This window comes from Haloplanus vescus (assembly GCF_900107665.1).
Taxonomy (GTDB): domain Archaea; phylum Halobacteriota; class Halobacteria; order Halobacteriales; family Haloferacaceae; genus Haloplanus; species Haloplanus vescus.
The window spans coordinates 1-57,406 of the sequence record NZ_FNQT01000003.1 but is presented as its reverse complement, the minus strand read 5'-3'; the positions used below and the strand labels follow the sequence as shown (position 1 = coordinate 57,406).

48 protein-coding genes and 1 rRNA gene (1 of these 49 cut by a window edge) are annotated in these 57,406 nt (G+C 66.9%); 16 read left to right on the top strand and 33 right to left on the bottom strand.

What is annotated here, in order from left to right:
• From BLU18_RS10190 to BLU18_RS10135, 12 genes are all read right to left on the bottom strand, one after another.
• Positions 1-1,539, bottom strand: partial view of an ATP-dependent DNA helicase gene (locus tag BLU18_RS10190; protein ID WP_092634679.1) — the 5' portion only. Its footprint begins 630 nt before the window's first position; only the first 1,539 of its 2,169 coding nucleotides appear in the window; the start codon lies at positions 1,537-1,539; its stop codon lies beyond the left edge, outside the window.
• 61 nt (positions 1,540-1,600) lie between these two features.
• A complete protein-coding gene (gene argF, locus BLU18_RS10185; RefSeq protein ID WP_092634677.1) occupies positions 1,601-2,497 on the bottom strand; it encodes an ornithine carbamoyltransferase in 897 nt (298 codons plus the stop codon).
• Positions 2,494-3,564, bottom strand: a complete 1,071-nt coding sequence (locus BLU18_RS10180; protein WP_092634675.1) for a [LysW]-lysine hydrolase — start codon at positions 3,562-3,564, stop codon at positions 2,494-2,496. Before BLU18_RS10180 ends, argF begins: the two co-directional genes overlap by 4 nt.
• Entirely contained in the window at positions 3,561-4,685 is a 1,125-nt protein-coding gene (locus tag BLU18_RS10175) for an aspartate aminotransferase family protein (RefSeq protein WP_092634673.1), read from the bottom strand. Before BLU18_RS10175 ends, BLU18_RS10180 begins: the two co-directional genes overlap by 4 nt.
• Positions 4,682-5,509, bottom strand: a complete 828-nt coding sequence (locus BLU18_RS10170; protein ID WP_092634671.1) for an acetylglutamate/acetylaminoadipate kinase — start codon at positions 5,507-5,509, stop codon at positions 4,682-4,684. Before BLU18_RS10170 ends, BLU18_RS10175 begins: the two co-directional genes overlap by 4 nt.
• Positions 5,506-6,543 (bottom strand): N-acetyl-gamma-glutamyl-phosphate reductase, encoded by a 1,038-nt coding sequence (gene argC / locus BLU18_RS10165; RefSeq protein WP_092634669.1) that lies wholly within the window; start codon positions 6,541-6,543, stop codon positions 5,506-5,508. Before argC ends, BLU18_RS10170 begins: the two co-directional genes overlap by 4 nt.
• The gene (gene lysX, locus BLU18_RS10160; protein WP_092634667.1) at positions 6,540-7,394 is read right to left on the bottom strand and encodes a lysine biosynthesis protein LysX; all 855 of its coding nucleotides are present in this window, start codon (positions 7,392-7,394) and stop codon (positions 6,540-6,542) included. Before lysX ends, argC begins: the two co-directional genes overlap by 4 nt.
• Before the next feature lie 2 nt (positions 7,395-7,396).
• Complete coding sequence (locus BLU18_RS10155) at positions 7,397-8,587, bottom strand: argininosuccinate synthase (protein WP_092634665.1); 1,191 nt, start codon at positions 8,585-8,587, stop codon at positions 7,397-7,399.
• Positions 8,588-8,865: 278 nt separating this feature from the next.
• On the bottom strand, positions 8,866-9,687 hold the full coding sequence (cobA, locus tag BLU18_RS10150; protein ID WP_092634663.1) for a uroporphyrinogen-III C-methyltransferase: 822 nt from the start codon (positions 9,685-9,687) through the stop codon (positions 8,866-8,868).
• Positions 9,688-9,990 carry a DUF6360 family protein gene (locus tag BLU18_RS10145; protein WP_092634661.1) on the bottom strand — a complete coding sequence of 101 codons (303 nt, stop codon included), beginning with the start codon at positions 9,988-9,990 and terminating at the stop codon, positions 9,688-9,690. It abuts the gene before it with no gap.
• Complete coding sequence (locus BLU18_RS10140; RefSeq protein ID WP_092634659.1) at positions 9,990-11,756, bottom strand: nitrite/sulfite reductase; 1,767 nt, start codon at positions 11,754-11,756, stop codon at positions 9,990-9,992. Before BLU18_RS10140 ends, BLU18_RS10145 begins: the two co-directional genes overlap by 1 nt.
• Before the next feature lie 314 nt (positions 11,757-12,070).
• On the bottom strand, positions 12,071-12,916 hold the full coding sequence (locus tag BLU18_RS10135) for a formate/nitrite transporter family protein (RefSeq protein WP_092634657.1): 846 nt from the start codon (positions 12,914-12,916) through the stop codon (positions 12,071-12,073).
• A 523-nt stretch (positions 12,917-13,439) separates the two neighbouring features.
• Between BLU18_RS10135 and cynS the strand changes: the two genes are divergently transcribed.
• Positions 13,440-13,913, top strand: coding sequence for a cyanase (gene cynS, locus BLU18_RS10130; protein ID WP_092634655.1), 474 nt, complete (start codon positions 13,440-13,442; stop codon positions 13,911-13,913).
• A gap of 21 nt (positions 13,914-13,934) precedes the next feature.
• Here cynS and BLU18_RS10125 read toward each other — a convergent pair whose 3' ends face one another.
• From BLU18_RS10125 to BLU18_RS10115, 3 genes are read right to left on the bottom strand one after another with little or no spacing between them, the layout of a single operon-like run.
• Positions 13,935-14,537, bottom strand: coding sequence for a diacylglycerol/polyprenol kinase family protein (locus tag BLU18_RS10125; protein WP_092634653.1), 603 nt, complete (start codon positions 14,535-14,537; stop codon positions 13,935-13,937).
• Positions 14,538-14,562: 25 nt separating this feature from the next.
• Positions 14,563-16,374, bottom strand: a complete 1,812-nt coding sequence (gene glyS / locus BLU18_RS10120) for a glycine--tRNA ligase (protein ID WP_092634651.1) — start codon at positions 16,372-16,374, stop codon at positions 14,563-14,565.
• Positions 16,375-16,376: 2 nt separating this feature from the next.
• Entirely contained in the window at positions 16,377-17,222 is an 846-nt protein-coding gene (locus tag BLU18_RS10115) for a CBS domain-containing protein (RefSeq protein ID WP_092634649.1), read from the bottom strand.
• A 100-nt stretch (positions 17,223-17,322) separates the two neighbouring features.
• Here BLU18_RS10115 and BLU18_RS14905 point away from each other — a divergent pair, with 100 nt between their 5' ends.
• Both BLU18_RS14905 and BLU18_RS10110 read left to right on the top strand, forming a co-directional pair.
• Positions 17,323-17,487 (top strand): DUF7556 family protein, encoded by a 165-nt coding sequence (locus BLU18_RS14905; protein WP_176791225.1) that lies wholly within the window; start codon positions 17,323-17,325, stop codon positions 17,485-17,487.
• A 44-nt stretch (positions 17,488-17,531) separates the two neighbouring features.
• On the top strand, positions 17,532-19,079 hold the full coding sequence (locus tag BLU18_RS10110) for a sulfatase (protein WP_092634647.1): 1,548 nt from the start codon (positions 17,532-17,534) through the stop codon (positions 19,077-19,079).
• 264 nt (positions 19,080-19,343) lie between these two features.
• On the opposite strand, the gene BLU18_RS10105 is transcribed toward BLU18_RS10110, so the two are convergent.
• From BLU18_RS10105 to hemC, 9 genes are all read right to left on the bottom strand, one after another.
• Positions 19,344-21,422, bottom strand: coding sequence for a hypothetical protein (locus tag BLU18_RS10105; RefSeq protein ID WP_143025257.1), 2,079 nt, complete (start codon positions 21,420-21,422; stop codon positions 19,344-19,346).
• A 77-nt stretch (positions 21,423-21,499) separates the two neighbouring features.
• Positions 21,500-25,072 carry a DNA polymerase II large subunit gene (locus BLU18_RS10100; RefSeq protein ID WP_092634642.1) on the bottom strand — a complete coding sequence of 1,191 codons (3,573 nt, stop codon included), beginning with the start codon at positions 25,070-25,072 and terminating at the stop codon, positions 21,500-21,502.
• Positions 25,069-25,455 carry a PPC domain-containing DNA-binding protein gene (locus BLU18_RS10095; protein ID WP_092634640.1) on the bottom strand — a complete coding sequence of 129 codons (387 nt, stop codon included), beginning with the start codon at positions 25,453-25,455 and terminating at the stop codon, positions 25,069-25,071. The genes BLU18_RS10100 and BLU18_RS10095 overlap by 4 nt, the downstream gene beginning before the upstream one ends.
• A 107-nt stretch (positions 25,456-25,562) precedes the next feature.
• A complete protein-coding gene (locus BLU18_RS10090; protein ID WP_092634638.1) occupies positions 25,563-25,937 on the bottom strand; it encodes a NifU family protein in 375 nt (124 codons plus the stop codon).
• Between the two features lie 25 nt (positions 25,938-25,962).
• A complete protein-coding gene (locus tag BLU18_RS10085; protein WP_092634636.1) occupies positions 25,963-26,298 on the bottom strand; it encodes a DUF5783 family protein in 336 nt (111 codons plus the stop codon).
• A 37-nt stretch (positions 26,299-26,335) separates the two neighbouring features.
• Complete coding sequence (locus BLU18_RS10080; protein WP_092634634.1) at positions 26,336-28,333, bottom strand: DUF7289 family protein; 1,998 nt, start codon at positions 28,331-28,333, stop codon at positions 26,336-26,338.
• Positions 28,334-28,460: 127 nt separating this feature from the next.
• Positions 28,461-29,867: a RecJ family nuclease gene (locus BLU18_RS10075; protein WP_092634632.1), complete on the bottom strand. Its 1,407-nt coding sequence runs from the start codon at positions 29,865-29,867 to the stop codon at positions 28,461-28,463.
• 38 nt (positions 29,868-29,905) lie between these two features.
• Positions 29,906-30,634: a uroporphyrinogen-III synthase gene (locus tag BLU18_RS10070; RefSeq protein ID WP_092634630.1), complete on the bottom strand. Its 729-nt coding sequence runs from the start codon at positions 30,632-30,634 to the stop codon at positions 29,906-29,908.
• Positions 30,631-31,716, bottom strand: a complete 1,086-nt coding sequence (gene hemC, locus BLU18_RS10065; protein WP_092634627.1) for a hydroxymethylbilane synthase — start codon at positions 31,714-31,716, stop codon at positions 30,631-30,633. The genes BLU18_RS10070 and hemC overlap by 4 nt, the downstream gene beginning before the upstream one ends.
• Positions 31,717-31,820: 104 nt before the next feature.
• Between hemC and BLU18_RS10060 the strand changes: the two genes are divergently transcribed.
• Entirely contained in the window at positions 31,821-32,900 is a 1,080-nt protein-coding gene (locus tag BLU18_RS10060) for a nitrilase-related carbon-nitrogen hydrolase (protein WP_092634625.1), read from the top strand.
• On the opposite strand, the gene hemL is transcribed toward BLU18_RS10060, so the two are convergent.
• The 3 genes from hemL to hemB form a co-directional block, all read right to left on the bottom strand.
• Positions 32,897-34,231 (bottom strand): glutamate-1-semialdehyde 2,1-aminomutase, encoded by a 1,335-nt coding sequence (gene hemL, locus BLU18_RS10055; RefSeq protein ID WP_092634623.1) that lies wholly within the window; start codon positions 34,229-34,231, stop codon positions 32,897-32,899. The two genes, BLU18_RS10060 and hemL, sit on opposite strands and share 4 nt — an antisense overlap.
• A gap of 83 nt (positions 34,232-34,314) precedes the next feature.
• On the bottom strand, positions 34,315-35,988 hold the full coding sequence (locus BLU18_RS10050) for an ammonium transporter (RefSeq protein WP_092634620.1): 1,674 nt from the start codon (positions 35,986-35,988) through the stop codon (positions 34,315-34,317).
• Positions 35,989-36,364: 376 nt separating this feature from the next.
• The gene (hemB, locus tag BLU18_RS10045; RefSeq protein WP_092634617.1) at positions 36,365-37,345 is read right to left on the bottom strand and encodes a porphobilinogen synthase; all 981 of its coding nucleotides are present in this window, start codon (positions 37,343-37,345) and stop codon (positions 36,365-36,367) included.
• Between the two features lie 82 nt (positions 37,346-37,427).
• On the opposite strand from hemB, the gene BLU18_RS10040 reads away from it, so the two are divergent.
• On the top strand, positions 37,428-37,949 hold the full coding sequence (locus BLU18_RS10040; protein ID WP_092634615.1) for a DedA family protein: 522 nt from the start codon (positions 37,428-37,430) through the stop codon (positions 37,947-37,949).
• A 12-nt stretch (positions 37,950-37,961) separates the two neighbouring features.
• Here the strand turns inward: BLU18_RS10040 and BLU18_RS14900 are convergent, their stop codons facing one another.
• Complete coding sequence (locus BLU18_RS14900) at positions 37,962-38,126, bottom strand: DUF6757 family protein (protein ID WP_169719066.1); 165 nt, start codon at positions 38,124-38,126, stop codon at positions 37,962-37,964.
• A gap of 25 nt (positions 38,127-38,151) precedes the next feature.
• Positions 38,152-38,943 carry a PHP domain-containing protein gene (locus BLU18_RS10035; protein ID WP_092634613.1) on the bottom strand — a complete coding sequence of 264 codons (792 nt, stop codon included), beginning with the start codon at positions 38,941-38,943 and terminating at the stop codon, positions 38,152-38,154.
• A gap of 144 nt (positions 38,944-39,087) precedes the next feature.
• On the opposite strand from BLU18_RS10035, the gene BLU18_RS10030 reads away from it, so the two are divergent.
• The gene (locus BLU18_RS10030; protein ID WP_092634611.1) at positions 39,088-39,372 is read left to right on the top strand and encodes a DUF5789 family protein; all 285 of its coding nucleotides are present in this window, start codon (positions 39,088-39,090) and stop codon (positions 39,370-39,372) included.
• Here BLU18_RS10030 and BLU18_RS10025 read toward each other — a convergent pair.
• Positions 39,369-40,370, bottom strand: coding sequence for a DUF5784 family protein (locus tag BLU18_RS10025; RefSeq protein ID WP_092634609.1), 1,002 nt, complete (start codon positions 40,368-40,370; stop codon positions 39,369-39,371). The two genes, BLU18_RS10030 and BLU18_RS10025, sit on opposite strands and share 4 nt — an antisense overlap.
• 92 nt (positions 40,371-40,462) lie before the next feature.
• Here BLU18_RS10025 and BLU18_RS10020 point away from each other — a divergent pair, with 92 nt between their 5' ends.
• On the top strand, positions 40,463-41,905 hold the full coding sequence (locus BLU18_RS10020; RefSeq protein ID WP_092635307.1) for an MATE family efflux transporter: 1,443 nt from the start codon (positions 40,463-40,465) through the stop codon (positions 41,903-41,905).
• 95 nt (positions 41,906-42,000) lie between these two features.
• The gene (locus tag BLU18_RS10015; protein WP_092634607.1) at positions 42,001-44,340 is read left to right on the top strand and encodes a DEAD/DEAH box helicase; all 2,340 of its coding nucleotides are present in this window, start codon (positions 42,001-42,003) and stop codon (positions 44,338-44,340) included.
• Here the strand turns inward: BLU18_RS10015 and BLU18_RS10010 are convergent, their stop codons facing one another.
• The gene (locus BLU18_RS10010) at positions 44,341-44,967 is read right to left on the bottom strand and encodes an HAD family hydrolase (RefSeq protein WP_092634605.1); all 627 of its coding nucleotides are present in this window, start codon (positions 44,965-44,967) and stop codon (positions 44,341-44,343) included.
• 77 nt (positions 44,968-45,044) lie between these two features.
• On the opposite strand from BLU18_RS10010, the gene BLU18_RS10005 reads away from it, so the two are divergent.
• The 6 genes from BLU18_RS10005 to BLU18_RS09980 all read left to right on the top strand — a co-directional run bounded on the left by BLU18_RS10005 (position 45,045) and on the right by BLU18_RS09980 (position 54,727).
• Positions 45,045-45,764 carry a topoisomerase DNA-binding C4 zinc finger domain-containing protein gene (locus BLU18_RS10005; protein WP_092634603.1) on the top strand — a complete coding sequence of 240 codons (720 nt, stop codon included), beginning with the start codon at positions 45,045-45,047 and terminating at the stop codon, positions 45,762-45,764.
• A 48-nt stretch (positions 45,765-45,812) separates the two neighbouring features.
• Positions 45,813-46,856, top strand: a complete 1,044-nt coding sequence (endA, locus tag BLU18_RS10000) for a tRNA-intron lyase (protein WP_092634601.1) — start codon at positions 45,813-45,815, stop codon at positions 46,854-46,856.
• Between the two features lies 1 nt (position 46,857).
• Positions 46,858-48,462: a tryptophan--tRNA ligase gene (locus tag BLU18_RS09995; RefSeq protein WP_092634599.1), complete on the top strand. Its 1,605-nt coding sequence runs from the start codon at positions 46,858-46,860 to the stop codon at positions 48,460-48,462.
• 251 nt (positions 48,463-48,713) lie between these two features.
• Positions 48,714-50,255, top strand: coding sequence for a phenylalanine--tRNA ligase subunit alpha (gene pheS / locus BLU18_RS09990; protein WP_092634597.1), 1,542 nt, complete (start codon positions 48,714-48,716; stop codon positions 50,253-50,255).
• Positions 50,255-52,021 (top strand): phenylalanine--tRNA ligase subunit beta, encoded by a 1,767-nt coding sequence (pheT, locus tag BLU18_RS09985; protein ID WP_092634595.1) that lies wholly within the window; start codon positions 50,255-50,257, stop codon positions 52,019-52,021. The genes pheS and pheT overlap by 1 nt, the downstream gene beginning before the upstream one ends.
• 105 nt (positions 52,022-52,126) lie before the next feature.
• Entirely contained in the window at positions 52,127-54,727 is a 2,601-nt protein-coding gene (locus BLU18_RS09980; protein ID WP_092634593.1) for a valine--tRNA ligase, read from the top strand.
• Between the two features lie 51 nt (positions 54,728-54,778).
• Here the strand turns inward: BLU18_RS09980 and BLU18_RS09975 are convergent, their stop codons facing one another.
• Together BLU18_RS09975 and BLU18_RS09970 are read right to left on the bottom strand one after the other, a co-directional pair.
• Positions 54,779-55,834 carry a quinone-dependent dihydroorotate dehydrogenase gene (locus BLU18_RS09975; protein ID WP_092634590.1) on the bottom strand — a complete coding sequence of 352 codons (1,056 nt, stop codon included), beginning with the start codon at positions 55,832-55,834 and terminating at the stop codon, positions 54,779-54,781.
• A 36-nt stretch (positions 55,835-55,870) separates the two neighbouring features.
• Positions 55,871-56,068: a hypothetical protein gene (locus BLU18_RS09970; protein WP_092634588.1), complete on the bottom strand. Its 198-nt coding sequence runs from the start codon at positions 56,066-56,068 to the stop codon at positions 55,871-55,873.
• Positions 56,069-56,255: 187 nt separating this feature from the next.
• Between BLU18_RS09970 and BLU18_RS09965 the strand changes: the two genes are divergently transcribed.
• Both BLU18_RS09965 and BLU18_RS09960 read left to right on the top strand, forming a co-directional pair.
• Entirely contained in the window at positions 56,256-56,567 is a 312-nt protein-coding gene (locus tag BLU18_RS09965) for a non-histone chromosomal MC1 family protein (protein ID WP_092634586.1), read from the top strand.
• A 675-nt stretch (positions 56,568-57,242) separates the two neighbouring features.
• Positions 57,243-57,406: ribosomal RNA gene (locus BLU18_RS09960) — 16S ribosomal RNA — on the top strand; the annotation flags it as partial.

Genomic DNA, 57,406 nt, shown 5'->3' with positions numbered 1-57,406 from the left:
CGCCTGTGTCTCCGGGTCGTCGCGCTCGCTCGAAAACAGCGCCGGCCCCTCGACGGCGAAGGTACGCCGGCGCTCTTCCGGGTACGCCAACCCGTACGCCATCGTCTCCGGCTCTGTCAGGCCGAGGACGTCTTCGAGCACGTCGAACGGTCGCAGCGTCGCGCTCATCAGGACGCTCGCGGCCACCTCGTCGAACAGGCCTTCGGTCACCTCTCGGGGGATGCAGGTGTAGAGCTCTGCGCGCCCGTACACCTCCTCCGTGGTCACGTCGCGCCGCACCGCGGCCATCGGATGCCGACCGAGGTCCGTGCCCTTTCCCATCCAGTCGGCGACGAATCCCGCGGCCTGCAGCGTCGCGGACTCGCTCCGCGTCGCCGTCTCGCCCCGTCGATACGCCTCCTCGTACTGTTCGTCCAGCGCCTCGCCCACCTGTAGCGCGAGGTCGATTTCGGCGTCGATGCCGCTCCCCTCGTAGGCGTCGAGGAAGGCGAGCGTCAGGTCGTCGCGTCGGTCGTCGTTGGCGATGGCCACGTCGTGCCACTCGTCGCCGACCTGTTCGCGCTCGCCGAAGCCGAGTGCGTCGTCGACGGCCGTCTCCAGCCCCGTCAGGAACGCCTCGACGACGTTTCTGGCGCTCTCTGCGCGCGAGTCGTCCGTCTCGTCGAGTTCGGCCAGCGCGCCCTCCAGCGTCCGCGCCGAGAGCGTTCGCGTGGCGTGTTCGCGTGCCGCGGATTCGATGTTGTGGGCCTCGTCGAAGACGGTGATGACCTCCTCGGGGTCGCGGCCCAGCCACCGGAAGAAGTGTTCGCGGATGGTCGGGTCGAGCAGGTGGTGGTAGTTACAGACCACGAGGTCGATGCCCTCCATCCCCTCCTTGAGGAGTTCGTAGCCACAGAGCCCTTGCTCGTCGGCGTACTCGTAGATTTCCTCCGGCGTGCGGACCCCCTCGAACAGCCAGTCGTGGAAGGCGTCGGTGTCTCGTTCGAGGTTCGCGCGGTAATGCTCGCAGACGTTCGCCGACTCCAACTCTGCTATCTCGTCGTCCAGCTGTTCGAGTTCGTCGACGACGGCCGACCGGGCCGCCGCGGCCTCGTCGCTCCCGTTCTGCATCTCGGCCAGCAAGGCGTCGTTTCGCTCGGCGAGTTCCGCCCGCTCAGCCTCGGCCTCGACCAGCGAGCGCGTCGTCTCCTTGAGGCTCCGGCACTCCTCGTAGCCCACGTCGATGTGACACATCGACGCCTTGCCCTTGAACACCACCGCGCGAATCGGCTCCTCGGCGGCGATGGCGCGGGCGTCGGCGACGAACTGGCGCATCTGCTGGTGGACGTTCGTCGTGATGACAACCGTCCGGTCGTGCTCTTGGGCGTGTGCGAGCGCTGGCACCAGCGCCGAGAGCGTCTTGCCCGTCCCCGGCGCGCCCTCCATCAGGACGTCCTGTCCGCTATCGAGGGCGTCGGCGATGCGGTCCATCGCCTCGCGCTGGTTCGGATACGGGTCGTCGTAGGGGAAGAACCGCTCGTACCCCGCGGTTTCGGCCACGCGCGGTCTTACGCGCCCTCGGATTAAAACCCTCGCCGACGCGTGGCGGGCGACGCGCCCGTTACGCGAGCAGTTCGACCAGCAGGCCGGCCTGCGCGTGCAGGCGGTTCTCTGCTTGTTGCCAGACGATAGAACGCTCGCTCTCGACGACTTCGTCGGTGATTTCCTCCCCGCGGTGGGCGGGCAGGCAGTGCATCACCTCGGCGTCGCTGCCGGCGAGGAGGTCGGCGTTCAGTTGGAACCCCTCGAACGCCGCGAGTTTCTCCTCGCGTTCGTCTTCTTCGCCCATCGACACCCACACGTCGGTGTAGACCACGTCCGCGCCCTCGACGGCGTCGGCGGGGTCGTCGACGAGTTCGGGAGTCCCACCCAGCTCCGCCGCCCGGTCGAGTACGTCGTCGTCGAGGCCGTACTCGGGCGGCGTCGACACTACGACGTCGAGGTCGGCGAGCGCCGCCCCCAACACGAACGACTGCGCGACGTTGTTGCCGTCGCCGACCCACGCGACGGTCACGTCGTCGAAACCGCCGAATCGCTCGCGAATCGTCAGCAGGTCCGCGAGCGTCTGGCAGGGGTGGGCGTCGTCGGTCAACCCGTTGATGACGGGGACGTCCGAGTACTCCGCGAGTTCCTCGGCGTCGGCGTGGTCGAACAGACGCGCCATGATGGCGTCGGTGTAGCCCGCGAGGGCGCGGGCGGTGTCTTTCACTGGTTCGCCTCGGCCGAGGTGGATATCGTCCGGGCCGAGGAAGATGGCGTGACCGCCGAGACGCGTCATCGCCGTCTCGAAGGACGTTCGGGTGCGCGTGCTCGGCTTCTCGAACACCATCGCGAGCGTCTGTCGGTCGAGGTCCGTCTGGTCCTCGCCCGCCTTGATGGCGGCCGCACGATCCAACACCGTGGTCAGGTCCTCGGCCGTGAGGTCGTCAACGTCGAGGATGTGGGTGGGTTCTATCATCGTAGGCGTTCGCAGGCGTCGATCAACACCTCGATAGACTGGTCGTACTCGTCGAGTGCGAGGTGCTCGTTCGGCGCGTGGTCCAAGTCGGAGTCGCCGGGCCCGTACGTCACCATCGGGCAGTCCCAGGCGGACGCGAAGACGTTCATGTCGGCGGTGCCGGTCTTGCGGAGGAGACGCGGGTCGCCGCCGGCGTTCCGGACGGCGGCGCGAAACGCCCGCGCGATGTTCGTCCGCGGGCTCTCCATCACCGGCGGCACGCGGTCGTACCAGTGGACGGTCCCCGTTTCCAGGCGGCCGTCCGCCATCTCGCGCACGTCGTCGACGGTGTACTCCGGCGGCACGCGGAACTGTACTTCCATCGTCGCCTCGACGGAGAGGCCGTCGACGCTGGTGCCGCCCTCGAACGACGTGGGCTTGCAGGTGACGCGCTCGAAGACCGGGAGGTACTCGTCGGGGTCGAACTCCTCTTCGACCCGCTCCCACCAGTCCATCGCGTCCTGAATCGCGTTGTTCTCCGGGCGGGAGGTGTGCCCCGACTCGCTGGTGGCGACGTACGTCCCCGCGAGCAAGCCGCGGTAGCCGAGCGTGATGCCCGTCCACCCGCTGGGTTCGCCGTTGATGAGGGCGTCGGGTTCCGGCCGGTCGCTCTCGATGACGTGTCGCGACCCGCGGGAGTCGACTTCCTCGCCGACGACGCCGATGAAGCTCGTGCCCGTCTCGACGGCGGCGACGGCCATCGCCGCCAATGGGCCCGTCGCGTCGACGCTCCCGCGACCCCATAGGCTCCGCTCGCCGTCTTCCTCCCGAATCTCGACCGGGATGTCGCCCGGCACGGTGTCGATGTGCGAGGTCAGGAGCACCGAGTCGTCCGCGGGCGCGTGGACGTTCCCCACCTCGTCGGTCCACACCTCGCGGTCGTGAGATTCGAAGAAGTCGACGAGCCGTTCCGCGGCCGCCTCCTCCTCGCCCGACGGCGAGGGGATGGAGACGAGGTCGAACAGCAGTCGCTGGCTCTCGGTCAGCGCCACGTCCGGCTCCTGAATCTCGTGTTCGCCCGCGGTCATTCCAGTACCGCCTCCAGCGACGCCACGAACTCGTCGGCGTGACTCTCGTCGATGGTCAGCGGCGGCAACAGGCGGAGGACGGTCCGCCCGGCCGGCAGCGCCAACACCTGCTCTTCGAGGGCGAGGTCACGGAGTAGGCGGTTCGCCCCCCGCTTCACCTCGATGCCGACCATCAGCCCCCGCCCGCGAACGTCGCGGACGGGCAGGTCCGTCGCTTCGATTTCGTCCACGAGGTAGTCGCCCATCTCGGCGGCGTGGGCTGGGATGTCTTCCTCGACCAGCAAGTCGAGCGTCGCGTTGGCCGCCGCGCAGACGACGGGCCCGCCACTGAACGTCGACCCGTGCTCGGGGTCGGCGTCGGCAATCCAGTCGGCACACACCGTCGCGCCGAGTGGCAGGCCGCTGGCGACGCCTTTCGCCGTCGTGAGGATGTCGGGGTCGACGCCGGCGTGCTCACACGCCCAGAGCGTCCCCGTCCGCCCCATCCCGGTCTGAATCTCGTCGAAGACGAGCGCCGCGCCCGCCTCCTCGGTGAGTTCGCGTGCCTGCTGGAGGTACGCGGTGTCGGCGGGGTGGATGCCACCCTCGCCCTGGATGGGTTCGAGGAAGACGGCCGCCGTCTCGTCGTCGACTACCTCGGCGAGTTCGTCGCCGTCGCCGTAGGAGACGAACTCGATGTCGTCGAGCAGCGGCTCGAACGGCTTCTTGTACTTGTCCTTCCAGGTCATCGAGAGGGCGCCGAACGTGCGCCCGTGGAAGCCGCGGCGCGTGGCGACGATTTTCGACCGCCCCGTGGCGTTGCGGGCGAACTTCATCGCCGCCTCGTTGGCTTCGGTCCCCGAGTTACACAGCCAGACGTTGTCCAGCCCCGGCGGCGACACCGTCGCCAGTTTCTCGTACAGCTCCGTCCGCTCGGCGACGGGGTACGATGCCTGCACGTACATCAGGTCCTCGGCCTGGGATTTCACGGCGTCGACCACGTCGGGGTGGCTGTGGCCGACGGGCGTGACGGCGTAACTCGCGCCGAAGTCCAGATACTCGGTGCCGTCGTCGGCGTAGAGGTACGCCCCCTCGCCGCGTTCGATGCCGATGGGTTTCTCGGAGAAGACGAAGCCGCTCATGTGTCCTCCAGTGCGCTCGGATGAATGTGTGTACCGCTTTCGCCCAGTGCTGCCGTCACCGGCGCGTCCGCGTTGGCGTCGGCGACGACGACTTCGCTCGCGCCGCGTTCGAGTGCCTCCGTCGCGGCCATCACCTTCTTCGTCATGAACCCTTCCGCCGCGTCGGTGAGGGCGTCGTACTCCGCGGGCGTGCGAACCGATTCGATGAGCGTCTCGGGGTCGTCGGGGTCGGCGTAGACGCCCGACACGTCGGTCAGGACGACCAGCGTCGCACCGAGGGCGCCCGCGACGGCCGCCGCCGCACGGTCCGCGTCCGTGTTGACCGGGACGCCGTCGTCGGCGAGCATCGGCGGGCCGGCGACGGGCGTGTAGCCGTCCGCCAGCAGCGTCTCCAGCAGCTCGGCGTTCACCGACTCAATTTTGCCGGAGTGATCGCCGCGCTTGATCTTCTTCTTGCCGTCCTCGACCACCCGGACCGCGGACTTCCGCGGGCCGGTGATGAGGCCACCGTCGACGCCCGAGAGACCGACGGCGTCGACGCCCGCCTCGCGGAACGTCGCCACGAGGTCGGTGTTCACCGTCCCCGCCATCGCCATCGTGAACGCCTCCATCGTCTCTTCGTCGGTGAACCGGCCGACGACGCCGTCCGGCGTCTCGACGTACGTCGGGTCGATGCCGAGACGGTCCAACAGGTCGTCGACGGCGGTGGAGCCACCGTGGACGACGGCGACGGGTTCGCCCTCGTCAACCAGGTCGGCGATGTCAGCGACGGCGCCCGCGGGGTCGACGGCCTTCGCGCCGCCGATTTTGACGACGACGGTCATGGCGCGCCCACCGGGTGCAGACCCTGGAACTCCAGTCCCGCCGTCTCCTCGATACCGAGGGCGACGTTCGCGGCGTGGACCGCCTGTCCCGCCGAGCCTTTCATCATGTTGTCGATAGCCGAGAACACGACCAGTCGCTTGTTTCCGGGGTCGAGTTCGAAGCCGACTTCGCCGTGGTTGGTGCCCGCCACGGCCTTCGGTTCGGGGTAGCGATAGACGCCACCGCCGCCCGCGACGGTCCGCATGAACGGTTCGTCGTCGTAGGAGTCGCGGTAGGCGCTCCAGAGGTCTTTCTTCCCCACCGGATTGTCCGGGAAGACGTGACAGGTCGCGGCGGCGCCGCGAATCATGTCGACTGCGTGGACGGTGAAAGACACCGAGAGCCCGAGGAACTCCTCGATTTCGGCCTCGTGGCGGTGGCCCGTCGGCGCGTACGGGCGGACGATGCCCGAGCGCTCCGGATGGGAGGAGGCCGCGCCGCCGCCGGCGCCGCCCTCCGAGGACCCCACTTTCACGTCGACGACCACCTGTTCGTCGCCGGAAAGGATGCCGGCGTCGAAGAGGGGCTTCAGCCCCAGAATCGTCGCCGTCGCGTTACAGCCACCGGAGGCGATGAGGTCGGCGCCGCGGAGGTTGTCGCGGTTGAGTTCGGGGAGTGCGTACTCGGCTTCGTCGAGCAGTTCGGGGCTGTCGTGGCCGTCGTACCACTCGTCGTACTGGGCCTCGCTCCCGAGGCGGAAGTCGGCGCTCAGGTCGACGACGGTGTCGGCGGCGTCCTGAAAGTCGTCGATGCGCTCCATCGAGACGCCGTGGGGCGTCGCCGCGAAGAGCACGTCGACGGATTCGAGGTCCGTCGGCGAACTGAAGCGGAGGTCCATCGAGCGGAGGTTGGGGTGTTGGTGGCCCACCGTCTTGCGCTCGTAGCTCCGACTCGTCGCTTGGGCCACCTCGAACTCGGGGTGGCCGTTCAGCAGGCGGAGGAGTTCCCCGCCCGCGAACCCGCTGGCGCCGACGACGCTCGCGGTGTAGGTCATGGTGTGGCCTCCACTTTCGTCTCTAGCCAGTCGACGATGGCGGCGGGCACGTCGAAGTCGACACAGGAGTCGAGAGCCTTGAACTCCACCGTGTGATTCACCTCGTGGACGGTGTAGGAGTCGCCCGTCTCCATCAGGTCGATGCCGAGCAACCCGCCGCCGACGGCGTCGGAGGCGCGTTCGACCAGTTCGGCCACCTCGTCGTCGATGTCGAACTCGTTGACCTCGCCGCCCTTCGCGGCGTTGGTGAGCCAGTGGTCGGAACTGCGGGTCATCCCTGCGACGGGTTCGCCGTCGGTGGCGACGACGCGGATGTCACGCCCGGGTTTCTCGACGAACTCCTGGACGTAGAACACCTTGTGCTCGTAGTGGCCGAGCGTCGCCTTGTGCTCCAGAATCGCTTCCGCGGCGCTCCGGGAGTCCACCTTGGCCATCAGCCGTCCCCACGAGCCGATGACGGGCTTGAGGACGCAGGGATAGCCGAACTTCTCGATGGTTTCGAGGGCGCTGTCGGTCGTGAACGCCACCTCGGTGTTCGGCGTCGGGACGCCCGCCGCCTCCAGCGCGAGGCTGTTTTTCACCTTGTCGGCGCACAGCTCCGCGGTGTCGGCGGTGTTGACGACGGGCACGTCGTAGGCGTCGAGAAAGCGCGTGACGTACTTGCTTCGGCTGGTGGCGAGACAGCGGTCGATGGCGATGTCGACGTCGTCGAACGCCTCCGGCGCCTCGCTGATGTTGAACTGCTCTTTCCGCACGTCGATTTTCGTCACCTCGTGGTCGCGCTCGCGAAGCTCCGAGAGCAGGAGCTTCTCGTCCCGACGAATCCGGGAGTAGAGGAGGCCTACGTGCACGACTACTCCTCCTTGGCCTTCGAGAGCACCTTCGCCGCGAGGCGCTCTTGGAAACCGTGGTATTTCGCGACGCCCGTCGCGTCGGCCTGCGTGATGTCGCCCACGTCCTCGGTGTTGAAGGAGGCGAAGCTCTCGTCGTAGACGGCGTACTCGCTGTCGCGGCCGACCGGGCGGGCCTGTCCGCCCTCGAACCGAATCGTCACCGTCCCCGTCACGCGACTCTGTGTCTCGTCGATGAAGCCTTCGAGCGCGCCCATCAGCGGCGCGTCGACGAGGCCCTCGTAGCCCTTCTGGGACCACTCGTTGTCCACGAGTTTCTTGAAGTCGCGCTCCTCCTTGGTGAGGACGAGCGATTCCAGCGTCTCGTGGGCGTTCAAGAGCGTCGTCGCCGCCGGGTGCTCGTAGTTCTCGCGCACCTTCAGGCCGAGCATCCGGTCTTCCATCATGTCCGTGCGACCGACGCCGTACTCCCCGGCCACCTCGTTGAGGTGGTCGATGAGCGCGACGGGTTCCATCTCCTCGCCGTCGACGGCGACAGGGTAGCCGTCCTCGAAGGTGAGCTCTATCTCCTCGGTGTCACCCGCGGGCGAGCGCGTCCAGTCGTAGATTTCCTCGCCGGGGACGTGACCCGGCTGTTCGAGGTCACCGCCCTCGATGGAGCGACTCCAGAGGTTCGTGTCGATACTCCAGACGCCCTCGTTGCCGCCCTCGACGGGCAGGTCCTTCTCGGCCGCGTACTCGATTTCCCACTCGCGGGTCAGGCCGAGTTCGCGCACGGGCGCGATGACTTCGAGGTCGGACGCGCGCCAGACGGCCTCGAAGCGAAGTTGGTCGTTACCCTTGCCCGTACAGCCGTGGGCGACGGCGTCGCAGTCGTTCTCCTTGGCCACGTCGAGAATCGCTTCGGCGATGACCGGACGCGCGAGCGCCGTGCCGAGCGGATAGCCCTGATAGGTCGCGTTCGCGCGCACGGAGTCGAAACACAGGTCGGCGAACTCCGACTTCGCGTCGACGATGTGATGCTCCAGGTCGAGCGCTTCGGCCGTTTCCGCTGCCTCCTCGAACTCTGCGTCGGGCTGACCGACGTCGACGGTGACGCCGACGACTTCGTCGTACCCCCACTCGTCTTCGAGCAGCGGGACGCATACTGTGGTGTCGAGACCGCCGGAGAACGCGAGTGCCACACGTGTCATTATCGACTTCTCGACCCTTCAAAGACTTAAATTCTACGTTTTTGTAATTGAAATAAAATGCGAAACGGGACGCTCACCGGAAGTCGCTGATGTCGAACGCAGGGTGGAGAGTGAGAGAAAGATGGGGCTATCGGCCCCGTCGTCGCAGTCGTCGGACTACGGGAAGGCGGACGTGTACGGACGGAACTGTCCGGTCCATTATGGGTACAAATCGCGGCTCGCTACTAATATCTTGCGAACGGGGCGCTCGCGGGCCGTCTCGTCCCTGACGGCTCGATTCACTCCGTCGGCACCGCGGGGTCGTCGGCCATCGCCCCGCCGGTGGACCGGGCCGTCCCCGCGGCGCGCAAGTACTCCGACACCCGGTCGCGGACCGACACCACGTCCCCGACGACGGTGACGGCGGGCGGGTCGATGCCCACTTCGCGGGCCCGTTCGGTTATCGTCTCCAGCGTCCCCGTCACCGTGAACTCGTCCTCGCGGGACGCGCGTTCCACCATCGCCACCGGCGTGTCGGGGCCGACGCCCGCCGCGCGGAGGGCGTCGACGTTGTCCGGGAGTCGGCCGACGCCCATCAGGATGACGAGCGTGCCACCCGCGGTGACCGACCGCCCCAGCGCGTCCCAGTCGAGGGCGCTGTCTTCTTTCGTGGGGTCCTCGTGCCCCGTCACGACCGTCAGACTGGAGGCGTGGTCGCGGTGAGTCGGCGGCACGCCCGCCAGTCCCGGGCCGGCGATGGCGCTCGTCACCCCGGGAACGATTTCGAAGGGGACGCCCGCCGCGGCGAGCTCTTCGGCCTCCTCGCCCCCGCGGCCGAACACGCAGGGGTCGCCGCTCTTGAGACGCACCACGTCGTCGCCCGCGGTGGCGCGCCGAATCAGCAGGTCGTTGATTTCCGCCTGCGTCGTCCGCTCGCCCCCGCTTCGCTTCCCCACGTCGATGCAGTCGACCGACTCGGGTGGCAGGTCACGAACTGCCTCGCTCACCAGCGCGTCGTACAGCACAACGTCGGCCTCGTCGAGCAAGCGCCGGGCCTTGACCGTCAACAGGTCGGGGTCGCCCGGACCGGCGCCGACGAGATAGACCGTCCCAGTGCGCATCTACCGACCCCGTCCCCGTGGTACGTCTTCCTCCGCCTCGGCGTTCGCCGCGTGTCGCTCCAAGTCGGCCGCGAGGCCGCGGGCTTGCTCCGGCGAGAGCGACAGGGCGTCGGCGTGGTGTTCGACGTGCTCTAAGTCGCCGCCGTCGAACTCGATTTGGAGACGGACGGTCCCCGGCGACTCCTTCGGGCGGTCGACGTCGACGACTGCCGCCGATTCGTCCTTCCAGTCCGGGCCGAAGGCGTACCCCTCCACGAAGTCGAACGTCGTGTACGACGTGACGTCGAGTAGTCTAATCGCCATCAGTCCGAGGAGATGGGCACGTCGTCGACGGTGGTCGGTGCCGGGCTCTCGTTTTTCGAGAACGGGTACCACGACTGCTTGGCGTCGTGCATGTACGGGTCCTCGTAGTCCGTCTCTTTCGGCTCACAGACGTCGACCACCGACTCGACGCCGAAGTCTTCGAGCCACTCGCGGAAGGGCTGGCCCTCCTCGCGGTGCGCGGCGAACGCGCCGACGAGGCTCTCAATCGCGCCGGGCACCTCGTCGGCGGGCACGCGCTGGCTGACCCAGTCGATGAACTCGGGGTTGGGACCCATCCCGCCGCCGACGCCGATGTCGAGGGCCTCGACGATGTCGCCGTTCTTCTGGGCGCGCATCCCTTGCAGCCCGATGTCGGCGGTTTGGGCGTGGCCACAGTCGGCGGTACAGCCCGAGTAGTGAATCTTGATGGCCTCCACGTCGTCCGGCACGTCGACGTTCGTGTTGAGCCAGCGGAGCATCCGCGTCAGGCGGAGCTTCGTCTCCGTGAGCGCGATACCACAGAACTCGGTGCCGGTACAGGCCATGCCGCCGCGCGCGAACGCCGACGGCTCCGGGGAGTGAGTGTCGAGGAGCGGTTCCTCCAGCAGGGCGTCGACGGCCGACTCGTCCACGTCCATGATGAGCGGGTTCTGTCGGCGGGTGAGTCGAATCTCGCCGGAGCCGTACGCCTCCGCGAGGTCCGCGAGCGCGATGGTTTCTCGCGCGGTCATCCGTCCCACCGGGACGTTCAGGCCGACGTAGTAGTCGCCGTTCGGCTGTTCGTGGACGCCAACGTGGTCGGTCTTCCCCTCCTCCGGGGGCCGCCCCGCGTTGTACGTGTACTCCTCGCGGAAGTTCCGGCCGCGGCGGTGGAGGTCGAAGTCGACGTACTCCTCCTGCAGGAGCTCGCGGACTTCCTCGGTGCCGTGGTCGTCGATGAAGAAGCGACTCCGATTCTTCTGTCGGTTGTCGCGACGCCCCTCCTCGTGGTAGAGTTCGACGAAGCCACGCACCACGTCGTAGGCGTTCTCCGGCGTGACGAAGACGTCGAGTTCGCGGGCGCGTCGGGGCTCGCGGCTCCCCGTCCCGCCGCCCACGCGGACGTTGAAACCGGTGACCGTCTCGCCCTCGATTTCCTTCTCGGCGGGTTCGAGGCCGATGCCGTTGATGGCGTCTTGCGCACAGCCCTCGCGACACCCCGTGACGCTGATGTTGAACTTCCGGGGCATGTTCGCCAGCTCGTCGTCGCCACGCAGGTCCTCCTCCAGTCGTTCGAGGATGGGCTGGCTCTCGACCAGCTCTTCCTTGTCCTTGCCGGCGACCGGACAGCCCACGATGTTGCGCATCGTGTCGCCGCCCGAGGACCGCGTGGTCACGCCGACGGATTCGAGCTTGTCCCAGATGGCGGGCACGTCCTCCAGTTTGATCCAGTGCAGTTGGATGGACTGCCGCGTCGTGAGGTCGATCCACGCGTCACCGAACTCGGGGTTGTCGACGGGGCCGGTGGCGTAGTCGCGGGCGACTTCGCCGATGGCGCGGAGCTGTTCGGCGGTCATCTGCCCGTTGACGTTCGTCAGCCGCATCATGAAGTACGACTCCTGGCCGTCGCGCTGGTGGAAGATGCCCCAGAACTTGAACCGGGAGAACCACATGTCCTTCTCCTCCTCGGGGATGGACTCCCACCCCTTCTCGGCGAACTCGAGAATCTTCTCGCGCACTTCGTCGCCGTACATCCCCTCTTTCCACGCCTCTTTCTTGTTGCTCATGGTCGGCCTCCAATCGGACTAGCCATCTGTCCAACTTCGCTCCCATTTGCTTTGGTGGACGGAGTGTTTGTCACATCAGAATGTCTGTTGGTTAGAGATTATAAGCATAACCGTTTACAAATGCCTATTTTCGGCTGTCTGAGTCGATGGCTGTCCGGTTTATTATGGGATATACCGGATATAAGGTTGTATTTCGTTCACTCAAATCGGATAGAGTGAACGTTCGTTGTGCAATATTCGGAAAATGCCTGCGCCGTTCGTCAGCCGTGCGGTCGAATGTGCGTCGGTCGCGCGCCTCAGAACGTGACTGTCCGCTAGTCGTCTGCGCTCGCGACGCTGCCTTCGCCGCCGAAGGTGTCGTCGGAGGACAGGTCGATCTTGTACGACTCGTTGATGTACCAGTACGCGGCACCCATCATGACGACGCCGGCGAAGGTGTTGCCGACGGTGACGATGGAGATGTTGTAGGCCATGTTGATCCAGTTGATGGCCGCGGGCGCAGCCTGTCCCGTCGTCATCGTCAGGAAGTTCGCCAGCGAGAGCACCGTCATGTTGGCGACGCTGTGTTCGAAGCCCGTCCCGATGAACGCCAGCAGGCACCACCAAATCATGATGAGTTTGGCGACGGCGTTGTCCAGACGGAAGTTGCTCCACACCGCGAGCACGACCAGCCAGTTACAGAAGATACCCTGGATGAACAGTTCCAGCGGCGAGAGGGTCATCTTCGTCTCTGCGACGGCGTAGACCAGCGTCGGGTCCGAGAAGACGCCGCCCCACGCGGCCATCGCGGCGACGAGCAGGGAGCCGAAGAGGTTGCCGACCCACGACCATACCCACACCTTGCCGAGTGCGCCCCAGCTGGTGCGCCCCTCGAGGGCACCCACGCCCATGATCATCGCGTTGCCGGTGAACAGCTCGGAGCCAGCGATGATGACGAGACTGAGTGCGATGCCGAACATCGCGGCCATCACGACGCCACGAATCGGTTCTAGCGGCGTCCCGACCATCGGCGTCCCCAGTGCGAAGATGAGGAGAATCGCGAGGCCGATGTACGCACCCGCCATCCCCGCGTGGATGAGGTAGGCGGGAAGTTTCTTGTCGATGAGTTCGACCTGTGCCGCTGCCGCCTCGCTGACGCCTTCGAGCGTGTTATCGTACATCTTACTGCTCCTCCGTGTCTACCGCGCCCCGTGCCCGCGGGACGTTCGCTTCTAGCCCGAGACTCGGTCGCACCGTCATCTTCGGCCGCTTCGAATCAAACGTCTGTTCTTCTTTTCCCGGATTAGGTTCGCTCATATTCATCTTCGGACGAGTAACCGATTCGATTCCCGGTATATAAGACTGCTCATTGGTCATCTATTTTTTCACCCAAGAAGGTTCCATTCCTAGGGGTATCTCAGAGATATTTGATGTGTTTGTCCAAATATAAGGTCTTGAGTTGCAGAAAACGAGTGTCGAGAGATGCCGGCTGCGTCGTCGCCGCTGTCCGTCCGAACGCTCGCGTCGTCAGCGGTCCGTTCTCGGGGCGATCGTCCTTTGACTCTCGATGGATAAAATAAGAAATTGGGCGCAAAATACTGTATATTTACCTATTATATCCAGTAATATCCTAACAAATAGGCACAAATTCAGGGCAAACGATTTATGATACTTCCAATTCGATTCGGGTGGGAGATATCGACAATGAACATCCCAGAACGCGAGAACAAGTTGACCAAATCCGAGATGCGAGCGCGGATTCTGACCGAGAAGGAGGAGCGCGGCCTCACCTACGAGGAGCTAGCTGACCTCGTGCCGGGGCGAAGCAAGATGTTCGTCGCCTCTGCTATCTTCGATGCGGCGAGCATGACCGCAGAGGATGCCAACGCGCTCACGAGCGAACTCGACCTCGGTGCCCCCGTCGCCGAGACGCTTCAGGAGGCGCCGATGAAGGGCATGGAGGACCCGACGATTCCCTCCGACCCCTGCATCTACCGGTTCTACGAGGTCCCGCAGGTGTACGGCCGGGCCATGAAGGCCGTCATCCACGAGGAGTTCGGTGACGGCATCATGAGCGCCATCGACTTCGAGGTGGACGTCCAGCGAGAGGAACGCCCCGACGGTGACCACGTCGTCATCACCTACGACGGCAAGTTCCTGCCCTACAAGCGCTGGTAAGCCGACCAGCCCCTTTTCTGTTCACGCCAGTACGCGCAACACGACCCAAATCCCCACGCACGCCGCCGGCGGGATGGTGAGGTTGTCGTCGAGGACGTAGCCGCGCACGACGGGTGTGAATCCGTCTGCGACCGTGGCGCCCGCGCCACCGACCGCCGCGGCGACGACGGCGACGGGGAGTGTGATACTCGGCGTCAGCGCCAGCACCCCCAGCGAGAAACAGACGACGAACATCGCGGCGATGACGCCCGCGCGCTTGGCTCGCCCCGCTTCGTTCGACCCGAGGAGGCCGCTCACGGGGTCGCCGATGGCGAGCATCAACATGCCGGCCACGGCGACCGGCGGGTCGAACACCGGCACCCACGCGACGGCTGTCATGCTGAACATGTAGAGCGCGTAGCCGGCGACGTTGTCCCGTTCGTACTCGCGGGTCAGCGTCTCGTAAATCTGCCAGTCGAGGCCGACGAGGAGCCGAATCGTCTCCAAGACTGCGGCGACGACGGCCGCGAAGACGAGGAGATATCGGAGCGTCTGCCAGTCCACGAGGCCCAGCATGTAGAGCGCGGGAAAGCCCACCCCGCTGGCGTGGACGCCCCGCCGCCGGAGTTCCGGGCCGCTCGTCATGCGTGGCCTCGTCCCCGCGCCATCGTCAGGAGCGCGTCACGTCGGTGTCGATTCGTTCGTACGACTCCAGCAGGCGGTCGAAGCTACCTCCGCTCTGGAGGACGACCTGCAGTTCCGTCGCGAGGTCGGCGACCGGCACACGGACCTGCGCCGTCGTGTCGCGGTCCCGCACCGTCACCGTCGTCGGGTCGTTCTCGATGCTCTCGTGGTCGACTGTCACCGACAGCGGCGTGCCGACTTCGTCCTGTCGGCGGTAGCGACGGCCGATGTTCCCCGAGTCGTCGTGGGCCACCGACAGCCCCGCCTCGCGGAGGTCGGCCACCACGTCGTCGGCCAGCGTCTCCAGCGCGTCGTCGCTCACCAGCGGGAACACCGCCACGTCGGTCGGCGCCACCTCGGGCGCCAGCGAGAGGTAGGTCCGCTCCTCGTCGTCGACCTCGTCCTCGTCGTACCCGTGCGCGAGGAGGGTGTAGACCGTCCGGTCGACGCCGAAGGAGGGTTCGACGATGTGCGGGGTGACGTGTTCGCCCGCCTCCGTCTGCTCCTCGATGCGGAAGTTGGCCACGTCGGCGTCGACGGTCACGTCCTCGCCGTCGACGGTGACCGTCACCTCGTCGGCCTCGAACGCCGACGGGTCGCGCTCCGCGAGGGCGCGCAGTTCGTCGGCGACGTTTCCTGCTTTCCCGCCGAACTCCGGCCCCAGCACGCTCATGTCGGGTTCGACGACGGCGCGTTCGACCGTCTTCGGTTCGTCGTACTGCTGGAAGACAGTGAAGTCGTCGTCGCTGTGCTCGGCGTGTTTCGAGAGGTCGTAGTCCCCTCGGTAGGCGAAGCCCGCAATCTCTATCCAGTCGCCGACGGTGGGGTCGTCGCTCACCGCACCGCTCACCTCGCTCTCGGCGTCCCAGCAGTCCGCGGCGTAGTGAGCGCGTTCGCCCGGGAGATGCTGACGGAAGCGGAAGCGGTCGTCGTCGACGCCGATGCGTTCGTACCACTCGCGCGCGACGCCGAGGTAGTAGGCCACCCAGTCGCTCTCGATGATGCCTTCCTCCACGGCCTCGCCGACCGTTCGCTCGACGTAGCCGCCCTCCGGGTCCTCCTGTTCGTCGGCGGGATAGAGGCGAAGCGATACGTCCGCCACCCGGTCGAGAGGTGGCTCGTCGGCGTCGGGGTCGACGAACTGCTCAAGTTCCGCCTGCGTGAACTCCCGCGTGCGGACGATGCCCTTGCGCGGGCTGATCTCGTTGCGGTAGGCGCGACCGATTTGGGTGACGCCGAACGGCAACTGGTTGCGGGCGTACTCCTTGAGTCGCGGGAACTCCACGAAGATGCCCTGTGCCGTCTCGGGACGCAGATAGCCCGGCTGACCGGAGCCGGGACCAATCGACGTCTCGAACATGAGGTTGAACTCCTCGACGGACCGGCCGGCGAGAGGCGCCCCACAGGAGGGGCAGGCGATTTCGTGTGCGGCGACGAGTTCTTCCACTTCCGGAATCGGCAGGCTCTCGGCCTCCTCGATGTCCGTCGCGTCCTCGATGAGGTGGTCAGCGCGGTGGCTCTCGCCACACTCGCCACACTCGACGAGCATGTCGTCGAAGCCGTCGAGGTGACCCGACGCCTCGAAGACGGGTTCGGGGGCGATGGTCGGCGCCTCGATTTCGTCGTTGCCCTCGCGGACGGTGAAGCGGTCCCGCCACGCGGCCTCGACGTTGCGCTTGAGCGCCGCGCCCTCCGGGCCGAAGGTGTAGAACCCGGCGACGCCGCCGTAGGCTTCGTCAGCGCCGAAGAAGAAGCCACGGCGCTTCGCGAGTTCGGTGATGGCGCGCGTCCGGTCCATCCTCAGACGCCTCGCAACAGATCGACGTCGCGGACGATGCCCACGAGCGCCCCGCCGTCGACCAGCGGTACCTGTTCCACGTCGTTCGAGAGGAGGACCTTCGCCACCTCTCGGGCCGTCTTGTGGCCCGAGACGGTCACCACGTCCTCGGTCATGAACGTCGCGACGGGTTCGCGCGGAATCTCGACGTTCCGGGTCGGGAAGTAGCGGTTCCCGACGGCCTTGATTCCCTCCCACATCCACTCGTCGTCCTGATTGGCGATGCTCTCGCCTGTGTCGTCCTCACCCTCGACGACGCGTGCTACGTCGATGATGTCGACTTCGGTGAGTATCCCTGCCATCCCGCCCTCGTCGTCGAGGACGACGGCGTAGGGGACGTTCGCGTAGTTGATTTCGCGTTCCGCGACCGTCAGCGGCGTCTCGACGTAGGTGGTGTTCACTTCCGGGGTCGCCAGCGTGTCGACCGTGGTGTCGCCGTCGACTTCACCGCGGGCGATGGCCCGAACCACGTCCGTCACGGTGATGATGCCCACCAGTCCGTCGTCGACGACGGGCACCCGTCGGGCACCTTCGGTCTGCATCAGCTCGGCCACATCGACGATGTCCGTCTCCGGCGTCGTCGTCGGCACCTCGCGCATCAGGAGCGCCAACTGGTCTTCGTCGGGGTTCTCGATGAGGTCGTCCCGCGAGACGAGGCCGCGGTACACCTCGCCGTCGTCGGTCTCTTTGACGACGGGAATAGACGAGAAGCCCCGTTCCTGGAGATATTCGAGCGCGTCGTCCCGGGTTCCCGGGAGAGCGACGGTCACGACGTCCGAACGGGGCGTCATCGCGTCGGCTACGTGCATGTCCCCCGTTCCGCCGCCCACCCTCTAATACTCTGCGAACACCGTGTCGGCTGACCGTCGTATCGGTGTTTTTATATTCGATTGGGAGTATCTAACACACATGGCGACCGACGTAACCGCTGTCGGGGGGCAGGGTGCGGATGTCATGGCTTCCGTCGACGACGGGCCTGGGGCATCCGAATTCGTCATCGCGGACGTCTCGCGCGACGACGCGTGGCTGTCTATCCAGCTTCGCGACGCGTCCCGACTTGACGACTGGCGGTAGCGGCGACCACGGGCTTTATTCGCTCGACCCACGCACTGACGGCTATGACGAGCGACGCCCCCGGGAACGTCCTCTTCGTCGTTATGGACACGGTGCGGGCGGACCACCTCACACCGTACGGCTACGACCGGCCGACGACGCCCGGTCTGGACGACTTCGCCACCGAGGCGACCGTCTTCGAGGAAGCCGTCGCCCCCGCGCCGTGGACGCTGCCGGTCCACGCCTCACTCTTTACCGGCCTGTACCCCAGCCAACACGGCGCCGACCAGGAGAATCCCTACCTCGAAGGCGCGACGACCCTCGCCGAGACGCTCTCTGACGCGGGCTACGACACCGCCTGTTACTCCTCGAACGCCTGGATTACGCCCTACACTCACCTCACCGACGGCTTCGACGCGCAGGACAACTTCTTCGAGGTGATGCCCGGCGACTTGCTCTCCGGGCCCCTCGCCCGCGCGTGGAAGACGATGAACGACAACGACCGCCTGCGAACCATCGCCGACAAACTCGTCTCCCTCGGCAACGTCGCCCACGAGTATTTCGCCGGCGGCGAGAGCGCCGACTCCAAGACGCCCGCCGTCATCGACCGCACCCAAGAGTTCATCGCAGACTCCGACGACTGGTTCGCGTTCATCAACCTGATGGACGCCCACCTCCCCTACCACCCGCCCGAGGAGTTCGCCGCAGAGTTCGCGCCCGGCGCCGATTCCGACGAAATCTGCCAGAACTCGAAGGAGTTCAACTCGGGTGCGCGCGACATCGACGACGAGGAGTGGGACGACATCCGCGGGCTCTACGACGCCGAAATCGCCCATATCGACGCCCAGCTCACCCGCCTGTTCGACTGGCTCAAAGAGCGCGGCGAGTGGGAGGACACCACCGTCGTCGTCTGTGCCGACCACGGCGAACTCCACGGCGAACACGACCTGTACGGCCACGAGTTCTGCCTCTACGACCCGCTGGTGAACGTCCCGCTGATGGTCAAACATCCCGACTTGGACGCCGACCGCCGGACCGACACCGTCGAACTCGTCGACCTGTACCACACCGTCCTCGACGCCCTCGACGTCGACGGCGGCGACCCAGCCACCGCCGGCGACACCGCCGTTTCCCGCGACCCGACGCGCTCCCTCCTCAGCGACGACTACCGTGCGTTCGACAGCGTGACTGACCCCGACCCCGGCCAGGCCGCCGCGCCCGACGGCGACTACGGCTTCGTCGAGTACTCGCGACCCGTGGTCGAACTCAAGCAACTGGAGGAGAAAGCCGCCGCCGCCGGCATCGACATCCCCGAGGACTCGCGCTTCTACTCCCGGATGCGCGCCTCTCGCCGCCCCGACGCGAAGTACGTCCGCATCGACCGTATCGAGGACGAGGCCTACCGCCTCGACACCGACCCCGGCGAGGAGACGACCCTCGCCAGCGGCGACGACGACCTGATAGCCGACGCCGAACGCGCCCTCGCCGACTTCGAGACGCGCGTCGGCGGGGCGTGGACCGGCGCCGACGACGCCGACGTAACCGACGACGCCGTCGCCAACATGGACGACGACGCTCAGGAGCGGTTGCGGGATTTGGGCTATCTGGAGTAACCGTAGCGAATACGGCCGGCGATATCGTCTCTTCTCGTGGGGTTAACGGTTGCCTCCGCGTGCGCCGTCGCCAGTCTTCGTACCCGTGTCCAGCAACCGATCGTCCGTCTCCGCGTACACTCGTACCGCGCTCAGTCTGTCATGCGTTCCAATAGCCGTCTCGAACCCCGCAGGAGCGGTTTCGAGTCCGAATCATCGATAATGGGGCGTGATTGATAACTGGACCCAATAATTTTTGCTTGGTCGAGACGGATAGCGGGTCGCTCAGTAGAGATCGGTATCCCTGAACGCTCGGAGCGCCTGCTCGGCGGCCGCCTGAACGTCGGCGTCTTCGGCCATCCGGAGGTCGCGGAGACGCGCCGTCGCCTCGGTGCCGGCGATCAGATCCGGTTGCTCCTCGGCGATTTCGGTCAACTGCTTCGCAGCCGCCACGACCGTCTCCGAGTCCTCGGCGTCCAGCCCGGTCACCAGCGTCTCGACGTCAGTCCGCTTGAGCTCCGCCACTGGCCTCTCGGACAGCTCCGTAACTTGGTGCGATGTCCCCGCCAGTACCTTCGTCTCCGTCTCGTTTTCTTCGGCCATACTTGATGCGCCGCTCGGAACGTCGGTGTCGCTCTCGTCCCGTTCGCGCCAGTCTGCCTCGTCCTGCGCTGCGTCTCCACTCACTCGTCCCGCGAGGGCCGACGCGAGGCTGGCGGCGATTGCGCGGATCAGTTCACCGCCGCGAACTCCGATGCGGAACGCGCCGCCGAGGAGTCGCTTGACGCCGGCGAAAAGCCACCCTCCCCCGCCACCGATCGCGCTTGTGAATCCGGAGATTGCTCCCATCCGTCGAAGGGCGGACGCGGCTACTGCGACCCCGCCGAGACCGACCATGGCGACGCCGATGACTACTCCCACAGATTCGCCGTCTCCGTCGGTCGGCGTCTCCGTGAGCGGTTGAGTGGCCGTCAGCGTCGCGGTCGGCGTTCGGGTGTGTGTAGCCGTCGGCGTCGTCGTGGCTGGCGGCCCCGGTGAATCGACTGGTTCGGTGGCGGCGGACGGTGACGACGCCACGTTCGTCTCGAACATCATCGATTCACGGTGAACTCCACCTTCGATATCCGTCACTTCGACGATGAGCCTCGTTTGCCCGGCCGCAGCGTCGATCCGCCCTCGGAACGGGATACGGTCGGCCGTCTCGCCCTCGTGAACGGTGATCGTTCGCACGGTCTCCCCGTCGGCTGTCGTCGATTTGACTACCACCTTGCGGGCGCGGGTATCGTTGACCTTGCCTTCGAAGACGAGTGAGTCCCCGCTGACGTGCGTCGCCGCCTCGTCGATCGTGATCGTCGGTTCGAGGTGGCCTTGATAATCGAACGGAATCTTCCACTGTCGCGTATTACCGGCGACGTCGGTCGCGACGAGGATAATTGCTGTCGCCCCGGTGGGTGTCTCGGTCGCGAACTCGAAGTCGGTGTTCACCCGATCTCGCGTGGGTTCCTTCGTGGTTGGATTCAGGATCCTCACCGTCTGACTCGTGCTCTCCAACCGGTAACTGAGCGAATTCACCTTCACACCGTCGCTGACGGTGCCCGCGACGGTGAGTTCGCCGTTCTCCGAGCGTTCGAAGCGGTCCAGATCGATGCTCGGCCGCTGACTATCGACCACCGAAACCGTGATGTCGTGGATGGTTCGCTGCCCGTATTCGTCGATTACCTCGACCTGCAGTTCGTTCTCACCGAGTCCGAACAGTATTGGCTGGGTGATGTTCGTCCCGGGGTTCTTGATGCGATAGGTTTGCCGAACCTGGTCTCGCTTGCCGGCGAAGAGCCACTCGTATTTCCGCTCGATCCGCACCTTGCTAACGTTGTTCTGATCGGAGAGCTCGGCCGCCAATGTCGTATCCGCACGCGTGAGTGTGACCTCGCCGTTCGACGGGTAACCCACCGATTCGAACGGCGACGTGTACGTTACCTCCGGGCCGTCGGAGTCTTTTATCACCGTCGTGGTTCGTTGGACGCCGATGGATTCCGCGACCACGCTCACCTCGTACTCGCCGTCGTCGAGATCGAGTGTGATCCGTTCGGAGAACGACGACGATTCGGGCTCGAAGGTTCGACGGGTCTCACCGCCGACTCGAACTGCGACCGTCTCGATCGATTCGTTCGCGTCGAGTTCGATGTCCACCTCCGGATCGTCGGTGACGACAACGCGATTGCCGTCCTGTACGGTACTTCCGTCGATAGTGATATTGACTGTCGACTGCGCCACGGCTGTCGGTGCGAATGCCGTGACAGCTAACGTGCCGAGCAGTACGAGGATAGTCACGAGTACGACCCCCCGCCCGCGTTGCTCCCCCATACTGTCCTGGTGTATTCCCGACTACACTAAGTGTTCTGCGTGGCTCCTTTCCGTGACACGAGTTCGGCGGCGTCTCGTCACATGAAGTCGTCGAGCCGCGACGGCTTGTTCTGGTCGTTCTGGAAGACACTCTCCAGACTCTTCTCTAGGACTTCGAGGCGCTGTTTCGTGTAGGGCCGGCAGCCGAACTCCTCGGCCACGCGGATGGCGGTGTCCATGTACTTGTTCACCGACCCCTCGTGGACCGTCAGGTTGACGCGTCCACCACACTCCCGGCAGTCGCCCGAGAGTGGCATCCGCCGGTACGACTCCCCGCAGTCGAGACACCGCGTCTCTTGGCGCGAGAACGCCCGCAGGTTCCCGATGAGGTCCGGCAGGAAGTGATACTCGATGATGCGCTCGGCCACGTCCGTCTCGTCGACGGCGTGGAGCTTCCGGGCGAGGCCGAGTTGAGCGTCCATCTTGTCCATCATCGACCCCAGCGTCTTGTACGCCGAGAGGTCCGGCCCGAGGGCGATGTTCGAGGTGTCGTGGGTGTGGTCGAAGCCGTGATACTCCGACTCCGTCCCCAGCGACGCCTCCGCGATTTCCACGTCCACGTCCTCGGGGTCGGCCATCTCGCGCGTCGCCTCGTAGAACTCCAGTGGGTACTCCCGCACCACGTCCATGTTGTGCGCCTCGTCGTCGATTTCGGTCGGGTCGATGCGCGAGGACATGACGAGGGGGGCGTCCATCCGCCCGCCGCGCTTGTCCGGGAGGTACTCCCGACTGAAGTTGAGGAGGCCGTCCATCAGGAGCATGACGCAATCTTCGTCTCCGTCACAGTTGCGGCGTTTGGCTGCGTGAAAATAAGGGTGCGCGTACCCGACGGACGCCGAGGTGAACCCCACGACACGCCCGACCACCGCCGCCGACGTGTGGGGTGCCATGCCGAAGACGAGTTCGCCCACCAAGTCCTGCCGTTCCTCTACCTCGTAGAACGCGGGCAGGTCGTAGAACTCCGTCAACAGGTCGTCGACGAAGTCGGCGGTCTTGAGGAGGTGTTCCGCGGCGCCGTCCGAGAGGACGATGTCCTGCACTCGGAGTTCGACGAGTTGGTCGTCGAAGCGGAGGGGTTCGCCGTCGATGTCGGTGTCGTAGCCGAGTTCGCGGAAGTCCTCCGCGGTCACGTCGAGTTCCTCGGGTCGCACCGACGTCACCGGCAGGTCCGTCATGTCGTAGCGGACCGTGCCGTCCTTGAACGCGCTGACGCCGTGTTTGGCGCGGAGGACGCCTTTCTCCATCGCCTCGGGCGTCTTGTTCGCCGAGGTGAGCCCCTTCACGCCCTTGAGAATCTCGAACGCGGCTTCGCGCTCGCCCACGGTGTCGAGGGCCTCCTGATAGCGACCACCGAGGTCGATTTCGCGCCACTCGGCGCTGGTCACGTCCCGGTCACATCGGTCGCAGTGGACGCGCCCGGACTCGTCGGGTTCGATTTCGCGTTCGCAGGAGTCACACTCGAAGACGGGGCCCGTGTGCCCGCCACACTCCGGGCATCCCGGCCGGTAGGTCGTCGCGCCGCAGTCGGGACAGGTCCGCCGCCCCACCTGCACGTTCACGACGCCTCGACCCGCGTCCGTGTGGGCGTGGGCGGCGCTGCCCACGTCCCGCTGGCTCCCGCCCGCTTCGCCGATGGGGAAGAGCGTGTGGACGGCGGGCGACAGGTCGCGTCCCTCCGACTTCTCCGGGCGCCCCATCCGGTTGCCGATTCGGGTCGGCGCTCGCTCGCGGACGGTGAAGGGCGCCACCTCGTTGACGGCGCGGATGGCGTTTTCGCCGTCCTCGTAGGTTCGTGCCGTCTCGGAGAGGTCGTCGAGCGTCCACTCGCGGTCGAGGTCGGTCGTCACGCCGAGCGACCGGGCGAGCGGTCGCCAGTCGGCGACGCGGATGGCCTCTTCCGTCGCGACGTGTTCGACCAGCAGGCGTTCGAAGGCGCCCCGAACGTCGGCCTCCTCGCCGTCCGGAAGGTCGATGACCAGCGCATCTGCCGCCTGCGCCGGGTCGCGGGCCTGCGAGACGCCGCCGTCGCCCTCGATGGCGACGACACTTCCCCCGCTCACGGCGTCAGCGAGGGCGTCGACTGCCTCGACACTCACGTCGTGCCACAGGTAGGTGTACGCCGGGTGGAGCGGGCAGTCGTATCGCCGCGCCCACTCCAGCGCCGTCTCGACGCTCGGGGATTCGAGGTCGACCCGCGGGTCGTCGCGGAGCGCCTGCACGTCCGCGTCGCTCGCCTCGAACTCCTGTATCCACCACTCGAACGTGTAGGAGGCGGGCGCGAGCGGATGGTTGTTCTCCACGAACTCGCCGTAGTTCACGAGATACTCGCCCAAGTCGAGAATCTCCTCGACGCCGTTGCGGACGGTCAGCGCCTCCGCCGGGTCGTCGATGCGCCGCACTTCGCCGTTGGCCAATCGGACCGTCGGCCCCTCGATGGTGTCGACGGGGACGACGCCCGCGGCCTTCCCCGGCCGTTCGGTCTTGATTTGGGTCCCCGTCGCGAGGAAGTCGTCGACGAGGTGCATCGTCGCCGGGTGGACGCCGGCCGTCGCGAACCCGTGATTCCGGGCGCGTCCGTACCGCAGTCGAAACCCGCCCGCTTCGGACGGGTGGCCGAACACCGGCCGCCCGGCGATGAGGTCGCGGAGGAACTTCCCAGACGGTTCGACGCGGGGGGCGCCCGCGTCGTCGCTCGATTCCTCGGCATCGGCATCGTCACTCTCGTCGTCGCCGTCGCTTTCGTCTGCCGCCTCGTCGCCGTCGTCGCTCTCCCCGATGGTGCCGTCGATGAGGTCCTGGAGCCACGGCCACTCCACCTCGTCCAAGTCGCGGGTGTAGCGCTGAATCTTCGGCGCCTTGAGCGCGATGCCCTCTGCGAGGACGAGACACATCCCCCCGCGGGCGGCGTTGGTGTCGATACGCTCCAAGTCGCGAAAGCCCGACACCTCCTCGTCGCCCGTCGCCTCCCCGTCGAGCATGATGGGGGTGTGCTCGGCGATGAACTTCGTCTCCTTGTCCTTGGGCGTGTACTGCAGCCCCGTCTCGGAGTCGTAGAGCCCCACCTCTTCGGCGTAGCGCTCTATCTCGTCGTCTCGGGGCTTGAACTCGTCGATGCCGAGGAGCGAGCGGGCGTAGTCCGCGACGAGCACCGAGAGCGCCTGTGCTGTCCCGCCCGCCGAGCGAATCGGCCCGGCGTAGTAGACGTTGACGAACTCCGTCCCGTCGTCGTTTGCAAGCACTTCCACGCGGTCGATGCCCTCGATGGGCGCGGCGACGACACCCTCGGTGAGGAGGGCGACGGCCGTCCGGACTGCCCCTTCGATTTTCCCGGCGTTCGTGTCGTAGTCGCCGACCGACCCCTCGACGAAGTCGGTGACGAGCGCCAGCGCCGCCTCCTCGCGGCTCATCTCCCCGTCGAGTTCGCGCACGCGCTCCGCGACGCCGTCGATGCCGAGGATGTTCTCCACCCGGTCGGCCATGTCCCGCGCCACCGGAATCTCGACCTCTTCGCTCGGGTCGGCGCCGCGTCCCCGGGCTCGCTCCGCGCGGTCGAACGCCTCGTCGAGTTGGTCTTCGATGCGCGCGAAGTACTGCTCGTCGTCCGGTGTCACGATTGGTTCGTCCCCTCCTCGAAACTCCGGAGTTGAATCGTCCCTTCGACGGCCGTCGCCGCGTTGAGGTAGCCGCCGACGGCCTGTCCGCTCGGCCGCGTCAGGACGGCGTAGGGGCGGGCGACGGCGTCGCCGTCGTCGACAGACACGTCTCCCACGCACGTCGCGACGGTGAGCGGTTCGTCGAACCGCACGGCGCGGTGTTCGTCCGCGGTCGGGTCGTAGTGCCACACGTCGGCGTCGCGGACCGTCCCCGTTCCGGAGAACCACGCCGCGCTGACGCCCTCGGTGTCGGCTACGTGCTCGATTGCCGCTCGCCAGTCGTCGCCGTCCTCGATGGCGACGCGATACTCTGCGCGTACGGCGAGTTCACGAGCGTCCATAGACGCGACACGGCCGGCCCCGGATTAAACCTTTCAGTGGCGCGGCAGGCAGCACCGCCGTTGGTCGATGTGTTGTAAAAACGAATCAGAAACGCCTGCGCTCGGCCTTAGAAGGGGGCCTGCGGGCCTTCGTCGCGGCCCTCGCTGTCGTCGGTCGTTTCGCCGGGGAAGGAAGGCTCCATCCCTTCCTCCGCACCCTCGCCGCCCATGCCTTCCATGCCGGTGTCGGCGTGGACCTTCGTAATCTCGGGAATCTCTTTGACCATCCGGCTCTTGATGGCCTGAATCGTCATCGGCGAGATGCCACAGCCGGAACAGGCGCCGCCGAGCTGGATGCTCACTTCGCCGGTGTCCATGTCGATGTTCTGAATCGCGGCGCTCCCGCCGTGCATCTGAATCTGGGGGAAGTTGCGTCGGAGGAAGTTGGTCACGCGCTCGCGGAGGTCGTCCTCGGCGTTCGTGTCCTGGGCGTCAGTGCTCATGGGTGTAGCAACGGTACCGACCGGCTTAGGCCTTTGGTTCGTCCGCATCACCGAGCCCGAACACCGAGCGCAGCTCCGCCTCGATTTCCTCGACGTAGCGGTCGAGCGTGGTCGTCAGCTTCTCCTCGTCGACGACGATGGCCGTCACGCGGTCCGTCGGGTTCTCGGGAAGTTCGATTCGGAACTCGCCGTCCTCGTAGAACGGCTCTGACTCGTTGAGCACCTGCTGGTCGATGGCGTGGATGAGCTCGGAGTCGTACTTGTCGTTCATCGTCTCGAAGGCGTTCTTGTACGCCCGCTGGAGTTCGGTGAAGTAGTTGGCGTACTTGTCCTCGAACTTCTCGGGGTCGAAATCGGCCATGCCCGTGCTTGCCCGCCGGACGGCAAAAGTCGGACGGTTACGCCTCTTCGACCCGAATCTCGTTGACGCTGACGTGGAGGTAGGTAACCGGCGCCCCGCCGCCACCCGTCAGCTCCGGCGTCTGGTCCGCGAGCACCGTGTCGTAGCTGACTCTCGACCCACTCTCCACGGCGCTCACACCGCCGACGAGACCCCCGTACACCCTCGCGCCGCTCTCGACCCTGATGTCCTCGTTCCCGGGTGCGTAGACGACACCGTAGAATCTGGCCCCGTTAGCAATCGTCACCGCCGAGTCGCTCGTCCCGTAGAGCCATATCTGGTCGCCTCGGTCGTCGACGCTGTCCCACCGCGACCCCCCTGAGATGGTGTAGTCGCCCGTGGCGTAGACGTGAACCTCGTTCGGTCCGATGACCTCGATGTTCTCGCTGTCGGTGAGCACGTCGCCGTTGATGGCGAGGTAGATGGGCCCGCCCGTCGTGTCGAGGGTGACGTCTCCCTCTGGCTCGAAGGAGTCGAGGGAGTAACTCCCGTTGGTCAGCGTACAGGGACAGGAACCGCCCTCGATTTTCGACACGTCGCTCCCGTCGTTGTCGTTCGACGCGGCAGTCGTCGAGACCCGCGTCTGTACCGTCGTGTCGATTGGGCGCAGGTTCGGCGGGCGGAGGTCACTCGCTGCCGACACGTCGCTCAGGTCCGGCTCCGGCCCGTTCTCCTGAATCGTCGCGCTCGGGTGGATGTTCGGGTAGACGTCCGGCCCGTTCTCGAAGGTGCCGGCGACCGTCAGGTCGCCTCGGATGTTCTGCCCGTCTGCCGGGTAGAAGTTGCCGCCGAGGTGGACGTCGCCGTTGACCGAGCCCCCCGGTTCGCTTCGGTAGTCGCCGCCCGCGGTCACGTCGTCATCGACGGTGATACCGCCCGCCCCCTCGATTACGTCGCCGCTGACGGTCGCCGGGCCGTTGAGCGCGCCGCCGCCACCGAGGACGAGGTCACCGTCCGCGATGACGCGGTCGTTGACGGTGATGCCACCGCCCGACAGGTCGGCGTCGCCGTCGACGACCAGCTGCCCCGTCACCTCGATGCCACCGCCGCCCCCGAAGTCACCGTCGACGCGCATGTCGCCCTCGATTCTCCCGCCGCCGCTGTTGGTGAGATTCTCGCCGACGTAGACGCTCCCGTTTTCGCCTTTCGTCGCCGGATAGGTCCCCTCGGAAGAGTTGTAGCTGTCGACGGTCGCGCCGTTCTGGACCGTCACCGTCGGCGCCTCCGAGGCGATGGATTCCTGCACCTCTCGCCCCCGCGTGGGGACGCTGAGGACGATTTCGACCGTCTGGTTGGCGTCGTCGGTTCGCACCGTGTCCGCGTCGGTGCGCGTCTCGAAGTATTCGGCCCACGCGCGGTAGTACTCGCTCTGGATGCTCACTTCGACCGTGCCCGCGTCCAGCGGGTTCTGCATCCCCGCGCTGGCGTTCGGGAACGCGGCGTTCGTCGGCCCGTCGACGAACCGCAGTTGGTCGGAAGAGGTCGCCGGGCCGCGAAGCACCACCAGCGGGAAGGTCAACGTCGGTTCGCCGCTCGCGCCCGTCCCCCACCGGTAGTGAAACTCCGGCGGCGATATCATTCGCGCCTGCCCCGCACCGCTGGTCCGCCACACGCCCCCGCCCTGATACGCGACGGTCGAGCCACCGGCCCGGTATTCGATAGCGCCCATCGTCGTGTTCACGAGCGGTGGGCCGGTTGCGTTGGCGCCGGCCCGCGAAATCGTGATTCGACCCGCCGATTCGTCGAGCGTCGCCTGTCGCTGCCCACCCAGTTCGACCTGCCGCGTGTTCGCGTAGCCGAGGGCGACTTCGCTCACCTGTGAATCGACCGTCGACATGGCTACCTCGGCCTGACTGGCGCCCGCCTCGTCGCGAACGCCCTGAATCGCCTCGCTACCGAGCAACAGGACGCCCGTCGTTCCGACGACGACGAGTCCCAGAATCAGCACGACGCCGATGACGGTGCTCTGTCCCCGCCGCGTCGCTCGGTCGCTCACACCGCCTCCGGCGTGCGGGTCGGTGGGCACGACCCACCGGGAGGGTTCCGCGCTGTTCTCATTCGTGATAGGCGTTCGACCCGAACGGGCTTCTATCTTTGTATGTTATTTTGACACGTAGTCGGGGTCAGCTGAGCTGCTCCCCGACGATGTCGTCGGCCGCCGCGACGAACGCCGCCTGTTCGCCCGCCGGAATCGTCGCGCCCGCGGCCACGTCGTGTCCGCCGCCGTCGCCGCCGACCGACCGAGACGCCTCGCGCATGACTGCCGAGAGGTCGAGGCCCTCGCGGACCAGCGCGTGCGTCCCGCGCGAGGAGACTTTCACCTCGCCCTCCTCCGTGGCGGCGAAGGCGATGATGGGCTGGTCGCGACTGATTCCCTCCGACCCGAGCGCCATCCCCGCCACGATGCCGACGATGGTCTCTCGAATCTGCGTCCCCGCGTCGAACCACTGCAGGTGCTCCTCGACGGTGACGCCCTCCTCCACCACGAGGTCGATGCCCTCCGAGAGGTTCTTGCGGTGGTTCCGGAGGAGGGTTCGGGCGCGCTCTAACGCCGCCTCGCGGTCGCCCAGACAGACGGCCAATCCAACGTCCGCGCGGTCGTAGCGCGCCGTCGCGTTCAGGAGCGTCGAGAACTCGCTCACGTCGCGCAGCTCCGTCCCCTCCGTCTCCGCGAGGAGCGTGTACGTCGTCCCGACAAGGTCGTCGACGCGGGCCGACGGCACGCCGCGAGTCACCGCGTGTTTGAGGAGGGCGCTAGCCAGCGTCTGGCGCTCTGGCGCGGTCAGGTCGACCCACCGCTTCCACTCGCCGTCCTCGCGCAGGTCGATGTCGAGGTCAGAGAGAAAGCGCATCGCTCCGGATTCGTCGCCCGTGATGCCCGGGAGGCGAACGTCGCTCGCGTACTCCAGCAGCTTTGGGAGCGGGCGCGTCTGGCGGCCGTACATCGCGAGGTCCGTCCCCTCGCGGACGACGCCCGCGTCGACGCCCTCCGCGACGATGCCCTCGTTGGCGCCCGTGAGTCCGTCGGGGCCGCCCTGCATGTCGCCGACGGCGCCGACGACGGCCAGCGCCGCGAGGTCACGGTTGTCCGTCTCCTCGTCTTCGAGTGCGCGCGCGAGACAGTAGGTTGCCCCCGCTCCCGAGAGTTCGCTGGCGCCGTTTATCCCCTCCAACAGCGGGTTGCAGTGATACGTCGTCTCGGCGTCCGCGGGCTGGTGGTGGTCGGCGATGACCGGCGTGAACGCGTCGTCGTACTCCGTGATGATATCCAACTGACCGCTCCCGAAGTCGGTGAACAGCACCGTCTCGTGGTCCGTCTCGGCGATGCTGGCCACGGCCGCCTCGTCCAGTTGTCGCTCGAAGACCACGTCGACCGGAATCCCGGCGCGTTCGAGCGCCGTCGCGGCGATGGCGGCGCTCGTCAACCCGTCCGCGTCGATGTGGGAGGCGAGCAACACCGCGTCGGCGTGGCGGAGGCGGTCAGCACACGCCGCCGCCCGCTCTGCGAGTTCGGGGACGGGCTGAGACATTACTCGACCGTCGGTCGGCATCGCGGATAAATCTTCGACTACCGCTCGCGCAGGCGCTCGACTGTCTCGCGCGCCAACGCCTCGAACGTCGCCTCCGCGGGCACCACGTCGACGTCGATGCCGAGGTCCGTCGCCGTCTCCCGTGTCGGCTCACCGATGACGCCGACGACGGCGTCGTTCAGGCCGCGAATCGCCGCGTCGCGAACTCCGCGCTCCGCCGCGGCGTCGAGGAAGTGTTCGACCGTCAGCGACGAGGTGAAACAGGCCCCGTCGAGGTCACCCTCGGCGGCGAGCGTCGCCGACTTGCCCGACCCGTCGGGTCTGACCAGCCGGTAGAGCACCGTCTCGTGCACGTCCGCGCCGGCGTCGCGGAGGCCGTCGAGCAACACGTCGCTGCCGTGGTCGCTCCGCGCCACCTCGACCGTCGCGCCCGCGACGCGGTCGGCGAGCAACTCGACCAGCCCCGTCGAGGAGTACTCCTCGGGAAGCAGGTCGACCGCGTAGCCCGCCGCTTCGAGCGCTTCGGCGGTTCGCGGGCCGATGGCAACCACCGTCGCGTCGCCGGGGCCCCACCCGGCGTCGGCGACGAGTTCGGCGCCCGTCTTGCTCGTGAAGACCACGTACTCGGCGTCTCGGGGCGTCGCGCCCGTGGCTTCGACTGCGAGCATCGGGTCGGCGATGGGGTCGACGCCGAGGTCCGTGAGGAGGCGCCGCGCGTCCTCGATTCGCTCGTCGTCCGGGCGGAAGACGGCGACGCGTTCGCTCACTCCTCGGCCTCCTCGCGCGCCTGGTCGATCAGGTCGGCGGCGCCCGCCTCGCGCAGGTCGGCCGCGAGGTCCGCCGCGGCGTCAGCGTGGTCCGTAATCGGCAGGTCGGCGGTGCGTTCGATGACTTCCGTCCCGTCGAGGGAGAGCACCTGCACCGCAACCTGGACGTACTCGCCCTGCACGAGAGCGTGGACGCCGATGGGGGCGATACAGCCACCGCCGAGTTCGGCCAGCACCGTCCGCTCGACTGTCGTCGCCACCCGCGTCACCGGGTCGTCGACGAGTTCGCGAATCGTCTCCATCGCGTCCCCGTCGGCGCGCGCCGTCACCGCGATGGCGCCCTGCCCCGGCGCAGGGACGAACGACTCCGTCGGGAGTCGCGTCGTCGGCACCGTGTCGAGCAGGCCGCTCCGCTGCAGTCCCGACTCGGCGAGGACGATGGCGTCGTACTCCACGTCGGGGTCACGCTCCATCGCGCGCCGCTCCAGTTCGGTCAGACCGTCGAACCAGTCTTCGACCGACTGGTCGAAGGCGTCCGGGTGTTCGCCCTCGTCTTCGTCCTCCGCGTCGAGGCGGCGCTGGTGTTCGCGTTGCAGTTCCGGCCCGAGCAACTTCTCGACGCGCGTGTCGACGTTGCCCCGCAGGGGTTCGACCTGCAGGTCCGGGCGCTCGCGGCGCAGTTGCGCCCCGCGACGGAGCGACGAGGTGCCGACAACGGCGCCCTCGGGCAGTCCGTCGAGTTCGCTTCCGTCCGGCGTCACCAGTACGTCGCCCGCGGGCGCTCGCTCGGGCACGCCCGCGACGACCAGTTCCGGCGGCGACTCCGTGGGCATGTCTTTCATCGAGTGGACCGCGGCGTCCACGTCGCCGTCGAGCACCTGTTCGTCGAGTGCGCGCACGAACGCGCCCGTCTTCCCGAGTTGGTGGATGAGTTCGTCGCGAATCTCGTCACCGCGGGTCGACACCTCGACCACGTCGACGTCGAGGCGTCGGGCGGAGAGGCGGTCGCTGACGCTCGCCGTCTGGCGGAGGGCGAGGTCGGACCCGCGCGTCGCTAGCCGAATCGTCCCGCGCGTGTTCATGGCAGAGCCGTCGCTCCCGAACGTGAAAAGCCCATCAGTTCCGTCGGCAGGCAGTCGACTGCCGCCCCGGAACCTATTACGGTCGCATCGAATAGACGTGCCCGATGTCGAAGATTCCCACCTACAACGCGGTCGGTCTCTCCCCCACGGTGTGGGGCGCCGAAGAGCGCAGCGACATCGAGAAGAATCTCGACCACATCCACGAAGCCCTCTCGGCGGCCACCTGGCTCAGCGGCCTCGAGCTTCCGGTCAAACTCGCTGTCCTCCCCGAGGGTGCTCTCCAAGGCTTCACCGACGAGGTGCGCGACATGGACCACGCCACCTATCGGGAGGAGATTGCCATCGACATTCCCGGTCCCGAGACCGACACGCTCGCGGAGTACGCCAAGGAGTTCGAGGTGTATCTCGTCGCCTCCGCGAAGGAGAAGGCACCCGAGTACGACGAGAAGTTCTACAACACCGCCTTCGTCATCAGCCCCGACGGCGAAATCGTCCACACCCACCGGAAGGTCACGCCCCTCCTTCCGGTCGAGCGCTCGGTGTCGCCCCACGACGTGTGGGACGACTGGACCGAGACTCACGGCGACGACCTCGACGACATCTTCCCCGTCGTCGACACCGACATCGGGCGCATCGGCATCTCGCTTGCCATCGAGGGGGCCTATCCCGAGTACGTCCGCGGCCTCGCGATGAACGGCGCGGAGGTCATCTGTCGCATCGCTTGCCCCGAACCCCTCGTCGCCAACGACAGCTGGGAGATTCAGAACCGGGCGCGCGCCCTCGACAACACCTGTTACGTCGTCGCGCCGAACCTCGGCACCTACTACGTCTCGCCCGACGCCGAGACGCCCGTCGACACCTTCGGCGGCGGGTCGATGGTCGTCGACCACCGCGGGCAGATTCTCGCCGAACACGACTACGGCGCCGGCTCCTCCTACTGTGCGGCCCCCATCGACGTGGAGGGCCTCCGCGAGCATCGCACGCAGTCGCCGCTCACGAACTGGATCAAAGACCTCCGGACCGAACTCATCCAGCCCATCTACGACCGCGAAATCTACCCCAAAAACCTCTGGCTCGACCGTCAGCCAGTCGACCACGAGACCTACGCCGAGGAAGTGACGGAGCGCCAGATAGAGAAGATGGTCGAGGAGGATATCTTCGTCCCGCCGTACGACGAGCGCTAAAGCGCCTCTTGGTAGGCGTCCAGCGTCCGCTGGATGTCCTCTTCGGTGTGGGCGTAACTCACGAACTGCGTCTCGAACTGGTTGGCGGTGAGGAAGACGCCCTGTTCTTTCATCTGCTGCCAGAACACCCGCTCCCAGCGGTTGGTCTCCGCGGCGGCGACGTCCGCGCCGGTCTTGGGACAGGCGTCGAAGTTCGGACAGTCCTCGCGCTGTCGACAGCCAGCCTCACAGCGACCCGCGCCGGCCTGCCCGTCGCGGGTGAAGATGGTCTTGAAGATGCTGTCGGTGCCGACGACGGTGTACTGGGGTGCCTGCTCTTCGAGGATGTCCGTGATGCCCGCGCGCAGTTGCTCGCCGAGGTCGTTGACGTGGTCGTACACGTCGTTCTCGGCGGCGTAGCGCAGCGTTTCGAGTCCAGCCGCCATCGTCACCGGGTGGCCCGAGAAGGTGCCCGACTGGAACACGTCACCGCCGGGCGTGAGGTGTTCGACGATTTCCGCGCGGCCGCCGACGGCGCCGACGGGGAAGCCGCCGCCGACGATTTTGCCGAGCGTCGTCAGGTCCGGCGTGACGCCGAACTTGCTCTGGGCACAGCCGAGGCCGCCGACGCGGAACCCCGTGATGACCTCGTCGAAGATGAGCAGCGAGCCGTGTTCGTCACAGAGTTCGCGGAGCGTGTCGTGGAAGCCGTCCACGGGCATCACCACGCCCATGTTGCCGAGGATGGGTTCCGTGAGGACCGCGGCGATGTCGTCGCCGTGTTCCTCGAACACGTCCGTGACGGTGTCGGAGTCGTTGAACGGCACCGGAATCGTGTGCTCGGCGAAGGAGTCGGGGATGCCCGGCGAGGAGGGCGTCGCCCCCTCGGGCGAGCCTTCGACCAGCGTCGACTCTTGCGCGCCGTGGTAGCCGCCCTGCATCACGACGATTTTGTCGCGCCCGGTGTATGCGCGGGCGAGACGGACCGCCGAGACGGTGGCTTCCGTGCCCGAGTTGACGAATCGGACCATCTCGACGGAGGGGACGTGGCGAGCGACGAACTCCGCGAGGTCGACTTCGACTTCCGTGGGGGCGCCGTACATCGGGCCGGCACTCGCGTGTGACTGGATGGCTGCCTCGACGGACTCGGGCAGGTCGTGACCGAACAGGAGCGGGCCGTAGCCCATCACGTAGTCGAGGTAGCGATTGCCGTCGGCGTCGATGACGTGCGCGCCATCGCCGCGTTCGACGAAGAATGGGTACGGCATCGACGCCCGTACCGACGAGTTGACGCCGCCGGCAAGCACCGACAGCGCCCGGTCGTACAGTTCCTGCGATTCGTCGTGGTTCATACTCGTCGTTCCGTACTACGGCGGAAAGAATGTACGGGAAAAGGAGCCGCAACCGCTGGTGCTCTGTGGTCAGCCGTTACCGCTCAGACCGCGTCCGAACCCTCCTTACCCGTCCGAACCTGAATGGCGTTGTCGACGGGCATGATGAAGATTTTGCCGTCGCCGGGTTCGCCCGTGTTGGCGCCCTCGCGAATCGCCTCGGCCACGTCTTCGGCGGGCACGTCGGCGACCACACACTCGACTTTCACCTTCTGGTGGAGGTCGACCGTGTACTCCTCACCGCGCCACTGGCCCTTCTTCGCGGGCTGTGAGCCGCGGCCCGAGACGTTCGTCACCGTAATCGAGGGGGCACCGACCTCTGCGATGGCCTGCTTCACGTCGCCGAGTTTCTCGGGGCGGAGCATCGCGACGACCATCTTGATGTCGCGGTCGTCACCGCCGTCCGTGCGGACGTCCCGACCGCCGTCGGTGCGGATTTCGGGATCGTCGCCGCCGTCCGTTCGCAGATTGTCGCCGCCGTCGGCGACCACGTCGGGTTCGCCGAATTCGGGGTAGGTGTTGACGCCGTGTTCGGCCACGTCGAGGCCTTCACGCTCGTGTTCCTCGGAGACGCGGGCCTGACCGGCCGCCTTCAGGACGCCGAAGACCAGCGCCGTCGCGACGATGGTCCACACCGCGATGACGACCACGCCGGCGAGCTGGCCGACGAAGCTGACGGAGTAGCCGGGAACCGCGAACAGCGGGAACAGCACTGCACCGAGGACGCCCGCGCTCCCGTGGACCGGGAACACCGCACAGACGTCGTCGATCTTGAGTCGCTTCTCGATGAACTCGAAGACGATGGGGAGCTGCGCGCCGGCAGCGCCACCGATGACGAGTGCGCCAATCCACGTGATTGCGTTCGTGTTGCTCGTGATGCCGACGAGACCGGCGAGCATGCCGTTTGCGACGTACAGCGTGTCGACCTTGCCGGTCTTGGCGAGCGCAGCGGCGCCGGCGCCGATGGCGCCCGCGGCCATGCCCATCGTCGTCGTGAGGACGACGCGGCCGAGCTGGTCGCTGAGAGCACCGCTGTCAGCGAAGACGGCCGACGTGCCCACGTTGAAGCCGAACCACCCGAAACAGAGGATGAGCGTCCCCAGCACCGCGAAGGTGAGCGAGTGACCGGGGATGATGTTCACCGAGCCGTCGTCGTTGTAGCGGTCCATCCGGGGACCGAGCACCCACGCGGCCGTGAGGCCGGCGATGCCGCCCATGCCGTGGACGATCATGCCGCCCGCGAAGTCCTGGAAGCCCGGACCGATGGTGGTCAGGAAGCCGCCGGCCCACGTGAGGCCGGTGACCACGGGGTAGATGATCGCGGACAGGAGAATCGTGTACGTGACGTACGCGCGGAGTTTCGCGCGCCCCGCCACGGCCCCGCTGACGATGGTCGCCGCCGTCATGGCGAACACAGCGCCGTAGAACCAGCCGATCCAGCCGGCCGAACCCCCGGTGATGTAGCCGAACGGGTTCGAACCACCGCCGACAATCGTCGAGACACCGGCGCCGATCAGGAAGTAGACGAGGACGCCGACGCTCCAAGTCAACATGTTCTTCGTCAGCTGGTTGGCGACGTTCTTCGAGCGCACCTGCCCCGCCTCGAGCATGGCGAAGCCGGCGTGCATGAAGAAGATGAGGAAGCTGACGAGCAGGATCCAGGCGTTGTTGACGCCCGACGTGATAGCCGATGGATCCATCTGCAGTGGCGTCAGCATGCAGCCACCTCCGCTGACGGTACTTCGCTATCGGTGCTTGGACAGACGTTCGTGTTTCCGATTACTTCTACCATGTTCGTTCTCCGTGTTGCGATAGAACGTACTGTTGGGACATAATATAAGGATTAGCGTTGACAAATGTCTGTATAACGCGGTTACTGTGGATGTTCGTCCGGTTTAATAGTGGATATGATGTGTATAAGGTCGTAAATTAGCCACTGTGGCGCGCCACTTCGCGAGATAATTTGACGAACGTAGTGTAGAATGGATGTCAACTTCTCGGGAGACGAGCGACCGTCTGCGCGCTCGCCTGGTCTCGTTCGGGCCGTCGATACCTACTGCTAGCTGTACCTGTCCGGACTGACAGCCGACAGTGTCAGCACTCGGCCGCGACGGATTCCGCGAAGTACGTCACGATGATGTCGGCGCCCGCACGCTTCAGCGAGAGGAGCGATTCCCGGGCGACGGCGTCCAAGTCGAGCCATCCCTTCTCCGCTGCGGCGTGGAGCATCGCGTACTCGCCGCTGACGTTGTAGGCCGCGACGGGATGGTCGAACTCCCGGCGGATGTCGCTCACCACGTCGAGATACGGGAGGCCGGGCTTGACCATCAGCACGTCAGCCCCCTGTTCCACGTCGAGTCGGACTTCGCGGAGCGCCTCCCGGCCGTTCGCGGGGTCCATCTGGTAGTGGCGCCGGTCGCCGAACGCGGGCGCGCCGTCGGCGGCGTCGCGGAAGGGGCCGTAGAACGCGCTCTCGTACTTCGCGGCGTAGGACATGATGGCCACGTCGTCGAAGCCGGCGTCGTCGAGGGCCGTTCGGATGGCGCCGACCATCCCGTCGGTCATGCTGGAGGGTGCGACCATGTCGGCGCCCGCCTCGGCCTGCGAGACGGCGGTGCGCGCGAGGAGGTCGAGGGTCGCGTCGTTGTCGACGGTCAGCGTTGGGTCGTCGCGGGCGTCCGCCTCCAGCACGCCGCAGTGTCCGTGCTCGGTGTACTCACAGAGACAGACGTCGGTGATGACCGTCGCGTCCGTCTCGGCGGTGATGGCGCGGGTCGCCCGCTGGACGACGCCGTCCTCGGCCCACGCTCGCGACCCCTCCTCGTCTTTGGACTCGGGGATACCGAAGAGCATGACGGCCTCCACGCCCGTCGCCAGCACTTCCTCGACGCGGGCGACGGCCTCGTCGACGGGGACGCGTTCGTGGCCCGGCATCGACTCGATGGGGACGCGTTCGTCGGTCGTCGCGTCGACGAAGACGGGGGCGACGAGGTCGGTCGGTTGGAGGTCCGTCTCGCTGACCATCGAACGCACGCCGTCGCGGCGGAGACGGCGCGGTCGGTCGGTCGAATGCATACCGAACGCCTCGGCCGGAGCGCCCAAAACCTCGTCGTTCCGTGACGTAACCGATATATCGCCACGCGCTACATGACCGGACGTGTTCGCGCCGCTTCAGGTCTCCCAACTGCCCACCGCCCTCCGCGACCTGCTGACCGCAGACTACGGGCTGCTCGTCCTCTTCTGTGTCTTCGTTCTCGAAGGCGCGATGTTGTTGTACGTCGTCCCGAGCGAACTGGTGGTGCCGGGTGCGCTCGCACTCCTCGGTGGCTCCGTCGGGATGGCGGTGACTGTCGTCGTCGTCGCCGTCGCCGGCGCGACGGTCGGACAGGTCCTCCTCTTTACGCTCGCGAAACGCGCCGGACGGGAACGGCTCCTCCAGTCGCGGTGGTTCCGCGTCAGCGACGAGAGCCTCGAACGCTTCGAGGGGTGGTTTGACCGCTGGGGGCCGGTGGTCGTCCCCGTGAGCAACACGCTCCTGTTCACGCGCGGGATGGTGACCGTTCCCGCCGGCTTGGCCGGGATGGACGACCGGCGGTTCGCTCTCCTCTCGGCGCTCGGCTCGCTCTCCTTTCAGTCGATTCTGGCGGCGCTGTATCTCTGGTTCGGAACGGTGCTGTAGAAAGGGCGGAGGTTACTCGGTGCGGTCGATGTCGATTTTCTCGCGTAGGGCGGCGAGGTCGTCAGACTCCGCGAGCTCCTCCAGACGCTCGCGGAAGTGGCTCTCGCAGAGGCCGACGCGAATGCCCTCCTTCTCCGCGGCGTAGGCGGCCTCGCGATCGCAGTAGTGGCAGTGCATACGCGCTCTTGGCGCTCCCTCCGGTTTAACCCTGCGCATCCGGCAGACGTGACGCGATGGGCGCGTACGCGTCCGCCGACAGTCCCGCGACACCCAGTCGCTCGTCGTGGGCGTCGCTCCCCCCTGTCGCCAGCAGGTCGTGGCGCTCGATGACCGCGTCCAACCGCGACTCGTCGACCGGTCGCTCGTAGGGGTAGTAGCGCTCGATGGCGTCGAGTTCGGGCGCGAGGTCCAGCGCCGCCTCCGTGTCGTCGTAGCGGAACGGGTGAGCGAGCGAGACGACGGCCGACGCCGCCGAGAGCAGCGACAGTCCGCGCTCGACGCTCGGTACGTCGCGCGCGACGTAACACGGCCCGTCGTCGCCGATGAACCGCTCGAACGTCCCCGCGTAGTCGCAGTCGGCCTCGCTCTCGTCGACGGCGCGGGCGACGTGGGGGCGCCCGACGCCCGGTTCGAAATCTACGTCCAGCGAGACGCCGAGGCGGTCCTCGACACGCTCGGTCATGCGGCGTGCCCGCTCGATTCGGTCGGTCTGGATGCGGTCCAGTTCTGCCCGCAGCGACGGCGTCGCTTCCACGCCGTAGCCGAGCAAGTCCACCCGCCCCGTCGCCGTCGCGACTTGCAACTCGACGCCGCGAACGACCGTCACGCCGTCGCGGGTCGTCACCGGCGCGTCCAACCCCGGGTGGAGTCGGTCGTGGTCCGTCACCGCCACCACCTCGACGCCCGCCGACCGCGCGGCAGCGGGGAGGTCCGCGAGCGTCAGCCGACCGTCCGAAACCCGCGTGTGAACGTGCAGGTCGGCGAAAATATTCATAGCTCTCCCTGACTGCCGCCGCCGAAAGACCTTGTGCCTCGTTCGCGCGACACGGATTCTCAATGAAGGTTGATTAAGGACCTAGGTCAGACTAACGACGTAAATGGAAAACCATTATAGTTATCGACCGTGTGGAATTCGTTGATGAAGTTCAACGGCACCGGCGACATGATCGACGCCCTGGAATACCCCACGACCACCGAAGAAATCATCGCGAACCACGGCGACGCCGAGCTCGAGCTCCAGCGCGGCACCGAGCGTGTCGGCGACGTGCTCGAACGCCTCGGTCAGGAGGAGTTCGAATCGCCCGAGGACGTCCGCCTCTCCGTCCGCTCCGCCGTCGGACACAAGGCCATCGGCCGACGCTTCTACAGCGACCGCGACCCGACGGCGCTCGGCGAAACCGGCCCGACGCCGCTCTCCCTCTAATCCAGTATCGAACCCAGTTCTAGCGGCACTGAGCCCTTCGTGTAACCTTCGACGCGCCCGTCCGGTCGAATTCGGTAGACGACCGCCGGGCGGTGCCCTACGTCCGGTCGCTCGCCAGCGACGGCCAACCAGTCGTCGTCCGGGAACGATGAGCAGTCGACGAACAGCACCACGCCCCCAGCGTGTGCCGACAGTTGCCCGCTCGTCTTCGTCTGCGCCGTATCACGCACCGCCGCGACGGGCGTCCCTGCCGACCGGCGGTTCGGGGGGAGCGGTCGGGTCACCTCGACCAACGGCTGTTCGCCCGTCTCGGTCTGCGCCTGAAAGTCGATGGAATGCCCCGTCGACACCTCGATTTCCGGCTCCACGTCGTAGCCCATGTCGACGAGCAGCTTCGCTGTGTGGAATTCGCCCATCGACGCCGCCATCCGGGTCAAATCGAGCTGTTCCGAAGTGCCGAGTTTCCCCGCCATCAGTTCACGGTCGTCGTCCAGCACCCCCGTCGACAGGAACGACTCGTAGAACGCGAGGGCGTCGTCTCGATTCGCGTCCGGGAAGCCAGCGGCGTGTTCTTCGAAGAACTCGCGCGTCGTCTCCCGGCCGTCCTTCGACAGGAAGACAGGGAGGAAGAACCACGAGAGGTGGGGATAGTCCGCGAGCCACGGCGACTGCTCGTGCAGTTCCGCCTGCAGTTCGCGTTCGGCCCACTCGGCGAGTTCGGTGGGTACTTCGGTGAAGCCGTACTTCTCGGTTCGCCAGAGACTCGACGGTGTCTCGGTGTTGCCAAGCCAGTAGGCCTCGCCGTCGGTCCAGCAGAAAAGCGCCGTGTCGCCATTGTCGACGTCGAACCGCCGGGCTTCGTACCCCTCGGGCGGCTTGAACCACGGGCGACTGCTCGTCGCACCGAGGTTGTCGTCGAGCGGTTCGAACACCTCGGCGCGTACTCGACCCTCGGTCCAGCGACCGGGGGCGTGTCGAAAACGGAGCGGTCGTGCCACGGTGTCGATACGACTCCCGGCGATTTACGCCTTCCGTGTCGGTCGCCGCGACCGATACGTCTATCAGCGGCGTTCGTGAACCTGTCATTGGAATGAGCGACCAGCGCTCGGCCATCGTCGAGGGGTCGATTCCGCGGACGCTGGTCTCGCTCGCGCTCCCGCTCGTCGTCCAGAACGTCGTTCGCGTCGCCCAGCAGGTCATCGACACGCTCTGGATCGGCCGCCTCAGCGAGACGGCCGTCGCCGCCGTCGGCCTCACCATCCCCGTTCTCGGCCTCCTCTTCGCCCTCCTCGTGACGCCCTTCGTCGGCACGCAGATACTCGTCTCCCAGCGCGTCGGCGCCGACGACGACGCGGGCGCGCGCCGAATGGTCGTGCACGGCGTCGCCCTCGCTCTCGTTCTCGGCACCCTCCTCGGCGCCGTCACCGCCGTCGGCGCACCCCGCATCGTCCGCCTCGTCGGCGCCGGCCCCGACGTGGCGCCCCTCGCCGCCGTCTACCTCGGCACCGTCGCGCTCGGCCTACCGCTCGCGGGCGCGAGCGACGCCCTCGAAGCCGGATTCGTCGGACAGGGCGACTCGCGAACCTCCCTCTGGATAAACGTCACCACCGTCGCCGTCAACCTCGTCCTCGACCCCATCCTCATCTTCGGCGCCGGCCCGATTCCCCCGCTCGGCGTCTACGGCGCGGCGCTCGCGACGGTCGCCGGCTACGGCGGCGGCCTCTGTCTCGCCCTCGCGTTCGCACTCGGCCCGCGGATGCGCCTCACCACTCGCCACCTCTCCTTTCGCGCCGACGACGCCCGCGAACTCCTCGCCGTCGGCGCGCCCATTACCGGCCGACAGATGGCGAGTCAGAGCGTCCGCGTCGCCCTCGTCGGCGTCGTCGCCGCCGCGGGCGGCGCCGCCGGCCTCGCCGCTTACACCGTCGGTGCCCGCGTCGCCAGCGTGGCCGTCCTCCCCTCGCAGGGCCTCGCCCAAGCCGCCCAGAGCATGGTCGGGCAGAACGTCGGCGCCGAGCAACCCGACCGCGCCCGGCGCACCACCCGCGTCGGCGTCGCCCTCGCGGCCGGCCTCCTCGCCGCCCTCGGCGCCGTGCAGTGGGTCGCCCCCGGCGCCGTCGCCCGCCTGTTCGTCCCCGACCTCTCCGGCGACGGCTTCGCCTTCACCGTCCAGTATCTGACCGTCCTCGTCTACGGCTACCCCGCCATCGGCGCCGTCGACCTCTTGCTCGCCGGCTTCAACGGCGCGGGACGCACGCAGACGAGTTTCGTCGCCGACCTGCTGAAATACTGGGGCGTGCGCCTCCCCGTCGCGGCCCTCGCGCTCCCCCCGACGGCCGCCGTCTCCATCTTCGGCGTCACCCTCGCCCCCGGCCTCGACCTGGGGATGCCCGTCGTCTTCTGGGCCGTCACGGGGTCGAACGTCGTCGCCGCGATTGGAGTGGGGGCGTACTACGCCCACGAGGTTCGGGGCGGGTTGTTCGCGCCCGAGGACGCCGACGGTGATGCCGAAGCCGCCCCTGCCACTGACTGACGAACGGCCCCGACGGAAACGCCTTTGACGCCCCGGCCCTGCGACCCATCTATGCTTCTGTCCGGCGCCCACGCCACTCTGGAGGTGCCGACCGCGTGAAGGTCGCCGACGCCGTCCCGGAGTTCGCCGACGCCTTCGACTTCGAGGAGTTCAACGCGATGCAACGCGAGGCGCTCCCCGTCCTCGTCGAGACGGACCACAACGTCGTCGCGTCGGCCCCCACCGCCAGCGGCAAGACCGCACTCGCCGAACTCGCCATCTGCAAGACGCTGAGCGAGGGCGGCACCGCGCTCTTCATCGCCCCCATGCGCGCCCTCACCAACGAGAAAGAAGACGAGTGGGAGCGCTTCGAGGACATGGGCTACTCCGTCTACGTCGTCACCGGGGAACGCGACCTGAACCCGCGCCGTGCCCGCCGCGCCGACGTACTCGTGATGACGCCGGAGAAGGTGGACTCGGCGACGCGCAAACACGACTCCCGGCGCTACGACTTCGTGACCGACGTGGACTGTGTCGTCATCGACGAGGTCCACCTCCTCGACTCCGAACGCCGCGGCGGCGTCCTCGAAGTCACCGTCTCGCGCCTGCGACGCCTCTGTGACCCTCGCTTCGTCGCGCTCTCGGCGACGATGCCGAACGTCGAAGACGTGGCCGCGTGGCTGGACGCCCCCGAGGAGGCCACCTTCGCCTTCGACGACGAGTACCGCCCCGTCGACCTCCAGACCGGCGTCAAGACCTACACGCACGGCGAGAACTCCTTCGCCGACAAGTACCGACGGCTCTACCGCGCCCTCGACTTGGCCGAACCTCATGTCCGCGAGGACGGCCAAGCCCTCGTCTTCGTCGCCTCGCGACAGGACGCCGTCAGCGCCGCCGCCAAGACGCGAGACGAACTCGCCGAACGCGATATCCCCGTCGGCGCCCGCGGCGACTACGACTTCCACACCGAGGCGAAGGAGCTGAGCGACGAGCAACTGCACAAGGCCGTCCTCGACGGCGTCGCCTTCCACCACGCCGGCCTGTCGAAAGACGACCGCGACCGAATCGAGCAGTGGTTCCGCGAGGGGAAGATCGACATCCTGTTTTCCACCTCGACGCTCGCGTGGGGCGTCAACCTCCCCGCGCGCTGTGTCATCGTCCGTGACACCAAGTACCACGACCCGCTCGAAGGCGAGGTGGACATCAGTCCCCTCGACCTCCTCCAGATGCTGGGCCGCGCTGGACGCCCCGGCTACGACGACGTGGGCTACGGCTGGGTGGTCTGTGACCGCTCGGACGCCGACCGCTACCGTCGACTCCTGCGGGAGGGGACCGAAATCGAATCCCACCTCGCCGCCGACCTGGACGCCCACCTCAACGCCGAAATCGCGATGGGGACCATCGACGACTTGGACGACGTGCTCTCGTGGCTGGAGACCACCTACTACTACGTCCGCGCCGCGGCCGTCCCCGACGCCTACGACTTCGAGGGGCTTCGCGACCGGGTGCGCGAGACGCTCGAATCGCTCGTCGACCGCGGCTTCGTCGAGATGGGCGACGACTTGGCCATCGACCCGACACCGCTCGGCCAGCTCGCCTCGAAGTACTACCTCCGGCTGTCGACAGCGCAGGCCTTTCACACTCTGGCCGACCGGGAGCGTATCGACGCCGACGCCATCCTCGAAACCGTCGCCGACGCCGACGAGTTCGACTCCGTCTCCGCGCGCCAGTCCGAAGCCGACGCCGTCGACGCCGTCTTGGGCGACGAGGCCGGGACGCTCGACGACGGCCCGCGGAAGGTGCTCGCCATCCTCCGAGCGTCGACCAGCGACTCCGTCCCCGCCGACCTGCGGAGCGACGCGTGGGTCATCCGCCGGAACGCGCTCCGCCTCCTCGCCGCGCTCCGGGAGTTCCTCGCGCGCTTCGCCGGCCCGCGGGCGGCCAACCTCGTCCGCCGCTTGGAGGCCCGCGTCGAACACGGCGTCAGCCGCGACGCCGTCTCGCTCACCGCCATCGACGGCGTCGGCGCCGGACGCGCCCGCTCGCTCGCCGCCGGTGGCCTCTCGCGACCCGCCGATATCGTCGACGCCGGCGCCGACGAACTCGAACGCGCCGGGCTCTCGGCGGGCGTCGCCGAACGCGTCGCCTCCGCGGCCGCCGACCTCCCCGCCATCGACGTGTCGTGGGACGACCTGCCCGACGCCATCGCGACGGGAGAGAACGAGATGTGCGAGGTGCGCGTCCGCAACGACGGCGGCAGCGCCCGCGTCGGCGTCCGCGTCACCGTCAACGGCGTCGAGATGCACGAGACGACGGCGTATCTCTCCGACGTGACGACGGTGCCCGTGGGCGTGTTCGGCGCCGACGCGGAGACCCTCGACTTCCGCGTCGAAGTGACGTTCCCGGAGGTGCCGTTGCGACCCGTGGTGGCAGAGCGGTCCGTCCGCGTCGAGTAGTTACAGGTCGGCCAGTGTCGTCCGCAACTCCTCGGGGTCGGCGGCCGCGTAGTCGGCCAGCGCCGTCGCCTCCGGGTCGCCGCCGTACGCCACCGTCGGAATCCCGGCGCGGGTCGCCGCGCGGACGCCGTTCGGGGAGTCCTCGACGGCGACGCAGTGCTCCGGAGCGACGCCGACGCGTTCCGCCGCCACGGTGTAGACGTCCGGCGCCGGTTTGCCCGGGCCGTCCACGTCCTCCGTGCTCAGTATCACGTCCACGTCGAGGTCGAATCGGTCCACGACGCGGGTAATCCAGTGGCGGGGACTGGAGGAGACGATGGCGACTCCACACCCGCGCGCTCGCAGGTCCGCGAGCAGGGATTCGAACCCCGGAAGCAGCGACGTTTCCTCGTAGAGGTCGACCGCCGCCTCCTCGTAGAGGTCGAGAAACGCCTCGCGGTCGACCGCCATCTCGTAGCGCTCGGCGAGGTAGTCGTACGTCTCGCGATAGTTGATACCGCGAATCTCGTCCTGCGTGGGGTCGCCAGCCGCGACTGCCGTCGGCAGGACGATGTCGGCCTCGTGGGTGCGCCAGAACTCCTCGGTGTCGACCAGCACCCCGTCCATGTCGAAGAGGACCGCGTCCATACGTGCCCGACCGCTCGCCATCGCTGAAAGGGCTTCGTCCGAGGCTTTTCATCCGGGGACGGCGCCACCCTCGCGCCATGCCAGACGCCATCCGCGCCTTCGCCGGCGACTGTACCGTCACGACCGACGACCGAACCCATCGGGGGCGGGTGCTCGTCCTCGTCAAATCCGACCGGACCGTTCTCGTCCACGACGCGGACGGCTACCAGCCAGTCGCGTGGCTCACCCGCGCCGACGACGTGACCGTCGAGCGAGACGGCGACGGCTTCGGCCTGACGGCCCACCTCGACGACCGGACGCTCCGGGTGACGGGTCGCCGAATCCGTCGCTCGGTCTACCCCGTCACCGAGGCGGGCGTCCCCGTGGGAACCAGTCCGAAGACGGGCGGGCCGCTGGTCCGGGCCGGCGGCGCCGTGGTCGACCTCGACGCCGGGGCGCGCTACCCGCTGGTCGCGGGGGCGACGGTCCTCGACGAAACGTGTCCGGACTGCGGCCTCCCGCTGATGGCCGTCGACCGCGGCGCCACCTTCGAGGTGTGTATCGACCGCGCGTGCGAACCGCTCGACGACGCGGTGCGCGAGGCGTTCGACCGCGAGTGGACCTGCCCCGACTGCGGATCCGACCTCCGCGTCATCCGTCGCAACGGACGCTTGCTCGCGGGCTGTGACGCCTACCCCGACTGCGAGACGGCCTTCACGATACCGGCGGGCGTCGTCGTCGACGAGTGTTCCTGTGGCCTGCCGGTCTTCGAGACGGCGACGGGGGAGCGGTGTCTCGACGGGACCTGCGACCGGTGACTCGCCCGCACCGCAGACCCTTTACCGTCGCCCCGTCCCCACACGGGTATGCAAGGGACGTTCGAGGCGGGGACGGTCCGCGTCGGCGACGACGCTCGACAGCGGTTCTACGACGCCCGCGGATACGGCCGCCCGCTCTCGGGCAACCGCATCGAACTCGCGCCGGTCGAGGCCGCCCACCTCCTCTTTCGCGGTGACCTCGACAGCGTGGTCGGCCCCGACGGCGATGCACTCGACTTCCGGACGTTCCTCGTCGCCACCGACGTCGCCCTCGAGTTCGTCGTCTACAAGGACCTCCGCGACCGGGGCTTCTACCTCTCGCCCGCCCGCGACGGCTGGGTCGACGACCCCGACGACGCCGACTTCGTCGTCTACCCGCGGGGGAAGGGCCCCTCGGACGACGCCGTCGCCTACCGCGTTCGCGTCGCGGGCGAACGCGAGACCATCGCCGCGGCGGCCCTCGGGGACATCGTCCTCGCCGTCGTCGACGAGGAGGGCGAACTCACGTATCTGGAGACGGGACGCCCCGAGGCGGCGGGCGCCGCGGACGGCGAGAGCGAGCGATACGACCCGCCGACGGAGTTGGACGCCGCCCTCCTCGCCGACCGCGCGGTGGTGTGGGACCCGCCCGCTCACCTCCACGACCGGGGGTTCTACGGCCAGCGCCTCCACGGCCGGAACGCCGAGTCCGGGCCGCTCCAGCTCTCCCTGGTCGAGGCGGCGTATCTCGCCCGGCGGGGTGCCCTCGCCCTCGACGAACCCCGCGTCGTCGAACGCGGCCGGCAGGTCGAGGGCGAACGCTTCGACCGTCGGCTCCGCGCGTACGCGGCGCTCCGGGCGGCCGGGAGCGTCCCCAAGAGCGGGTTCAAGTTCGGCGCCGACTTCCGCACCTACGACACCTTCACCACCGTCGACGAGATGGACCACTCCACGCGCTTGATTCGGGTCGTCGCCCCCGACCACACGTTCCTGCCGCGGGACCTCTCGCTCGACGTTCGACTGGCGGGCGGGGTCCGGAAGCGAATGGTTTTTGCGCTGACCGACGTGAACGAGGGGATAGACTGGCTTTCGGTCGAGCGACTCACGCCCTAACATGACACGAGACGACACACCCGACGCCGATTCGGCGTCCGACGACGACCCGAGCGATTCGACGACCGTGACCGACGGCGGGAGCGACACCGCTGCCGGCGCCGACGACGTCGCGCTCGACCCGTGGGGCTCCTCGACCGTCTCCGACTACCGCAAGCTGTTCGAGGAGTTCGGCATCGAATCCTTCGACGAGGTGCTCGACGAGGTGCCGAACCCGCACTATCTGATGCGTCGGGGCGTCATCTTCGGCCACCGCGACTACCGACCGGTCGCCGAGGCACTCCGCAAGGGCGAGGACGCGGCCGTCCTCTCGGGCTTCATGCCCACGGGCGACCCTCACATCGGCCACAAACTCGTCTTCGACGAGATAATCTGGCACCAGCAGGAGGGGGCCGACGCCTACGGCCTCATCGCGGACCTGGAGGCTCACAGCGCCCGCGGCCTCTCGTGGGACGAAATCGACGAGCACGCCCGCGACTACCTGCTCTCCCTGCTCGCGCTGGGGTTCGACCCCAAGGAGGGCGAGCTGTATCGGCAGTCCACCAACCGCGAGGTGCAGGACCTCGCGTTCGAACTCGGGTCGAACGCCCGCTTCGCGGAGTTCGAGGGCATCTACGGCTTCGACGGCGAAACCTCCGTCTCGCACATGCAGTCTGTCGTCACGCAGATGGCGGACATCCTTTATCCCCAACTTGAGGAGCCAAAACCCACCGTCATCCCGGTCGGCCCCGACCAAGACCCGCACATGCGCCTCGCGCGCGACGTGGCCGCCCGGATGCGCTCGTTCAAGGTGACCGAGGCGTACGCCTCCTTCGAAGCCGACGCCGGGGAGCGCGACCACCTCGCCGCCGCCTACGCCGCCCTCGAAGACGAGCGCGAGACGGTGCGGTGTGAGGACGCCGCCGACTGGCTCGACGCGGAGATGGCGCCCGACACCGCCCGCGACGCCGCCATCGACAAACTGCGCGAAGCTGGGAAAGAGCCGCTCCGCCCCCGCGTCCGCTTTCTCGACCGCAACGCCACCGACGAGGCGTTCGACGCGCTCATCGAGGCGATTCCGGGCGAGAAGCGCCGCTACGACGAACACATCGACGCCTTCGACATGGACCGCGTCGAGGCCGAGGAGCTGGCCCGCGATATCGAGGTCGACCACGGCGGCTACGGCTTCCTCCCACCGTCTTCCATCTACCACCGGTTCATGACCGGGCTGACCGGTGGGAAGATGTCGTCGTCGGTGCCGGCCTCGCACATCTCCTTGCTCGACGACCCCGAGGATGGCTACGACAAGGTGAAGTCGGCCACGACGGGCGGACGCGAGACGGCGGAGAAACAGCGCGAACTCGGCGGCGAGGCCGACGAGTGTCCCGTCTACGAACTGTACGCCTACCTCCTCTCGGGCGACGACGACGAGTTCGCGACCGAGGTGTACGAGGAGTGTGTCGGCGGCGAGCGACTCTGTGGCGGGTGCAAGGAGCAAGCCGCCGAACTCATGCGCGAATTCCTCGAAGAGCACCAGGAGAAACGCGCGGAGATGGAGGAAGTGCTCGACGGCCTCGACATCGACCTCGATTCGGACCGGCGGGGCGTCCCCGGCGGCGAGCACTGACGACTGGCAGAACGCTTTTGGCTCGCGCTCCGAATTGTGGGCGTATGGCGCCCGAACTCGCCACGACGGAGTCGTTCGCCCGCGAAGCGACCGCAGTCGAGTTCGGGTTCTTCTTCGTGGCCTGACTGGCTCGGTGGACTCCGCCTGCGGCGGGTGGACGAAACCGGCCTGTTCGGCTAGGCACACGGCGACGCCCGTGTGGCCTTCGGAACTGCTAACTGGCCAGCTTCGGTGAACTCTGACAAGAGACCATGCGACTTCCGGAATCACAGGTCGCGGTGTTGGAAGCCGCGGACGCGACGGAGGAACTGACCATCGACCAGGTGAGCGAAGCCGCGGGGGTCCCGCCGGAGACGGTGACCGGCGCGGTCTTCGACCTCGAAGACGCGGGCTATCTCACCGTCTCGACCGACGAGACGGTGTCGTACACCGTCACGGACGAGGGGGAGACCTACGCCGACGACGGCCTGCCCGAGGTGCGCCTCTACCGGGCCGCCCTCGACGCCGGCGCCGACGACGCGCCCGTCTCGATGGGCGCGGTCATCGGACAGGCCGACCTCGACGGTCCCGAGGTGGACATCGCCCTCGCCAACTACGCTCGGAAAGGGTACGGCGAGGTGGAGTCGGGACAGATTACCGCCGACCCCGATGCCGACCCCGCGACGGACACCGAGGCGGCGGCGCTGCGCGCACTCGTCGCGGAAGAGGGGTCGCGCGCCTCCGAGGAATCGCTCGACGATATCGACGTGGCACACGAGGACGCCCTCGACCAACTCGTGCGCCGCGGCCTCGTCGAGCGTACGGAACGAACCGTGCGCTCGGTGACGCTGACCGACGAGGGCGTGACTCTGCTGATGGAGGGCGTCGAGGTGGCGGAGACGGTCGACCGCCTCACCCCCGAGATGCTCGCCTCCGGCGAGTGGGAGGACGTGGAGTTCGCCGCCTACAACGTCGAGGCCGACGCACCCGACCACCGCGGCGGGAAGGTTCACATCCTCCGCCAGACCGCTGAACGAGTGAAAGACACCCTCGTCGGCATGGGTTTCCAGGAGATGGACGGCCCGCACGCCGACTCGGAGTTCTGGATCAACGACTGCCTGTTCATGCCGCAGGACCACCCGGCGCGCACCCACTGGGACCAGTTCGCCCTCGACGTGCCGCCGATGGACGATATCCCCGAGGACCTCCTCGACAGCGTTCGCTCGGCGCATCTGGAGGGGGTCGGCGAGGACGGCGATGGCTATCACTCGCCGTGGACCGAGGAGGTCGCTCGCGGAGTGGACCTTCGCGGTCACACCACCTCGCTCTCGATGCGGTATCTCTCCGGGACCGAGGTGGGTGAACTCGACCCGCCGGAGCGCTTCTTCAGCGTCGAGAAGGTGTACCGCAACGACACGCTCGACCCGACGCACCTGCTGGAGTTCTTCCAAATCGAGGGCTGGGTGATGGCCGAGGACCTCTCGGTGCGTGACCTGATGGGCACCTTCGAGGAGTTCTACCAGCAGTTCGGCATCACCGACCTGCAGTTCAAGCCCCACTACAACCCCTACACGGAGCCGAGTTTCGAACTGTTCGGCACCCACCCCGAGACGGGCGAACTGATCGAAATCGGCAACAGCGGCATGTTCCGCGAGGAAGTCCTTCGCCCACTCGGCGTCGAGTGCGACGTGATGGCGTGGGGGCTGGCGCTCGAACGACTCCTGATGCTCATGTACGGCTTCGACGACATTCGCGACGTGCACGGGACGCTCTGTGACCTCGACCTCCTGCGGGACACGGAGGTGCTTCACTGATGCCCGTCGTCGACGTCGACCCCGACGAACTCCGCGAACTGACGGGCCACGAGGAGAAATCGGACGAGGAACTCAAAGACGACCTGTTCGCCCTCGGCCTGGAGTACGAGGGCGAGACGGAGGACGGCGACCTCCAACTCGAGTTCGGCCCGGACCGCCTCGACCGCCTCTCGGTCGAGGGCGTCGCTCGCTCGCTCCGCTACCAGTACGGCGACGACCGAGGTGTCTACGTCCCGAACACGAACAATCCCGAGTGGACCATCGAGGTCGACGAATCGGTGCCCGAGGAACGACCGTACGTCACCGGTGCCGTGATTCGCGGCGTCGACTTGGACGATGCGGCCCTCGACTCGCTCATCCAGTTGCAGGAGAAACTCCACGCGACGATGGGGCGCAAGCGGGCGAAAGGCGCCATCGGCATCCACGACCTCACGATGCTGAAGGGGTCGGTGTACGAGTCCGAAGGGCCGACACAGAGGTCCATCACCTACCGCGGCATCGACCCCGAGGGCGACCAGTTCGTCCCCCTCGACGCTGACGCGGCGATGACGCCCGCCGAGGTGCTCACCGACCACCCGACCGGCGAGACGTACGCCGACCTCGTCCAGGAGTACGACCGCTATCCGGCCATCTACGACGAAATCGGGCTGTTCTCGTTCCCGCCGGTCATCAACGGCAGTCGGACCGAGGTGTCGACCGAATCCCGCGACCTGTTCGTCGAACTCACCGGCACGGACCAGTGGACCATCGACCGGATGTGTAACGTCATCTGCTACGCGCTGGCCGCTCGCGGCGCGACCATCGAGGACGTCGAAATCGCGTACCCGGACGGCACGCTCTCTCGCCCGGACTTCGAGGTGGAGACCAAGACCGTCTCCCACGAGCGCATCGAGGGGATGCTCGGCGTCGACCTCTCGGTCCAGGACGCGGTCGACCTGTTCGAGCGTTCGGGACTCGGCGTCGACCTCGCCGGCGACGAGACGCTGTCGGAGATTCGCCGGGAGGAAGACATGCCGTCCGGCGACGACACGACCTACGAGGTTTCGGTCCCGCCGTACCGTACGGACGTGCTCCACCCCCTCGACCTCGTCGACGACGTGGGGCGGGCCTACGGCTTCAACGAACTTGACCCGCAGTATCCCGACGTAGCCACGGTTGGCGGGCGACACGACCGCTCGAAACTCGAAGCGGCGGCGCGAACCTCGCTCGTCGGCCTCGGTTTCGAGGACCTGCTCAACTTCCACATGATATCCGAGGCGGAGAACTACGACCGGATGGGACTCGACGGCGGGCAGACCGACGGCCCGCGCGGGGCCGAGCCACCGGTGACCATCACCGAACCCTACAGCGAGGATTACACCATGCTCCGGACGTGGGCGCTCCCCTCGCTGCTGATGGTGCTGGAGAACAACACCCACCGGGCGTATCCGCAGGACCTCGCGGAAATCGGGTTGGCGGCCCACGCCGACGATAGCGAGAACACGGGCGTCGCGGAACACCGGACGGTCGCCGGTGTCCTCGCGCGCCACGACGCCACGTACGAGGATGCGAAATCGCGGCTGGCGGCGCTGTGTCACGACTTCGACGTGGACCTCGAGACGCCCGCGGCGGAGCATCCGACGTTCATCGACGGCCGCGCGGCCGACGTCGTCATCGACGGCGAGACGGTGGGCGTCATCGGCGAGGTACATCCGCGAGTGCTGGTCGAACACGACCTCGAACTGCCCGTCGCGGCGTTCGAGTTCAGGCTGGACGCGCTCGAATAGTTCCGCCGAGCGTCGTCGCGACCCGCAGAACGCGGTCTCTCCTCCTGCGACGCGTGGCTAACCGAGGCGTTTAACATCGGTCCATCCGGTAGCCTCACGCGAGCAATGCCGAGCGGAGAATACGACCCGGAGACGGTCGAACGACAGTGGCAGGAGCGGTGGGTCGAGGAGGATGTGTACGCCTACGAGGGCGGGGCCGTAGACCCGGACACCGTCTTCTCCATCGACTCGCCGCCGCCGACGGTGTCGGGAAGTCTCCACTGGGGCCACGTCTACGGATTCACGCTCCAGGACTTCGTCGCCCGCTACAACCGGATGCAGGGCGACGACGTGTTCTTCCCGTTCGGCTACGACGACAACGGCATCGCCTCGGAGCGCCTGACTGAGGACGAACTCGACGTCCAACACCAGGAGTACGACCGCGACGTGTTCCAGGAGATGTGTCGCGGCGTCTGCGCGAAATACGAGGCGGACTTCACGGAGAAGATGCAGGCGCTGGGTATCTCCATCGACTGGACGGAGACCTACCAGACCATCGAGCCGCGAGTCCAGCGCATCTCGCAGCTCTCCTTCATCGACCTCTACGAACAGGGCCGCGAGTACCGCCAGCGCGCCCCCGCCATCTGGTGTCCGGACTGCCAGACCGCCATCTCGCAGGTCGAGATGGAGGACTCCGAGCAGGATTCTCACTTCCACGACATCGAGTTCGGCGTCGCCGGGGGCGACGAGACGTTCACCATCTCCACGACGCGCCCGGAACTCCTCCCGGCGTGTGTGGCGGTCTTCGTCCATCCCGAGGACGACGACAACCAGTATCTCGTCGGCGAGGAGGCAGACATCCCCCTGTTCGGCCAGACGGTGCCCATTATCGAGGACGAACGCGTCGACAAGGACACCGGCTCCGGTATCGTGATGTGCTGTACGTTCGGCGACCAGACCGACATCGAGTGGTATCAGGCTCACGACCTGCCGCTCCGCATCGCCATCGACGAGTCGGGGACGATGACCGACGTCGCCGGCGACTACGAGGGACTGTCCGCCGACCAGGCCCGCGAGGCCATCGTCGACGACCTCGAAGAGGACGGTGCGCTGCTGGACCGACGACCGATTACGCACGTCGTCAACGTCCACGAGCGCTGTGACACGGAAGTCGAGTTCCTCGTCACCGAGCAGTGGTACATCAAACTACTCGATAAGACCGAGGAGTATCTGGAGGCGGGCCGGTCGATGGACTGGTTCCCCGACAAGATGTTCACGCGGTACAAAAACTGGATCGAGGGGCTCCAGTGGGACTGGGCTATCTCGCGCCAGCGCTCGTCGGGAATCCCGTTCCCAGTCTGGTACTGCGAGGCCTGTGACACGGAGATCATCGCCGACCGCGACCAGCTGCCGGTTGACCCCCTCTCGGACGACCCGCCGGTCGACCACTGCCCCGAGTGCGACCACGACGAACTCGTCCCCGAAGAGGACGTCTTCGACACGTGGGCCACCTCGTCGCTGACGCCGCTCATCAACGCCGGCTGGGAGTGGAACGCTGAGGCCGAGGAGATGCAGATAGAGCGGCCCGAACTCTACTCGATGAACATGCGCCCGCAGGGCCACGACATCATCTCCTTCTGGCTGTTCCACACCGTCGTGAAGTGTTACGAGCACACCGGTGAGGTGCCCTTCGACAGCGTGATGGTCAACGGGATGGTCCTTGACGAGAACCGAGTGAAGATGTCGAAGTCGCTCGGCAACATCGTCTCTCCGGACGAAGTGCTGGAGCAGTACCCCGTCGACGCCGCGCGCTACTGGGCCGCCGGGAGCGCCGTCGGCGACGACCTGCCCTACAAGGAAAAGGGACTTCGCGCGGGCGAGCGCCTGATGCGCAAGCTCTGGAACGCGTCGAAACTCGTCGACGACCTCACGCCGGAGTCGAACCTCTCGCGACCCGACCTCCGCGAAATCGACCGCTGGCTCTTGGCCGAACTTGACGAACAAATCGAGACGGTGACGGAGCACTTCGAGAACCGAGACTTCTCGAAGGCTCGCGACAGCCTTCGGTCCTTCTTCTGGCACACGTTCTGTGACGACTACCTCGAAATCGCCAAACAGCGACTCCGCGACGGCGACGACCCCTCTGCGGCGTACACGCTTCAGACCGCCCACCGGCGCTTCTGTAAACTGTTCGCGCCCATCCTCGCGCACGTCACCGAGGAACTCTGGCGCGACATGTACGGCGAGGGGAGCGTCCACACTGCCGACTGGCCCGAACCGCTGGGCGTCGAGGCCGACCTTGACGCCGGCGAGCGAGCGATGGCCGTCGTGGCCGCGCTCCGGAAGTACAAGACCGATCACCAACTGTCGATGAACGCCGACGTGGACCACGTTCGGGTGTACGGCGACGTGGCGGCGTTCGCCGCCGACATCGAACGCGTGATGCACGTCGACGACCTGACTTCCGTCGACGAGGAACCGCCGGTCGAGTCCGTCGTGACGGGCGTCGACCTCGATTACTCGCTTGTCGGCCCCGAGTTCGGCAGTCAGGTCTCCGATATCGAGGCCGCCATCGCCGAGGGTGACTACGAAGTCGTCGACGGCCACCTCCACGCCGCGGACGCCGAACTCGCCCCCGAGATGTTCGAAATCGAGGAAGAACGGCAGTACACCGGCGAGGGAGAGATGGTCGAAGCGGGCGACACCGTCGTCATCGTCGAGAACTGATCGCTCCGCCGAATCGCGCTATTTCTTTCGCTGCGGCGTCACTCGCACACCTCAGAGGTCGGCACCGACGGCGTCGGCGACGGTGTCGAAGCCGTCGCGTTCGAGGAGGTCGAGCAGTCCGCGGTTGATGTCGCGTGCGAGACTCGGCCCCTCGTACACCAGTCCGGTGTACAGTTGGACGACGCTCGCGCCGGCACGGATTTTGCGGTAGGCGCCCGCCGCGTCCGTGACGCCGCCCACGCCGACGACGGGTACGTCGGTGCGTTCCGCGATGAACTTGATCGTCCCCGTGGCCCGCTCCTCGATTGGCTTGCCCGAGAGGCCACCGCGCTCGACTCGGCTCGGGTTCGTCAGGGTGTCCGGACGCTCTACGGTCGTGTTGGTGGCGACGACACCGTCGAGGTCGAGGTCGTCGACGACGGCGAGTGCCTCCTCGATGGCCGGTGCCGCGAGGTCCGGCGAGAGCTTGACGAGGAGGGGGTCGGCGCCGGCGTCGGAGAGGCCACCGAGGATGCGCTCCAGGGACTCGCGATTCTGGAGGTCGCGCAGGCCCGGCGTGTTCGGACTGGAGACGTTCACGACGAAGTAGTCCCCCGCGTCCGCGACGCGCTCGTACGTGTAACAGTAGTCGTCGACGGCCTCCGAGAGCGGCGTCGACTTCGACTTCCCGATGTTGATGCCGACGGGCGCGTCGGGCAGGGTCGCGTCGTCGAGACGGGCGCCGATTCGGTCGGCACCTTCGTTGTTGAACCCCATGCGGTTGATGAGGGCGCCATCCTCCGGGAGACGGAAGAGGCGCGGTCGGCTGTTGCCGGGTTGGCGCTCGGCGGTGACGCCGCCCACTTCGACGTGCCCGAAGCCGAGTGCGGTGAGCACCGAGGGGAGTTCGGCGTTCTTGTCGAAGCCAGCGGCGACGCCGACCGGGTTGTCGCACTCGAGGCCGAACGCCTCGGTCCGGAGTCGGTCGTCGTCGACGGTGTACCGGTCACGGAGGGCGTCCTCCGCGGGCGTGTGCTGGACTGTCTGGAGTAGGCGGTGTGTGGCTCGGTGAGCCGTCTCTGCCGGGAGTGCGAACAGGAACGGCTTACACAGGTCGTATGCGTTCATTGGATGTTGGTCCGTCGCAGTCGGCCGCGCATCGGCTCAGAAGTCGTGTTCGACGTCGTCTTGGTCTGCTTTCTGGATGATTATCTTCCCGTCGCGGACCCGGACGAACACCTCGTCGCCGATGTCCATCCCGGCCACGGCGAGTTCGTCTTCGTGAAGGTTCACGTGGACGTTGTGGTATTCGCCGTTCTCGTCCTTGGCACCGCTTGGACTGAGCGTCTTTTTCCGGACCATCGGGGGTGTCTAGCCGTCTTTCGCCACACCAAGCACATAAGGTTGTCTACTGTCGAACCCGCTAGTCGTCGAGTCGGGTATCGCGGTCGAACACCCCTCCTTTATACGTCGATTAGCCGTTGAGCCCTCGTTTTGCCGATATATTTATGTTGTGCCATGTGCTCGCTTCTCATAGAGGTTCAAAATCATGGTACGAGAGGACGGTAAGCGAAACTTCGTGATGCGCGAGGACGGAGACGAGGACAGTGTGTACTCGGGGAACATGCCCCGGCAGGCGGCACTCAAGGCTGCTCGTCGACTCGACCCCGACGACTCGGAGAGCGAGGCCGAGGACGACTCGACGGAGATTCGACTCCGAGAGAAAGGGACAGACAAAGTCCACATCTTCGAGGCGTGGGCGTGGGAGCAGGAGGCACCCGACGACAAGCCCGATTGGATGGGCGAGGAGATCACGAAAGGCAACGTCTCGAAGAAAGGCATCGAACACATCGAGGACTGACGCCACCCCGACCAGCCGTGCCCCGTCGGTTAGTGCCGACAGGGCTTTGTTCGTGCGCCGACCACGGCCGGTCGCGTGGCCGCTCCCCGGCGGGACCGACCGTGCGAGCGAGGGATGACCGACCGGCCTCCAGCCACGCAATACCGTTCTCTCTATTCCGATAGCTTTCCTCATTGATCGTCGTCCGTTCCCATGAAATCCATTGACGTACGGCGATCTACTTCGACGGCCTTATCTATCACACCGGTTTGTGTTGTAGTACGCGCGTCGTCGGCGTCGACGAGGACAGCCGGACTCGTTCCGGTTGCTTCCTAATCGACTGCCGGCGGCGGGACGCTTCCGACGCCCTTAAGTGGTTAAGGGCGTTCGGTGGTAATGCGAAGGCGACGAGGGCGACGATGCCCTCGGCCCCGGACCACACGCACGATTCGGCCACCCAACGAGGCCCGATCAACGGGCTTATATGGGTCGCCCTACTCGGTTCAGGTCCGGACGAAACATGAGGATTCCACCCCTGCGGTCCGCCGTAAGACGGAATCTGATGTGAGCCTCGGTGGTTCGATGTCATCCGGTCGGACCGGTGACTCGAACCACCACCTTGGACCTCAGTGGTCTTTACGACGCGGAAACGATTCGACGTTTCCCGCCACCCCTCACTCCACATGGAGTGAGACCATTCCGGTTGATCCTGCCGGAGGCCATTGCTATCGGGGTCCGATTTAGCCATGCTAGTTGTACGAGTTCACACTCGTAGCAAATAGCTCCGTAACACGTGGCCAAACTACCCTACAGAGAACGATAACCTCGGGAAACTGAGGCTAATAGTTCATACCCGTCTC

What these genes read in the sequence shown, in the direction of transcription:
- BLU18_RS10090 (WP_092634638.1), bottom strand. Translation starts at nt 25,937, where the DNA reads ATGAGCACTGACGCCCAGGACACGAACGCCGAGGACGACCTCCGCGAG.
- hemC (WP_092634627.1), bottom strand. Translation starts at nt 31,716, where the DNA reads ATGAACACGCGCGGGACGATTCGGCTAGCGACGCGCGGGTCCGACCTC.
- BLU18_RS09975 (WP_092634590.1), bottom strand. Translation starts at nt 55,834, where the DNA reads ATGAACGCATACGACCTGTGTAAGCCGTTCCTGTTCGCACTCCCGGCA.
- BLU18_RS14905 (WP_176791225.1), top strand. Translation starts at nt 17,323, where the DNA reads ATGGCGACCGACGTAACCGCTGTCGGGGGGCAGGGTGCGGATGTCATG.
- BLU18_RS10140 (WP_092634659.1), bottom strand. Translation starts at nt 11,756, where the DNA reads ATGAGCAACAAGAAAGAGGCGTGGAAAGAGGGGATGTACGGCGACGAA.
- BLU18_RS10135 (WP_092634657.1), bottom strand. Translation starts at nt 12,916, where the DNA reads ATGTACGATAACACGCTCGAAGGCGTCAGCGAGGCGGCAGCGGCACAG.
- pheS (WP_092634597.1), top strand. Translation starts at nt 48,714, where the DNA reads ATGCGACTTCCGGAATCACAGGTCGCGGTGTTGGAAGCCGCGGACGCG.
- BLU18_RS10075 (WP_092634632.1), bottom strand. Translation starts at nt 29,867, where the DNA reads ATGTCTCAGCCCGTCCCCGAACTCGCAGAGCGGGCGGCGGCGTGTGCT.
- BLU18_RS14900 (WP_169719066.1), bottom strand. Translation starts at nt 38,126, where the DNA reads ATGCACTGCCACTACTGCGATCGCGAGGCCGCCTACGCCGCGGAGAAG.
- BLU18_RS10060 (WP_092634625.1), top strand. Translation starts at nt 31,821, where the DNA reads ATGTCGAAGATTCCCACCTACAACGCGGTCGGTCTCTCCCCCACGGTG.
- BLU18_RS09970 (WP_092634588.1), bottom strand. Translation starts at nt 56,068, where the DNA reads ATGGTCCGGAAAAAGACGCTCAGTCCAAGCGGTGCCAAGGACGAGAAC.
- BLU18_RS10085 (WP_092634636.1), bottom strand. Translation starts at nt 26,298, where the DNA reads ATGGCCGATTTCGACCCCGAGAAGTTCGAGGACAAGTACGCCAACTAC.
- cynS (WP_092634655.1), top strand. Translation starts at nt 13,440, where the DNA reads ATGAACATCCCAGAACGCGAGAACAAGTTGACCAAATCCGAGATGCGA.
- BLU18_RS10020 (WP_092635307.1), top strand. Translation starts at nt 40,463, where the DNA reads ATGAGCGACCAGCGCTCGGCCATCGTCGAGGGGTCGATTCCGCGGACG.
- BLU18_RS10125 (WP_092634653.1), bottom strand. Translation starts at nt 14,537, where the DNA reads ATGACGAGCGGCCCGGAACTCCGGCGGCGGGGCGTCCACGCCAGCGGG.
- BLU18_RS10050 (WP_092634620.1), bottom strand. Translation starts at nt 35,988, where the DNA reads ATGCTGACGCCACTGCAGATGGATCCATCGGCTATCACGTCGGGCGTC.
- BLU18_RS10175 (WP_092634673.1), bottom strand. Translation starts at nt 4,685, where the DNA reads ATGAGCGGCTTCGTCTTCTCCGAGAAACCCATCGGCATCGAACGCGGC.
- cobA (WP_092634663.1), bottom strand. Translation starts at nt 9,687, where the DNA reads ATGCGCACTGGGACGGTCTATCTCGTCGGCGCCGGTCCGGGCGACCCC.
- BLU18_RS10010 (WP_092634605.1), bottom strand. Translation starts at nt 44,967, where the DNA reads ATGGACGCGGTCCTCTTCGACATGGACGGGGTGCTGGTCGACACCGAG.
- BLU18_RS10095 (WP_092634640.1), bottom strand. Translation starts at nt 25,455, where the DNA reads ATGGACGCTCGTGAACTCGCCGTACGCGCAGAGTATCGCGTCGCCATC.
- argC (WP_092634669.1), bottom strand. Translation starts at nt 6,543, where the DNA reads ATGACCTACACCGCGAGCGTCGTCGGCGCCAGCGGGTTCGCGGGCGGG.
- BLU18_RS10155 (WP_092634665.1), bottom strand. Translation starts at nt 8,587, where the DNA reads ATGACACGTGTGGCACTCGCGTTCTCCGGCGGTCTCGACACCACAGTA.
- BLU18_RS10180 (WP_092634675.1), bottom strand. Translation starts at nt 3,564, where the DNA reads ATGACCGCGGGCGAACACGAGATTCAGGAGCCGGACGTGGCGCTGACC.
- BLU18_RS10030 (WP_092634611.1), top strand. Translation starts at nt 39,088, where the DNA reads ATGAAGTTCAACGGCACCGGCGACATGATCGACGCCCTGGAATACCCC.
- pheT (WP_092634595.1), top strand. Translation starts at nt 50,255, where the DNA reads ATGCCCGTCGTCGACGTCGACCCCGACGAACTCCGCGAACTGACGGGC.
- BLU18_RS09980 (WP_092634593.1), top strand. Translation starts at nt 52,127, where the DNA reads ATGCCGAGCGGAGAATACGACCCGGAGACGGTCGAACGACAGTGGCAG.
- BLU18_RS10115 (WP_092634649.1), bottom strand. Translation starts at nt 17,222, where the DNA reads ATGCACGTAGCCGACGCGATGACGCCCCGTTCGGACGTCGTGACCGTC.
- BLU18_RS10110 (WP_092634647.1), top strand. Translation starts at nt 17,532, where the DNA reads ATGACGAGCGACGCCCCCGGGAACGTCCTCTTCGTCGTTATGGACACG.
- hemB (WP_092634617.1), bottom strand. Translation starts at nt 37,345, where the DNA reads ATGCATTCGACCGACCGACCGCGCCGTCTCCGCCGCGACGGCGTGCGT.
- argF (WP_092634677.1), bottom strand. Translation starts at nt 2,497, where the DNA reads ATGATAGAACCCACCCACATCCTCGACGTTGACGACCTCACGGCCGAG.
- BLU18_RS10105 (WP_143025257.1), bottom strand. Translation starts at nt 21,422, where the DNA reads ATGGGGGAGCAACGCGGGCGGGGGGTCGTACTCGTGACTATCCTCGTA.
- hemL (WP_092634623.1), bottom strand. Translation starts at nt 34,231, where the DNA reads ATGAACCACGACGAATCGCAGGAACTGTACGACCGGGCGCTGTCGGTG.
- BLU18_RS10145 (WP_092634661.1), bottom strand. Translation starts at nt 9,990, where the DNA reads ATGGCGATTAGACTACTCGACGTCACGTCGTACACGACGTTCGACTTC.
- BLU18_RS09965 (WP_092634586.1), top strand. Translation starts at nt 56,256, where the DNA reads ATGGTACGAGAGGACGGTAAGCGAAACTTCGTGATGCGCGAGGACGGA.
- BLU18_RS10170 (WP_092634671.1), bottom strand. Translation starts at nt 5,509, where the DNA reads ATGACCGTCGTCGTCAAAATCGGCGGCGCGAAGGCCGTCGACCCCGCG.
- BLU18_RS10035 (WP_092634613.1), bottom strand. Translation starts at nt 38,943, where the DNA reads ATGAATATTTTCGCCGACCTGCACGTTCACACGCGGGTTTCGGACGGT.
- BLU18_RS09995 (WP_092634599.1), top strand. Translation starts at nt 46,858, where the DNA reads ATGACACGAGACGACACACCCGACGCCGATTCGGCGTCCGACGACGAC.
- endA (WP_092634601.1), top strand. Translation starts at nt 45,813, where the DNA reads ATGCAAGGGACGTTCGAGGCGGGGACGGTCCGCGTCGGCGACGACGCT.
- BLU18_RS10005 (WP_092634603.1), top strand. Translation starts at nt 45,045, where the DNA reads ATGCCAGACGCCATCCGCGCCTTCGCCGGCGACTGTACCGTCACGACC.
- glyS (WP_092634651.1), bottom strand. Translation starts at nt 16,374, where the DNA reads ATGGACCGGACGCGCGCCATCACCGAACTCGCGAAGCGCCGTGGCTTC.